The following is a 55,291-nucleotide window of genomic DNA, read 5'->3' as shown; positions in this document are numbered from 1 at the left end:
GTAGGGCGAAGGTCGCGAGGGGGGCGGCCCGGAACAGAACTTTGTACGGGGGCGTCAGCCGTACATGCCGGGGGCGGTCGGGGTGCCGTCCTTGACGCCGTGCAGCCCGCCCAGCTCGTCGCGCCATATCCGCCAGCCCCCCTGGCTGCCGGTGAACCACGCGGGCGGAGCCTCGGAGCCGTTCGTCCTCTTGCCGCTGGCCAGGTCGAACTCGCACAGGGAGGCCACCGGGTAGAAACCCGCCGCCTGGTGCTTGAGGGGGAGCGGCCTGGGGTCGGTGACGCAGAAGGACCAGCCGCGTTGGTCCCTGATCTCGGTGCCGCGGCCTGTGGCCAGGTCGAAGGCGCTGCCCTGCCGGCCGTGCTTGAGGAAGCCGAGGGTGTCCATCCGGTCGGGGAAGGCCAGCCACCAGCCGGAACCGGGGATCTGGGCCGCGGAGATCTGACCCAGGACCCGCCCGTTGCTCGCGTCGAGCCTGGCGAACCCGCCGTACTGGCCCCGTGGGTCGACGGGGCGCACGACGGGGGCCAGGCCGGGGCTGCCGCTGGGGTAGACCCGCACCACGGAGGGACGCAGCCAGTTGACCGTGCCGTCGGTGAGCTTGACGGAGAACAGGCCGAAGGCGGAGACCCGTTTCTTCGAGGGACCGGTGTAGGGGGCGACGTAGCCGACGAGGTCGTCGGCCGTCGAGCCGAAGGCCCACCCGCCGGACAGGTCGACCCCGGGGCCGAGCGCCTCCTCGACGGGCAGCCGCCACGGACGCCTGCCCGAGGCCAGGTCGTAGGCCTCAAGGACGGGGTGACGGGCCATGCGCAGGAGCACGGCGTGGGAGGCGCCGGACCACTCGACCTCGGCGATGCCGGGCAACTGCCACATCGGCTTGCCGGTCTCCGGGGCCAGCACGGACATCCGGGCCTTGGACAGGGCGGTGTCCTCTGAGACGCACACGAACGCCCCGCAGCGCTGCGGCCCGAAGGTCGAGTGCAGCGGGCGTGTCCACAGCCGGTTGCCGGTGCGCGCGTCACGGCCGACAAGGGCGGCGTTCCAACGACCCTGGCGGACAGGGTCGACCGTGACCGCGACGAGCCGTCCGCCGGAGGACTGGACGATCGCCGGGGCGGGGACGCCCATGCCCGGCAGCCGACCGGCCATGGTCGCGGGGTGCGCCCACAGCTTTCTGCCCGTGGCCAGGTCGAGGGCGACGGTCTCCAGCGTGCCGTCCGCCCTCATGGAGGTCGTCATGGCGACACCTGCGGCCGAGGTGGTACGGCTCACCGCGTTCACTTCGCCGTTGTGCCAGGTCGGATGGGCGGGAACGGCCGCCTCGCTGCCGGAACAGCCGGTCAGGGCGAGCACTCCGGCGAGGACCGCAGCCTTCTTCACGTGGGGCCGGATCACGGGCATTGCACTCCAAAAAGGCGAGACGTAACGGCCTCACCGCGGAGAGTGACCGTGGTCAGGCGTCGTTGGGCAGCACCCCGTGCCTCCGGCGGAGCAGTGTCGCCCACCGTCCGTGGGGTCCGGTTGCTCGGCCGGCGACGCGAGTCGCGGAGACTTCGGCGCCGGGTTCCTCCGCGGCCTTGGCCGCCACGAGGTAGATCGACCCACCGCGTTCGGAGCGCGGCTCCGGCCACAGTCCAAGCGCGGTGCACACAGACGGTAGCACCGCGTAAGCAACCTGTAGATAACCTTGAACAGATGGGTGGAAACGATCGGGTCCGAACATCTCGTCCGGGTTTGCGGAGAATTCACCGCCAAGCAGGTCGGCGAAGGCGACCGTACGGGCACCCGCCTCGACCACGGCCACGGTCTGCGCCGCGGCGAGCTGACGGCTCCAGCGCCGGGTCACCCAGCGCAGCGGCTGCGCGATCGGCCTGACCGTCCCCAGGTCGGGGCAGGTGCCGACGACGACCTCCGCCCCCGCCTCACGTAGCCGCCGCACCGCCTTCTGCAGGTGCCGTACGGCGTGGGTGGGCTTGGTCTGGGTGGTGACGTCGTTCGCGCCGACGAAGATCACCGCGATCTCGGGGGAGGCTTCGAGCGCCAGGTCGGTCTGGTCGTCCAGATCCGCCGAGACCGCGCCGGACCTGCCGACCACGGTCAGCCGTACCGGACGCTCGGCCACCGCGGCCAGCCCCGTGGCGATCAACACGCCCGGGGTCTGCGCCGCCTCGGAGGTGCCCAGACCGACCGAGGTCGAATCACCCAGCATGACCATCCGGACCGGCTCACCGGCGAAGTCACCGTAAACCCCGTCGGAGGGCGGCCCCTCCATGCCGTGCGGGCGGCCGACGATGCGCCGGGCCAGCAGGGCCTCGCCCATCAGCAGGCCGTACGTGACCGCGCCGAGCGCGGTGAGCCCTCCTCCGCCGACGGCCGCGGCGGCGGCGATACGACGGGCGGCCCGAGCCGCCCCCGGTGTCCAGATCACCTGGCGTTGCCCCTTCGGTACCCCACGACGGGTAGCGTTGCCTTGAACCTAGCCGAGAGTCCCACCAACCCCCTTGGGGGCACGGCGTTCAGCACAACAAGCCGACCTGGCTCTGTATTTCGAGGTGATCGTCGCGATGCGTGTGTATGACTCGCTTGTGGAACTGATGGGAAACACGCCGCTTGTCCGGCTGCGGAAGGTGACCGCCGGGGTGCCCGCCCAGGTGCTCGCCAAGGTGGAGTACTTCAATCCCGGCGGCTCGGTGAAGGACCGGATCGCGGTGCGCATGATCGACGCGGCGGAGCGGTCGGGCGCGCTGGTGCCCGGCGGCACGATCGTCGAACCCACCTCCGGCAACACCGGCATCGGCCTGGCCATGGTGGCGCAGCAGCGCGGCTACCGCTGCCTGTTCGTCGTGCCGGACAAGGTCGCCCAGGACAAGATCGCGGTACTGCGCGCCTACGGGGCCGAGGTCGTGGTCTGCCCGACGGCGGTCTCCCCGGACCACCCGGACTCCTACTACTCGGTCTCCGACCGGCTGGCCAGGGAGACGCCGAACGCCTGGAAGCCCGACCAGTACTCCAACCCCGGCAACCCCGAGAGCCACTACCACTCGACCGGGCCGGAGATCTGGGAGCAGACGGAGGGGCGGATCACCCACTTCGTCGCGGGCATCGGTACCGGCGGCACGATCAGCGGCACCGGACGCTACCTCAAGGAGGTCTCCGGCGGCCGGGTCAAGATCATCGGAGCCGACCCCGAGGGGTCCGTCTACTCGGGCGGCACCGGCAGGCCGTACCTCGTTGAGGGCGTCGGAGAGGACATCTGGCCCTCCACCTACGACACCACGATCTGCGACGAGGTCATCGCGGTCTCCGACAAGGACTCCTTCGGCATGACGCGCCGTCTGGCCCGTGAGGAGGCGCTCCTGGTCGGCGGCTCCTGCGGGATGGCGACGGTCGCGGCGCTGCGGGTCGCCAGGCAGGCCGGCCCCGAGGACGTGGTCGTCGTGCTGCTGCCCGACGGCGGCCGGGGCTACCTGTCGAAGATCTTCAACGACGAGTGGATGGCCGACTACGGCTTCCTGACCACCTCCTCGGAGGAGGGCCTGGTCAGGGACGTGCTGGTCCGCAAGGGCGCGGGCATGCCCGAGTTCGTGCACACCCACCCGCACGAGTCGGTCGACACGGCCATCGCGATCATGCGGGAGTACGGCGTCTCGCAGCTGCCGGTGATGAAGGAGGAGCCGCCGGTCATGGCCGCCGAGGTTGTGGGCTCGATCGTGGAACGCGACCTGCTCGAAGCCCTCTACCGGGGCCGCGTACGGCCGACCGACCCACTGGCCGAGCACATGTCCCAGCCCCTGCCCATGATCGGCGCGGGAGAGCCGGTCTCCATCGCGATAGAGGCCCTGGAGAAGGCCGACGCCGCCGTGGTCCTGGACGACGGCAAGCCCGTTGGCCTGGTGACCCGCCAGGACCTGCTGGCGTTCCTGGTCAACAACTAGTCGTGCTCCCCTTTCCCTCGCGGCGCCTTCGACGCCGCGAGGGCCTGGGCGCCGCGGGTCCATGCCTTCCCTCTTCGGCCGCTGCGCGCACCTGGCAGTCGGAGACGAATGCCCGACAGGGCCCGTCCAGCACGAGGACCCGGGTCGGGGTCGTCGGAGGAAAACGGCTCCGTTGAGAACCTTCGCCACCGTTTCGTAGTCGAACAGAGCATGATGAAGACGATGATCGGGGCATCGCTCCTCGCCGGTTCACTGCTGGTCGTCGGCACCACCGTGGCCGACGCCCAGACGAGGCCCACGCTGGGCCCCTACGGTTACGGTGCCGTCAAGCTCGGTATGACCGTCACGCAGGCCAAGAAGACAGGGGGCGTCGTCAAGAAGCTGTCCGGCGACGGCGGCTGCTCCGGCTGGGACCTGAAGGACTTCCCCACTCCCAAGGACTCGGTCGGCGTCTTCATCTCGCCGAAGGTGGGACTGGCCGCCATCTTCGCCGCGAAGGGCATGAGGACTCCGGAAGGCGTCGGGATCGGCTCCACCGCCAAGCAGATGAAGACCGCCTATCCGCACATCAAGAAAGACGTCCACGACTTTTATGTGATCACGGTTCCCGGAAACAAGAAGGCCTACTACACCTTCGGCGTCACGCGCGGCAAGGTCACCGAGTACGGCATCGCGCTCAACAAGCAGGACTGTTTCAACTGAGCGGCGTGACGTCGCGGGCCGAGGCGGAGGGACGCCCAGCCCGCTGTCGGCGCCGTGGGGTGAAGCCCTGGACGCTCCCTCAACCATCACAGGTGATCGAAGGTTGCGCGAAGAGGCGCGGCCTTCGGCGCCGCTAGGCGCCGCCAAGGGACACGGGAAAGCCCGCCACCACTTCCCAGGCCCCCGTGTAGGTGTGGCCCGCGGTCAGGCGGCCGCCCAGGGCCTCCACACGTTCGGACATGCCGACCAGACCGAATCCGCCGCCGAGGCGGGAGATCTTGGCGTCGGTCGCCGAGCCGTAGTTGCGTACGCGCAGCCACACCCAGTGTGTTCCCTGGTGCTGCTCCCTCCTGGGAGGGCCGGGGGAAGGCCCGGCGGAGGGCCCGTTTGGGGGGCCGCCGAGCCGTAGGTCGGCCTCGACCCAGCCGGTGCCCGGGGCGTGCCTGCGCACGTTGGTGAGGGCTTCCTGCAGGACCCGGTGGAGGGTGGTCAGCACCTCGGGGGCCATGGTCTCGTCGTTGATGCCCTGGCCGATGTCGAAGGCGACCTGGGGGCCGCCCGCGGAGAACCGTTCGACCAGGGTGCGCATGTCCATGAGCGTGCTGCCGGGGGAGCGGGCGGCCCCGTCCTGGGCGCGCAGCACGCTGACCAGGCGGCGCATGGAGGTCAGCGCGTCGGCTCCCGCCCCGGCTATCGCGTCGAGCGCGGGGACGACGGCCTCGGGCTTGTGCTCGGCCACGATCTTGGCGGCCTGGGCCTGGACGACGATTCCGGTGATGTGGTGGGCGACCAGGTCGTGCAGTTCCCTGGCGAGTTCGAGGCGTTCGGCGCGCCGTACCGAGTTGACGGCCTCCTTGCGGCGTTCGAGCTGGAAGCGCAGGTAGGCGCCCACCCCGGCGGCGATCGACCAGCCGACGAAGACGAGGAAGCCGACGGCCAGGGACGGGGTGTCCTCGCGCAGCCGTCCGGCGGCGCTCTCCAGCACGACGACGGACGCGATGGAGAACATCGCGGCCCTGCTGATGGGTTCGATCCAGCGCAGGCCCGCGATGGTGAGGATCAGCAGTGACCCGGTCTCGGCGAAGGAGGGCAGCCCGCTGACGTGGCTGGAGCCGATGATCAGGGTGGTGACGAACGACGCGACGAGCAGGGTGGCGTATCCGCTGATCCTGTGGGTACGGCGCAGCAGCACCGCCAGGACGCCGATGGCGCCGCAGACCGGGCCGAGCCAGACCACGGGGTTGTCGGGGCGGGTGAGCACGACCATCACGTCGAGCAGCAACAGCAGGGTGAGCCAGCCGATCAGAGCGATCTCGCTGAGCCGTTGGATCCAGTAGACGATGCGATGTGTCTCCCCCACGGCCACTGAGCCTAAGACTCTTGGCCAAATCGGACATCAGCCATTCGGTGGAGCGGCCTCATGGGGAACCGGTCCTTCAGCGGAGGCGCCCGCCGGGGTCCGCGGCCGATGCTTGAGGAGTCGAAGGGGGGACGGAGATGACCGTCATCGGAGTCCTGGTACTGATCGTTGGGTTCGTGGTCGCGCTGGCTCTGGCGCTCGCGGACCCGGTGGTTCTCTCGCGCATCAACGGCCAGGGCGGCGAGGGCGCCAGCGGCCGTCACATCAAGGTGCCGCCGGTCGAGGCGGGGGGTGAGGTCGTGTGGCTGCCGGGGCGTCACACGGCCGGCAGCGGGCACCGGGCCGCCTGACGGCGAATCCGCCGAAGGGGCTTCGCGGTGTGCCCGTGGCGGCTCCACCTGGGGGTACGGCCAGGCGGACCGGGTCGTCGGGGGACGGTCCGGCACGCCTGGCCGGGTGGACGCGACATGTGCCCGCCCGGGTGCGAGTAGCGTTGCCCTATGACTGAAGGATTCGAAACTCTGGCCATCCACGCAGGTCAGGAGCCGGACCCGTATACGGGGGCCGTCGTTCCGCCGATCTACGCGGTGTCCACGTACAAGCAGGACGGTGTCGGCGGTCTGCGCGCCGGATACGAGTACAGCCGTTCGGCCAACCCGACCAGGACCGCCCTTGAGGAGGCCGTCGCCGCGGTCGAGGGCGGCGCGCGAGGTCTTGCCTTCGCCTCCGGTCTGGCGGCCGAGGACACGCTGCTGCGCACGGTGTGCAGGCCGAGTGACCACGTTCTCATCCCGAACGACGCCTACGGCGGCACCTACCGGCTGTTCTCCAAGGTGAACCGGCCGTGGGACCTGCACTACGACCCGGTGGCCCTGGGCGACCTCGACGCGGTCGCCGCCGCCATGACGCCGAAGACCAGGATCGTCTGGGTCGAGACGCCGACGAACCCGCTGCTCGGCATCGCCGACATCGCGGCGCTGGCCGAGCTGGCCCACGACAACGGCGCGCTGCTCGTGGTGGACAACACCTTCGCCTCGCCGTACCTGCAGCAGCCGCTGGCGCTCGGCGCGGACGTCGTCGTCCACTCGACCACGAAGTATGTCGGCGGGCACTCCGACGTGGTCGGCGGCGCGCTCGTCACGGCCGACGCCGAACTGGGCGAAAGGCTCGCCTTCCACCAGAACGCCATGGGCGCGGTCGCCGGGCCGTTCGACGCGTGGCTGACGCTGCGGGGGCTCAAGACGCTCGCGGTGCGGATGGAACGGCACTGCGACAACGCCGAGCGGGTCGCCGACCTGCTGCTCGCCCACCCGAAGGTCTCCTCGGTGCTCTATCCCGGTCTGCCGGACCACCCAGGGCACGAGACCGCGGCCAAGCAGATGCGGCGGTTCGGGGGCATGGTCTCGTTCCGGGTCGCGGGGGGCGAGGCGGAGGCGGTCGAGATCTGCAACCGGACCAAGCTCTTCACGCTCGGTGAGTCCCTGGGCGGTGTCGAGTCGCTGATCGAGCACCCGGGGCGGATGACACACGCCTCGGCGGCCGGGTCGCCGCTTGAGGTGCCCGCGGACCTGGTCCGCCTGTCCGTCGGCATCGAGTCGGTCGACGACCTGCTCGCCGATCTCAGCCGGGCACTGGGCTGAGGCCGGGCGCTGGGCTGAGGCTGAACGGCTGGGTCGAGGCCGGGCCGGGCGTGCCCCTTCCGCCCGGCTTCGTGTGCTCTGCCGCCTGTTCCCGTGCGTTCCGGTGAACCGCCCCGGCACGGGAAAAGGGGAATGGCAGTGAATCGGAAACTCCCTGCCGGAAAAGGCGCTTTTCATGGTGTTCCGGAAAAGATCCTTTCCTGGCTGACGGCCGGGCGGAGATGATCTCGTGCCCGCCGTCTTCCGGGTCGGCCGTCTCCGCCGCCGTCAGAGGTCTCCGGTTCCGTTCTCAGGCGGGGCTGCCCCAGACCATCAGCACCAGGATGACCAGCCAGATCAGGGCGATCACCCCGGAGAAGGCGGCGATCCGCCCGCGCTGGGCCTTCGCGTCGTCGGTCGAGGGCTCGGCGCTGAGCAGTTTGATGGCGGAGGCCTGGTCGCGGTCCACGATGACCAGGAGGACCGCGGCGACGATGAACAGCGTCATGGAGACCGACAGGTAGGGCCTGCCGAGATACTCGCGGCCGAGCAGCAGGCCGGCGACGAAGACGCCGATCGCGCCGATGGCGTAGATCCGGGTGGTCCTGTGCAGGTAGCGCAGGACGCTGAGGTCCCTGGAGCGGATGAACTTCGGCGTGGACATCGTCACCGCGGTGAGCGGTCCGAGCGTGAAGATCGCGAAGCCGATGTGCAGCCAGAGCAGCAGTTGGGTCATGAACCAGACATTAGCCCTCGGTGATCTCGGTCAGGGAAGGCACGCCCTGGGAAGCCGGCGGCCGCGGTCCTGGATCACACAGGGTCAGAGGGCGGGGCTTCAGGGCGGGGCTCAGGTCGGAAGCGGGGGCTCCGCCGGAACCGGCGTCCCAAGTTTGCGGACAGAACATCACAATTTGGATAATCCGCATTTATGGTGATGTGCGATGGTAGATCTTCTTATTAATGCGCTAAGCATCCCATTGAAGTGAGTAGGATCACCGATGGGTTCGCTCTTGGGCGCCGAGGCCGTCGGCAACGAGATCACGGCCGTGCCGGGCGAGCAGTCAACCAGATCATGCACGACGGCACAAGGGAGTGCCCCCTGTGGGTGTGAGACATGTGGAGCCGTACACCGAGGAGTGGCGCAGCCAGCCGTCCTCCTACGTGAGCCGCGTCGTCGAGGCGCTGGGCGTCCAGGCCACCGGCTGGTGGGCGGGGCCCTGTGACCCGAGGGCCGCCACGATCCTGCTGACCGGCGGCGACGCCCTGGTGTGGGACGAGGAGAGCGGCTGGTGCCGGGGCCGCTACGTGTCCGGCGACCGTGAGCGCTGCACCGTCCTGGCCGACCCCCGCTATCTCGGCGGAGGCCTGCTGCCCAGCCCCGAACGGGTTCCCGCCGCGGTCGAGGACGCCCGCGCCGGAGTCGGCAACAGTACGGCCTGGCGGCCCTGCTACCGGTCGTACCGCCACTACCACGACGGTTTCGACCTCGCGCTCAACCACTACCTCGCCTACGCCGACGCCTGACAGGCCCTTCGAGGAAGGGTTCAGCGCTTCCTGCGGACCCGCAGGAAGTCGCTGACGACGTACTCGCCGAGCCGGTCGGCGTTGGAGGAGAAGACCCGGCCGCCGTTGCGCCTGGCCACCTCGTTCACGAAGTCCCTCAGCCGCTCGTCGTCGGCGAGCATGAAGACGTTGAGCGTCGCCCTGCGCCGGGTCATCTTGTCCACCTCGGCCAGCGTCAGGTCGAGCGTCTCGCGCGTCGGCGGCCACTCGAAGGCGGCCGAGCCGTTGCGCCGCAGGTGGGCGGTCGGCTCACCGTCGGTGACCACGAGCACGACCGGCTCGAAGTCCGGATGGCGGTCCAGGTGGCGGCCCGCGATCAGCAGCGCGTGGTGCAGGTTGGTGCCCTGGACCATGTCCCATTCGAGCCCGGCCAGCTCGTCGGGCTGCAGGACCCGGGCGTAGTTGGAGAAGCCGATGATCTGCACCGAGTCCTGGGGGAACTTCGAGGCGACCAGCGCCTGCAGGGCCATCGCGGTCTGCTTGGCCGCCGCCCAGGTGCCGCGCAGCGCCATCGAGTAGGACAGGTCGACCAGCAGGCACACCGCGGCCGCGGTGCGCCGCTCGGTCTCGGCCACCTCGAAGTCGTCGACCGAGAGGGTCACCGTCCCCGCCGCTCCGCCGCGCCGTACGCCGTTGACGACCGTGCGGACCACGTCGATGGGCTGCTCGTCGCCGAAGCGCCACGGCCGGGTCGAGCCGGTCAGCTCCCCGGCGGAGCCCGCGTCCACCTGGTCGTGATCGCCCCTGCGACCGGAGTCGAGGGAGGCGAAGACGCGGCGTAGGGCGGTCTCCCCGAGGCGGCGCACCGCCTTGGGGGTGAGTTCGAGCTTGCCGCGCTGGCGGCGCAGGTATCCCTGCCGTTCGAGCTCTCGTTCGATCCGCTTGAGCGCGTCCAGGTCGTCGACGGCGGAACGGCCGAGGGCGCGGCGGACGGCCGCCTCGTCGATGTCGTCGAGGCGGGCGCCCGGGTAGTCCTGGCGCAGCGCGGCCTCAAGCTGGGTGAGGTCGGCCAGCTCCTCAAGGGCGTTGACCGCGTCGCCCATCCCCAGGGGGTCCTCGCCGGAGAGTCGTTCGGGGGTGTTCCAGGCCAGGTCGGGCCGGCGGGCGTAGAGGGAGTCGCCGAGGCGGCGCATCTGCTCGCCGAGCCCGGCCTGGTCGAGCGTCTGGTCGATCAGGCGGCTGAGCTCCTCGCGCTGGCGGGGGGTGAGCGAGGCCATCAGACGCTGGGTGGCGGCAGCCCTGCGGGCGAGGAGGTCGACCAGCTCCTCCAGGTTCCGCGGCGCCTCCGGAAACATGTCCCCGTATTTCGACATGAAGGCGTCGAAGTCTTCCGGGGTGTGTTCGCCCCGCGCATCCCGGTCCAGCATGTCGTTCAGCGCCGACATCATCTGCCCGACCCGCTCCATCGCGGCCGGATCGGGGTTGGCCAGCGCCTCGCGCATCCCGCGGAACTGGGTGTCGAGCACCTCCCTGCGCAGCAGGTCGCGCAGTTCCTCGAAGGTCTGACGCGCGGCGGCCGAACGCCACTGGTAGCCGCTCAGCTCCTGGATCGCGCCGGCCGCGTCGGAGGGCAGGCCGTCCAGCTCCGCCTCACGCAGTCTGGCGTCGTCGGACGGGTCGGGGAACAGCTCCGCGCGCTCCTGGCCGATCGCCTTGTCCAGCAGCGCCCTGGCCTGTTCGAGCGTCCCGTCGAGACGACCGCGCTCGCGCAGCTCACGCCTGCGCCGCCGTACCTCGCGGAGCAGGTCGTCCAGGCCGCGGCGGTCGTCCGCCCCCGGCAGGCCCTGCTTGAGCAGGTCACGCAGGGCGTGGGACGGGTTGGCCCCGGCCAGCACGGAGTCGCCCATCTGGTCGAGCGCCGAACGCACGTCGTACGGCGGCGCGAGCGGGTCGGGCCCTTCCCGGTACTCGCCATAGCGATAGCTCATCGAACGCCCTCCAACACGCGCCGCCGGGCCTCAGGTGCGGTAGACCGTCGTGCCGTCAACCTCGTCCTTGGACAGACGCCGCAGGAGATACAGGCCCTCAAGGGCGAACTCAAGGGCCGCCGCGGCGTGCCCGGGGGACTCGTCGCCGATGCCGAGCCCCGACATGATCTTGGCGAGTCCCGGCACGGGGCCGATCCCGCGCAGCAGGTCCGCGGCGGGGACCATGGCCCCCGACTCCACCTGGGTGCCCTCGGAGAACCGTTCGAGCAGCGGGGCCAGGTCGAGGCCGCCGATGGTGCCGCGGAAGGTCTCCGCGACGGCCCTGCGCAGCAGGTGGGACAGGACCTCGGTCTCCCGGCCCTCCTCGCTGACCTCGAACTCCACCTTGCCCCGCAGGGTGTGCACGATGCCCGGCAGGTCGGCGACCCGGGTCACCGCGCGCTCCTCGCCGGTCAGCGCCGCCCGCCGTACGGCTGAGGCGGCGGCGGTCTCGGCGGCGGCGATGGAGAAACGGGCCGAGACCCCGGAGCGCGCGTCGACCGCGGTCGACTCACGGACCAGGCGGGTGAAGCGGGCGATCACCTCGACCAGGTGGTCGGGCAGGTCGGCTCCCACCTGGTCGAGCGCGGCCTCCTGGCGGATGAGCCGGAGCTCGGTCTCGACGGACAGGGGGTAGTGGGTGCGGATCTCGGCGCCGAAGCGGTCCTTCAGCGGGGTGATGATCCGGCCCCGGTTGGTGTAGTCCTCCGGGTTGGCGCTGGCGATCAGCAGGATGTCCAGCGGCAGGCGCAGGTTGTATCCCCTGACCTGGATGTCGCGCTCCTCAAGCACGTTGAGCAGCGAGACCTGGATCCGCTCGGCCAGGTCGGGCAGCTCGTTGACCGAGAAGACACCCCGGTTGCTGCGGGGGACCAGGCCGTAGTGGACGGTCTCCGGATCGCCGAGCGTGCGCCCCTCGGCGATCTTGATGGGGTCGATGTCACCGATCAGGTCGCCGACGGAGGTGTCCGGGGTGGCGAGCTTCTCGCCGTAACGCTCGTCCCTGTGCCGCCAGGCGACCGGAAGCTCCTCGCCCGCCTCGTCGGCGAGCCTGCGGCAGCGGGCGCAGGAGGGGGCGTAGGGGTGGTCGTTGATCTCACAGCCGTCGACGACCGGCGTCCACTCGTCGAGGAGACCGGTCACCGTGCGGATGAGCCGGGTCTTGCCCTGCCCCCGCTCGCCGAGCAGGACCAGGTCGTGCCCGGCCAGCAGGGCTGTCTCCAGGTGTGGCAGGACGGTCTCGTCGAAACCCACGATGCCGGGGAACCTCGGCTGCCCGGCCCGTAGCCGGGCCAGCAGGTTCTCGCGGATCTCGGCCTTTACCGTGCGGTGGACATGGCCGCTCGCGCGAAGATCGCGCAGAGTACGTGGCTCTGGGATTTGAGGCACGAGATTGAGCCTACGTCCCCGAAGCCGAAACCGGGACTGTTATCCCGCTTTCGGATCTTGGACATCGTGTGCCGTCCGGCGCGCGTGCATGTCCTCACAGTGGGGAGAATCGCTGCAAGGCAAGGCTTCGGACAAGAAGGGGAGGTGAGACGAGTGGCGCTGTTGACGAGCTGCTTCTCCGACGGTCTCGCCGTGGGCTCCGACCTGGTCATGGCGGCGGAGACCGCCGTGCGCCAGGCCATCTCCGGCCTGACCGGGCCGCCTCACCTGGTCTGTTTCTTCATCTGCGGCGACGACCCCGACGAGGTCGCCCAGGCGGGGCTGCGCGTCATGCGGATGACACCGGAGGCGGCGGTGATCGGCTGCAGCGCGACGGGCGTGATCGGCGACGGCCGGGGTGTGGAGGTCACCCCTGCGGTGAGCGCCTGGGCCGCGACCCTCGACGGAGCCCGGCTGACGACCTTCGCCCTGGACACCCTCAGGGCCGATGACCGTTTCGTGGTCGTCGGCCTGCCGGAACCCCAGGCCGACGACCACGCGGCCATCCTCTTCGCCGACCCCTACAGCTTTCCGACCGACGGCTTCGTCGAACGTTCCGACGAGGTCCTCGGTGACCTGCCGCTGATCGGCGGCCTGGCCAACGCGCTCAGGGGCAGGGGAGCCGTACGGCTGTTCGCCGACGGCGAGGTCTACACCGAGGGAGCGGTCGGCGTCCTGCTCGGCGGAGCCGTCGATGTCAGGACCGTGGTCAGCCAGGGTTGCCGTCCGATCGGCCCGACGATGGCCGTCACCGGGGTAGAGGACAACCTTCTGCTCGAACTCGCGGGCCAGCCCGCCCTGGCCAGGCTTGAGGAGGTGGTCAGCGCGCTTGACGAGGACGAACGGGAGCTGGTCGCCTCAGGACTGCAGATCGGCGTCGCCATGGACGAGTACGCAGAACGGCACGAGCACGGCGACTTCCTCATCCGGGGGGTGCTCGGCATCGACCCGGAACGGGAGGCCGTCGCCATCGGGGACGTCGTCGAGATCGGCCGTACGGTGCGCTTCCAGGTGCGTGACGCCGCGACCGCCGACGAGGACCTCTACGAGCTGCTCGACGCCCACCGCGAGGAGTTCGGCGGAGTGGACGGCGCGCTGCTGTTCTCCTGCAACGGCAGGGGGTCGGCCATGTTCGGCAGCGCCGACCACGACGCCGTCGCGGTCAGGGAGACCCTCGGCCCGATCGGCGTCGCCGGGTTCTTCGCCGCGGGCGAGGTCGGCCCCGTCGGGGGCCACAACCACGTGCACGGTTTCACCGCCTCCGTCCTGGTCTTCTCCTCACGCCCCGGCGGCGACAGACCGTATGATCGCTAGATGTCCGGATCGGTGCTCGCCGTCGACATCGGCGGGACGAAGTTCGCCGTCGCCCTGGTCGGCAGTGAGGCCGGCGGCGAGGGCGAGGTCCTCAGGGCCCGCAGGACGGCGACACCCCCGGGTGGCGACGCCCAGACGCTGTGGAGGACGCTCGACTCCCTGATCGACGCGCTGCTCACGGAACCGGCCGAGGTCGTGGGTGTCGGGGTCGGCTGCGGTGGCCCGATGAACTGGCCGGAGGGCGAGGTCTCGCCGATCAACATGCCCGGCTGGCGTGACTTCCCGCTCAGGGCGCGGCTGGCGGAGCGCTTCCCCGGCGTGCCGGTGCGCGTGCACAACGACGCCGTCTGCCTGGCCGTCGCGGAACACTGGCGGGGTGCGGGCCGGGGCAGCGCCAACATGCTCGGCATGGTCGTCTCGACGGGGGTGGGCGGCGGGCTCGTCCTGGACGGCCGGTTGATCAACGGCGGCAGCGGCAACGCCGGGCATGTCGGGCACGTCGTGGTCGAACCCGGCGGGCCGGTCTGCGGGTGCGGGGCCAGGGGCTGCCTTGAGGCCGTCGCGCGGGGTCCGGCCCTGGCCGCCTGGGCGCTGGGACGCGGTTGGCAGCCGGGCGCCGCCGTACGGGAGGCGCCCGGTCAGGGGGAGGCCGTGCCGTACGTGGAGGCGGCGACGGCGAGCGGGCGGCAGCTCGCCCTGGACGCCGCGGCGGGCGACCGGCTGGCGCTGGCCGCGATGGAACGGGCGGGACGGGCCCTCGGCCTGGCCGTCGCCGCCGCCGTCAACCTCTGCGACCTCGACCTCGTCACCGTCGGCGGCGGCCTCTCCCAGGCCGGACGCCTGCTGTTCGACCCGCTTGAGGCCGCGCTCGGCGAGCACACCCGGATGGGCTTCGCCCGCCGCGCCAGGGTGGTGCCCGCCGCCCTCGGCCAGGACGCGGGCCTGGTGGGCGCCGCCGCCCTCATCCTCGCCGCCTCCCACTACTGGCCCCGCTAACCGACCTTGAGCTGCTCGTCTCCGAAGTCGGCGATCAACCTGAGCGTTCCGCCGAGTGCGGCGACATACCGATCCAGAACCTCGCGCGTTGAAACGTCGCCTTTCTCGATCTGGGACACTCTGCCCACCGAGATCCCCATGCTCTCTGCGACGTCGTTCTGGGTGAGTCCGCGTCGTCTGCGCATGTCGGCCAGACGCCATGCCTGAGCTTCGTCGCACATGTGCTGGACCTCGGCCTCGAACCGGTCGGGCCCGCCTGCGGTCTCGACCGCGCGCTCCAGATGGCCGCTCTCCCGCCACCGACGATGGCCGCTCATCGCGTCATCTCCTTCTGCCGATCCACCAGGTAGGTCTCGTACAAACGCTCAGCGCGCGGGATCGCCGTTCGGTACCAGCGTTCCCAGCTACCCGCCTTGTCTCCCGCGACCAGCAGAGTCGCTGCCCGCCACGGATCGAAGACGAACGGAATTCTGACTTCGCTGCGTCCCGTGGATCCAGGCCGAAGCTCCTTCATGTTAGAGATCTTGGATCCTGTGATGCTGTCGACCAGTGGTCGTCCCTCGGCTGGACCGTTGCGTTCCAGGATGAGAATGGCCTGATTGACCAGTTTGTGCGACTGTCGATCGGTCTTGTGGAGGGTGTCGAGAAACTCTTCCACCTCGTCGTTCACGGCACCCCCGGGCTTGGCTGAAGTTTAGAATATTCTAAACTTTTCGGCTATGTCTCGGAGGGAGAACAAGGGTCTGACGTGGTGCTCACCGCGCTGGCGGGTCGTCACCCTTTCGCGTGGCCGAACGCGGGGGACGGTTGCGACGGTTGTGTCCCCGGTACGGCGGGGCCGTACCGGGGAGGGGGTCAGGGGGTCTTCCAGAGCCTGACCTCGGGGTTCCTGGGGGAGGGGCGGTTGAGCAGGGGGGAGGGGACCCCACGCAGGTGCAGGTCGAAGAAGGCCCGTACGTAGGAACGGGTGATCGGCACCGCCCTGGCGGCGGGGAGCGCGCCCGGAGGCGTGCCGAACTGCTCGATCAGCACCGGGTAGTCGGTGAACGACTCGTGCTCGGCGCCGGTGACCGTCGCCCAGCGCTTCCAGCCGGTCAGCCGTGGCCAGTTGTCCCGCCAGGACGTCTCCTCGTCGGGACCGCCGGGAAGGAACGACCCCTCGGTGCCGAACAACATGAACGGCCTGGCCAGGCCGCTCTCCGGGAGCGGGACGATGAACGAGCCGTCCATGACGAGGCCCGCGTCGATCCTGGGGTCGTCGACCATGGCCTGGGCCGCGCTGTTGCCGCCGATGGAGTGGCCCGCCATGCCGATCCTCGACGCGTCGATCAGGCCGGGCGGCCCCCACGCGGGATGGGCGCCGGTCAGCCTGCCGATGAGGAAGGACACGTCGGCCGAGCGGATCGCCGGGACGAGGCCGGGGGAGTCCTCGATCTCGCAGGCCGCGCAGGTGACGGTGGTGCCGTCGGGCAGGGTGGTCGCCATCGCCTCGTACGGGTGCCCGACCGTGGCGACCGCGTAGCCCCGGCTGGCCAGCTCCTCACTGAGCGTGGTGAGCGAGGAGCGCGGCAGGCCGAACCCCGGTGAGAGGACCACCAGGGGCAGCCCCGAACGCAAGGGCCGCGCCCCGGTCCTGGCGTTCGTCCTGATCCTGTTCAGCAGGTCCGGCGGGGGGCCCTCGACGCCCAGCCCGGCCAGCAGCAGCGCCGACTCGGCGGGGGTCACGTACCGAGTCCTGACGCCGGTCTTGGCGCGGGCCGGGTAGCGGAGCGTGACCATCAGCTCGCGCCGCCGCCCCGGCTCCCACGGGTCGGCGCGGGAGGAGTCGACCAGGTGCAGGTCGACGGCGCCGACCGGGTGGGGGCCCGTCGGCTTCGGCAGGACGGGGACCGTGAACCGGGCGGCGCTCACCGACGCGGACACCGACACGGGAGCGGAGGAGGGAGCGGCATGGGCAGGGGCGGCGACCACGGCCACGGTGACGCAGGCCGCCAGCCCTCTCACGAGAACTTTGATCATTCGACGAACCTAATTCCGGCTTTTCCCGCGGACGTGGGGCCGCGCGACAAAGGTTGCCGGTCCCGCGTCGTCCCCGGCGCCAAAGCGGTGTCGTCAACTTTGCGTCCACGGCCAAAAGGTTCGCGGCACCGTGTCGTGCATAGTGAAGCCATGGATCTTGAACTGGTAAAACGCGAGGTCGCGGCCCTGGTCGGGCCCGACGCCCCGGGGCTCGCGGTCGGCGTCTACGCCGACGGAAAGGCTCTGCTCACCACGGCCCAGGGGATGGCCTGCGTCGAGTTCGGCGTCCCGGTCGACGCCCACACCCGCTTCGACATCGCCTCGGTCAGCAAGCAGTTCACCGCCGCGTGCGTCATGCTGCTGGCCAGGGACGGCAGGCTCAGCCTCGACGACGACATCAGGAAGCACATCCCGGACCTGGCGCTGACCGTACCCGTCACGCTGCGGCAGTGCCTGCAGCACACCGGCGGGCTGCCCGAGTGGTACACGCTGCAGGCGTTCACCGGGACGCCGTTCACCGCGCTGACCGAGGAACGGCTGCTCGACGAGGTCCGGGGGATCCGGCACACGGCCTTCCCGCCCGGGACCGACTTCAGCTACTCCAACACCGGCTACGTCCTGGCCGCCGTGGTGGTCCGCACGGTGAGCGGGAGCTCGCTCGCCGAGTTCGCCCGCGAGCGGATCTTCGGCCCGCTCGGCATGGACGACACCCTGTTCAGGGACGACACCACACTGCCGCTGCCCAGGCTGGCGTACGGCTACGGCAACGCGGACGGCGAGCCGAAGCGGGCCGACACCCTGGAGAGCGCGGTCGGTGACGGCGGCGTGGTGACCAGCGTGGCCGACCTGGCCCCCTGGTTCGGCTTCCTGGCCGACGGGCGGGTCCTGGGCGACGACCTGCGGCGGCAACTGCTCGAACCGACCGTGCTGGCCGACGGCACCGCCCTGCGCTACGCCAGCGGCATCTACCACACCCCGATGGCGGGCAGCGCGGGCTACGGGCACGCGGGAGGCGTCCCCGGCTACCTGTCGAACCTGCTGTACCTGCCCGAGGCCGGCTTCGGCGTCGCCGTACTGTCCAACCAGACGGCGGTCGACCCGGTCAGGCTGAGCGAACGCCTGGCCAGGGCGCTGCTGGGCGAGGTGCCCGGGGCACTCTTCGAACCGGCCGAGACGGTGGACCCGGCGGTCGAGGTGCCGGCCGGGCACTGGCACGACCCGGTGGGAGACGCCTTCCTCACGCTCGAAGCCGCGGAGAACGGCCGGGTCAGGCTCGACAGGAGCGGTGACGTCACCGAGTTCGCCCTCGCCAAGGACGGCCGCTGGTACGGCCTCGGCGACGCGGACGGGCTCTGGCTTGAGCGCCGGGACGGCGAGCTGGCGCTGGACAGCGGCCTGGGGGCCCGGCGCCCGATCGTCTACCGGCCGTGTCAGGCGCCGGGCACCGAGCCCATGCCCGGCGGGGCCTACCACAGCGAGGAACTGGACGTCCGCGTCACGGTCAGGGACGGCGTGCTGCGCGCCGGGCGTGAGCTGCGGCTTCCCGTCGAACCCGCCCCGGCGGGGGTGTGGCGGGCGGGGCCGTTCACGTTGCGGCCCGACGGCGACGACCTGCTGATCAGCGGGGGCGGCCTGCGCCGGATGCGCTTCACGGGCGAGCCCGGCGGCGACCTCCGTGGATGAACCCGGAGACGGCCTTCCCGGATGAGCCCGGAGAGGGCTTTTCCGGGGCGGCCCGGGAGCGCCGGAGGGCGGGCCGAGGCGGGGAGCGGGAGCCCATGTTGGCCTGCAGCACGAGGGCGGGACCGAGGGTTTTGGCTGCGGGGTCAGTGAACGCGGGCCGGACGGCTTCTAGCGTCCCACTATCCCGCTCCCCTCCCGAGGTGGTCACCATGAAAACGCCGACCATCAGGGCCGCCGTGGTCGCCCTGCTCCTCCTTCCCGTCGCGGCCTGCGCGGGCTCCCCGCAGAAGGGCGCGACCGGCGCCGACCGCGACACCCTGGTCTGGGCGTCCTCCGCGGCGCCGAACAGCCTGGACATCGCGCACGGCTTCAACAACGCCTCGACCACCATCCAGCTCGCGGTGCTGGACACCATGGTCACCCTCGACGCCAAGGGGGCGCCCGCCCCGGGCCTGGCCACGTCGTGGACCCAGCCGACGCCGGACAGCTACGAGTTCACCCTGCGCAAGGCCGTGACCTTCACCGACGGCTCCCCGCTGACGGCCGACGACGCCGCCTACTCCCTGAGCCGTCACCTGGACCCGGCCGTCGCCTCCCAGGCGGCCAGCTACTTCACCACCGTCAAGAAGGCCGAGGCCGTCGGAACCGACAAGGTCAGGGTCACCCTGACCCGCCCCAACCCGGCCTTCCTGTCGGTGGCGGCCATCGCCTGGCAGGTCGTGCCGCGCAAGCTGGCCGAGGCGCACCCCAGGGACCTGGGCAGTCCCGAGGTCGGCACGGTCGGCACCGGCCCCTTCAAGGTCGTGAAGTTCTCCCTCACCTCGGGCACCGTGCTGGAGCGCAACGAGTCCTACTGGGGGCCGAAGCCCGCGCTGCGCCGGGTCGAGATCAAATCCATCTCCGACGCCGAGACGCTCAGGATGGCCGTCAGGTCGGGGGAGGTCGACGCCACCGACGGTCTCAACGCCCGTGACGCCCGCAAGTGGACGAACCTCCCCGGCGTCACCACGAGCTTCTACCCCGGCAACAACATCGCCTACCTGTCGCTGGCCGTCGGCAACGGCCCGCTCAAGGACGTCCACGTACGGCGGGCCATCGCGCACGCCGTGGACCGCCAGGCCCTGACCACCCTGATGACCGGGGGGCACGGCACCACGGCGAGGGCGATGCTGCCGATGCCGCAGATGACCGCCCTCTACGGCGACGACACGCCGAAGTTCCCCGACCACCCGTTCGACCTGGCCGCCGCCAAGGCCGAACTGGCCAAGTCGGCCTACCCGGACGGGTTCACGATGGCGGTGCCGTACTCCTCGGGGTCGGACGGCGCGACCGTCATGCAGGCCGTCGCCGCCGACCTCGCGAAGATCGGCATCAAGCTGACCATGGAGCCGAGCCCCGGCGACAGGTACGTCGCCATGCTGATGGACCACAAGGGGCTCGGTGTGCAGTACGTCAACCTCTCCTACGGCACCCCGGAGCCGATCGAGGTGCTGCCCGACATGATCGGCCGCGCCGCGGCGAAACCGCAGGGCTTCAACTTCTCCGGGTACGGCTCCGCCGAACTGGACGCCCGGCTCGACGCCCTGAGCGAGGCCACCGGTCAGGAGCGCCAGGACCAGGTGACCGCCCTGCTCACCGAGATCGGGGAGCAGGTGCCGTACGTCCCGCTGTTCCACATGGACAACGGCATCGCGCTGCGCGACGGGTTCACCGCGCCGGGACTGAGTGTCTGGAACCCCAACTTCTTCGTCGTCATCCGCCCGGCGGGCAAGTGACATGGCCGTCCTCACTCTCGTCGCCCGCCGCCTGGCCGCCGCGCTGGTCCTGCTCGGCGCGCTCTCGGTGATCACCTACGGGCTGCTCGTCGCCTCACCCGGCGGTCCCGAGCAGGTGCTGCTGGGCACCCGCCCCTCGACGCCGGAGACCAGGGCCGCGATCAGGGCCGAGTACCACCTCGACGACCCGTTCCCGCTGCGCTACGCCCGCTGGCTCGGCGACGCCGTACACGGTGACTTCGGCGTCTCCATCTACTCCAGGGAGCCGGTCGCCGACGTCATCGCCGACCGGCTGCCGGTCACCGCGGGCCTGGCGGGCTACGCCCTGCTGATCACCTTCGCCGTCGGCGTCCCGGTCGGGCTGGTGGCCGCGATGGGCCGGGGCGGCCTCCTCGACCAGGGCATCACCCTCGGCTCCCTGGTCCTGCTGGCCGTACCGCCGTTCGCGATGAGCATCCTGCTGCTGTACGGCTTCGCGGTCACCCTCGGCTGGTTCCCCGTCTTCGGCGCGGGCGAGACGTTCGCCGAACGCGTCACCCACCTGACGCTGCCCGCGCTCGCCCTGGCCGCGGCGCAGGGAGCCATGGTGGTACGGCAGATGCGGGCGGCGGCGCTCGACCTGGCCGGGCAGGACTTCCTGACCTTCGCCAGAGCGCGGGGGCTGCCGCGCGCGCGTGTCTGGATCGGTTACGCGCTGCGCAACGCGGCCCTGCCCGTGCTGACCGTCGGCGGCCTGCTGCTGGCGGCGAACCTGACCGGCGCCCTCTTCGTCGAACAGGCCTTCGGCCTGCACGGGCTCGGCGCCCTGCTCATCGCCGCCGTCAGCCAGAAGGACATCCCCGTGGTGCAGGCGCTCGTCCTGTTCAGCGGTGCGATCGTGGTCGTGGTCAACCTGCTGATCGACCTGGCCTACCTCGTGGTCGACCCCCGGGTACGGCACGGCGCGGTGGCGCTGTGAGGGGCGTGCTGGCCGGGGTGCTCGGCCTGGCGATCCTCGTCGGGCTGTTCGGCTCCCACCTGGCCCCCTACGACCCGGCGACGCAGGACCTGGCGCTCGGCGCGGCCGGTCCGGACGCGGCCCACTGGCTCGGCACCGACGACCTGGGCAGGGACGTGCTGTCCCGCCTCCTGACCGGGGCCGGGTCCGCGCTGCTGTGGCCCGTCCTCGTCGCGCTCGGCACGACCACGCTGAGCACCTCGCTCGGCCTGTTCGCCGGGTACCGGCTCGGCTGGATCGACGCGCTGATGATGCGGACCGTGGACCTGGCCATCGCGATGCCCGGAATGCTGGTGCTGATCGTGCTGGTCGGCGTGCTCGGCGGCGGGTACGGCTGGTCCGTGCTGGCCATGGCCGTACTGTTCACACCGGGCGACATCCGGGTGATCCGCAGCCTGACGCTCGCCCAGCGCGACCTGGCCTACGCCGAGGCGGCCAGGACCCTGGGGCTGCCGCCCCGGCGCGTCATGTTCCGCCACCTGCTGCCCAACCTCGCCCCCACGGTCGTCTCCAACGCCCTGCTGAGCTTCGTGGCCGCCCTGGTCTCGCTGGCCGGGCTCTCCTTCCTGGGCATCGGCCTGCCCGCGGGCACCCCCGACTGGGGGCTGATGGTCGAGGAGAACCGGGACCTGCTCGACCTCAACCCCTGGGCCTCCGTCGCCCCGGTCGTCCTGATCACCCTGATCGCCACCTCGGCCACCCTGCTGGGCGACCGGCTGTTCGACACCCTCTCCAAGGGAGGCTCCCGATGACCCTCCTCGACGTCACCGGCCTGACCGTCACCGGCCGTCACCTGGTCGTGGACGGCGTCGACCTGACCGTCTCCGCGGGGGAGACCGTCGGGCTGGTCGGCGAGTCGGGCAGCGGCAAGTCGCTGACCGCCAGGGCCGTGGCGGGGCTGCTGCCCAAGGGCATGACCGCGTCCGGCTCGGTCACCCTGTCCGGCCTGCAACTGCTCGGCGCCCGCGAGCGCGTGCTGCGGTCGGTGCGCGGCAGCCGGGTCGCGCTGCTCATGCAGGACCCCTTCGCCATGCTCAACCCGCTGATCACAGCCGGCGCCCACATCGCCGAGTCGCTGCCCAGGACCAGGGCGGCGCGCCGGAACCGCGCCCAGCGCGGGGAGGAGGTGACGCGGCGGCTGGCCGAGGTGGGCATCGACGACCCCTCGGTCGCGGGACGCTACCCCTTCCAGCTCTCCGGGGGGATGCGGCAGCGGATCGCCCTCGCCGCGGCCCTGGCCGGTGACCCCGAGCTGCTCATCGCCGACGAGCCCACGACCGCGCTCGACGCGACCACCCAGCACGAGATCCTCATGCTGCTGCGCGAGGTCCAGCGGGCGCGCGGGATGGGGGTGCTGCTGATCACCCACGACCTGCGGGTGGCCTTCGAGATGTGCGACCGGGTCGCGGTCATGTACGCGGGCCGGATCGTCGAGAGCGGGCCGGGCTTCGACGTGGCCAAGGTGCCCGCCCACCCCTACACGTCCGGGCTGCTGGCGGCGCTGCCCTCGGTGAGCGTGACGCTGCCCAGGCTTGAGGGCATCCCGGGCGCCGTGCCGTCCGCGGGGGACGTCACCGGGACGTGCGCCTTCGCCGACCGCTGCTCCCAGGCCGAACCCGGGTGCGGGCACGCCCGTCCGCCGCTGCGCGAGATCACCCCGGGCAGGCACACCGCCTGCCTGTACGAGGTGCGCCCCCGCCCCCACGCCGGGTCCCGTGCCGGGTCACAGCCCGCCACGCTCCGCGAGGCCCCGGCGGGCGGCCCGCTGCTCACCATCGACGACCTGCGCAAACAGTACGGCGGGCACACCGCCCTCGGCGGCGTCTCGCTGACCGTCATGGAGGGCGAGAGCGTCGGCGTCGTCGGCGAGTCGGGTTCGGGCAAGACCACCCTGGCCCGGTGCGTCCTGGGCCTGGCCACCCCCGACGGAGGCCGGGTGGAGCTGGCCGGGCTCGACCTGACCCGGCGCGGGCGGCGGGGAGACCGGGCGCACCGGCTGGTGCAGTGCGTCTTCCAGGATCCCTCGACCTCGCTCAACCCCTCCCTGACCGTGGGCTCGACGCTCGCCGAGGCCGCCGCCCAGGGATCACGTGAGGGACGGCTCTCCGTCCCCGAACTGCTCGACCTGGTCGGCCTGCCCGCCTCCTACGCCGAGCGCCGCCCCAGGGCGCTGTCCGGCGGCGAACGGCAACGCGTGGCCATCGCCAGGGCCCTGGCCGTACGGCCCGCCCTGCTGATCTGCGACGAGCCGGTCGCCTCACTGGACGTCTCGGTCCAGGCCCACGTGCTGGAACTGCTGCGCACGGTGGGCCGCGACCTGGGCACCAGCCTGCTGTTCATCACCCACGACCTGGCCGTGGTCAGGCAGATCACCGACAGGACCGTGGTCCTGTTCAAGGGAGAGGTGGTCGAGGAGGGCCGAACCCCCCAGATCCTGGACGCCCCCACCCACCCCTACACCCAGAAACTCCTGGCCTCGGTCCCCCCAACCCCCTAGGCCCCGTTCCAGCCCCGCGCGTGAGGAGTTTGATCTTCGCCTTACCGGCGCCGTGCGTGAGGGGTGTCGGCTTGGGCGCGTCGGTGTCTGGACTGAGGAACGCAGGAGCGAAGCGACGGAGTGACGAGGGAAGACGCCGACCCGAAGCGCCCAAGCCCGCGCTGCCGAAGGCAGCGCAAAAGACACTGCATACTTTGGTCGCTTGTGGCCGGAGTAGTGAGAAAGGAAACCTTGCATCATGCACGACCTGCTGCTCAGCCATGGAAGCGTTCACGACGGGTTCGGCAGCCCCGCGAAGGACGCCGACGTCGCGATCTCCCAGGGCCGGATCGTCGCCGTCGGCTGTGACCTCGGGCCCGCCAGGCGGGTGATCGACGTCGCGGGGATGGTCGTCGCCCCCGGTTTCGTCGATCCGCACAGTCACTCCGACACCGTGCCCTTCCTCGCCGAACCCCAGCCCTTCAAGCTCCACCAGGGCGTCACCACCGAGATCGTCGGCAACTGCGGCTTCTCCTGCGGGCCGGCGAACCCGGAGACGGCCGGGTTCATGCCCGCCGTACTGGCCGAGCAGGCGTTCACCACGTTCGGCGAGTACCTCGACGCGGCGCGGGCGGCGGGGCCGAGCAACAACCTGGCCGTCATGGTGGGGCACAACACGCTGCGGCTGGCGGCGAGCGGGATGGAGGCGAAGCCGACGGGCGAGGCGCTCGACCGGATGCGCGTCCTGGCGGCCGAGGCGTTCGAGGCGGGCGCCGTCGGGCTGTCCAGCGGCCTTGAGTACGTCCCCGGCGCCTACGCCGGCACCGACGAGCTGGTCGCGCTCGCGCTGGTCGCCCGGCGGTGGAACCTGCCCTACGCCACGCACATGCGCAGCGAGAGCGAGGGCCTGGCCGACGCGCTCGACGAGGCGATCACCGTCGCAACCCGGGCCGGGGTGCGGCTGCAGGTCTCGCACTGCAAGGCGTCGGGCCGGGCCGTACACGGGTCTTCGGCCATGCTGCTGGCCAAGCTCGCCGAGGCGCGCAGGTCGGGCCTGGACGTGCGCGCGGACGTGTATCCGTACCTGGCCTTCTGCACCGGTCTGGTCGCCGTGCTGCCGCCGGTCGCCTGCGAGGGCGGCCAGGAGGCACTGCTGGCCAGGCTCGCCGACCCCCTGACCAGGGCAGCGCTCCGCGCGATGGCCGAGGACCCGGCGACCGGCACCGGGGTCGGCCTGTGGCGTGAGCTGCACCCGGCCGACGTGCAGATCCTCACCCACTCCGACCCCGCCGTCGAGGGCAGACGCCTTGCCGACCTGCCCGGGGACCCGTGGGAGGCCCTGTGCGACCTGCTTCGGCGGGACCCGCACGCCTCCGGGGTCTTCCACACCATGCACGACGACGACGTGACCGCGATCATGGCGGATCCGCTGGTCTCCATCGGTTCGGACGGCGGGCCCCCGGTCGGCCCCAACCACCCGCGTACGTTCGGCACCTTCCCCACCTTCCTGGGGACCTACGTCAGGGAGCGGAAGGTCGTCCCGATGCCCGAGGCGATCCGCAAGGTCAGCTCGGCCGTCGCCGCCCAGTTCGGGCTGACCGACCGGGGCTGGCTCGGTCCCGGCGCGGTCGCCGACGTCTGCGTCTTCGACCCCGCGACCGTCGGCCACGACGGCACCTACGAGGTCCCCGACGTGCGTCCCCACGGGGTGCGGCACGTGTTCCTCGCCGGGCGGGAGGTGGTCGCCGACGGCGAGTTCACCGGGGGCAGGCATGGAACGGTCCTGCGCCGGGGGATGTCATGACGGCGCGCGGCCGGGTCACGCTCGGTGTGCTGCTGGACAGTCTCGGTCCCGAGATGGTGCGTCCGCTCGCCCTGCCCGGCGGCAGGGAGCCGCTGATCGGCACACCGGTCATCTACGACCCCGAGGAGGCCATGACCGGTCTCGACGGCGCCGTGCTGCTGGTCACCGGGCGCCCGTCCGCCGAGATGCTGACCCGCGCGGGTGAGGCGGGCGTCGCGGTCGTGGTGGTCAAACCGGGCACGAGCGACCCGGAGTCGCTGGCCGAGGTGGCAGAGGCGGCCGGTACGGCGTTGCTCGCCGCCGCTCCCGACCTGTCCTGGGGGCAGCTCTACACGCTGATCGACGCCCTGCTCGCGGTGGTCGCGCCCGTCGAGTCGCTGGGCGACGCCAGGGCGGCCGACCTGTTCGCGCTGGCCAACCAGGTGGCGGTACGGGTCGGCGGGGCCGTGGCCATCGAGGACCTGGCGATGCGGGTGCTGGCCTACTCGACGGTCGAGGGGCAGCAGATCGACGACCTGCGCAGGGAGGGCATCCTGGGCCGCAGGGTGCCCGAGCACCCGACCAACACCGAGGAGTACGCCGCGGTGCTGCGCGCCGAGGACGCGGTGTGGAGCTACGAACCGCGCGAGTACTACCCCCGGCTGGCCATCGCCATCCGCGCGCACGGTGAGGCGCTCGGCACGATCTGGGCGCTCAGGGCGGAGGAGCCGCTGGCGGCCGACGCCGCGCAGGTGCTCGCGGAGGCGGCCCGCGCCGCCGCCCCCCACCTGGCCAGGATCACCCTGGCCGCGGACGAGGCCCGCAGGCGCCGTGACGAGTGCCTGGGCAACCTGCTGCGCGGCATCGGGCCGGTCAGGGAGCTGGCCACCTCCTTCGGCCTGCTGCCCGACGAACCGGTCACCGTGGTCACCATCGGGCCGTACGGCCGTACGGCCGACGCCTTCGCGGCCACCCACACCGGCGACCTGCTGCGCACCGCCTACGCGGCCTACCGGATGCGCGCGGCGACGGGGGCGGTCGACGGGCGCGCCCACGCGATCGTCGCCACGGACTCGGTGACGCCGCTGCTGCGCAGGATCACCGCCGACGTCCTGGCCAGGATGCGCGACCGGCTCGGCGGGCAGTGGCGGGCGGGGATCGGCAGGGTGGTCCCGGCGGCCGCGCTGGCGCCGACCAGCGCCCGTCAGGCGGAGGAGGCGTTGCGGGCGGTGTGCGGGCCGTACGCGAGGGCCGAGGTCGGGCACCACGAGGAGTTGTCGGCGGCGCTGTTCCTGATGGACATGGACGCCTCCGTCCGGGCCAAGTCCTCCCTGCACGGCGAGCCGCTCGGGGTGGTCGCCGCGCACGACGCCAGGCACGGCACCCACTACGTGCGCAGCCTGCGGGTGTGGGTGACCGCGCACTACGACGTGCCCAGGGCGGCCGACACGCTGTCCCTGCACCCCAACACCCTGCGCTACCGGCTGCGCAGGATCGGCGAGCTGATCGACCTGGACGACCCGGACACCCGCCTGGTCCTGGCGCTCCAGCTCCGGCTGAGCGGAGCCGCGGGACCGGACGGCTCGTGAGCGGCGTCATCGGGCCGGGCGGGCTTCGAGCGGCGCCGCCGGGCCGTACGGGTTCGGGCGACGCCGCGAGGTCGTGCGAGCGCCGGACGGGTGGCGCTGAGCGGGACCACAAATCCGGGCGGGTGAAGTTCGGCGTGTGCGCCAACGCTCCGGAGGCCTTCCGGCAGGATGCTGTCTGCCATGGTCGAACTCCTCGCCTCGGCTCGGGCCGGGGTACGTCTCCTCTCTCTGCACGGCACCGCCGACCTGCAGCGCGCCGACCGGCTGCTCCGTCAGGTCTGGGGGACCAGGCCGGGTGACGATCCGCCCATCTCCCTGGACGTGATGTGCGCGCTGGCGCACGTCGGCGGCTACATCGGCGGCGCCTTCCTCGACGAGGAACTGGTCGGCGCCGCCGTGGGGTTCCTCGCCGCGGACAGGAGCCTGCACTCCCACGTCGCCGGGGTCGCCTCCCGGGCGCGGGGACTCGGCGTCGGCCTGGCGCTCAAGGAACACCAGCGAGCCTGGGCGGCCGAGCGCGGCCTCGTCGCCGTCTCCTGGACCTTCGACCCGCTCGTACGGCGCAACGCCTACTTCAACCTGGTCAAACTCGGCGCGAAGGTCGCCGAGTACCTCCCTGACTTCTACGGCCCGATGAGTGACGGCATCAACGACGGGGACGTCTCCGACCGGCTGTTCGTCACCTGGCCCGTCACCCCGGACCCCGCCCCGGCCACCGAACGGGCGGCAGGGCCGTCCGAGACCGCCGCCGTGACCGTCCTCGACGAGGCGGGGACCGTACGGCCCGGCGGCGGGGCGCCTCTGCTACGCTGCGCGACTCCGCCGGACATCGAGCGGTTGCGCGTGGACGAGCCCGGCGAGGCCAGACACTGGCGGGCCGCACTGGGCGGGGTGCTCGGCGCGGCGTTCGCCGACGGTTACCGGATCACCGGCTTCACCCGATCCGGGTGGTATCTACTGGCCAGAGGAGGCACGGCGTGAAACTGACAGGTGTGGAGCTGCGTAAGGTCGCGCTGCCGCTGGTGACCCCGTTCAGGACGTCCCTGGGCACCCAGACGGTGCGGGAGGCGCTGCTCGTGCGGGTGGTGACCGACGAGGGCGAGGGCTGGGCGGAGTGCGTGGCCGAGGACGAGCCGAGCTACTGCCCCGAGTACCTTGAGGGCGCCGCGGACGTGATCCGCCGGTTCCTGCTGCCGGTGCTCTTCCCCCTCGACCTGGACCCGGCGGCCGTCGCCCCCGCGTTCGGCCACGTGCGCGCCCACCAGATGGCCAAGTCCGCCGTCGAGACGGCCGTGCTCGACGCCTGGCTGCGCTCCCGGGGCGTCTCCCTGGCCTCCTACCTGGGCGCGGTACGGCACAGCCTGCCCGTCGGCGTCTCGGTCGGCATCGCCGAGAGCATCGACGCGCTGCTCGACACCGTGGACCGGCACCTGGCCGCCGGATACGCCAGGGTGAAGCTGAAGATCGAACCCGGCTGGGACCTCGAACCCGTCAGGCGGGTCAGGGAGACCTTCGGCTCCGGTGTGATGCTCACCGTGGACGCCAACACCGCCTACGAGGCCGCCGACATCCCCCATCTGACCAGGCTCGACGCCTACGGCCTGGCGATGATCGAGCAGCCCTTCGCCCCCGGCGACCTGCACACCCACGCCCGGTTCGCGGCCAGGTCGAACACCCCGGTCTGCCTGGACGAGAGCATCACCTCGGCGCGTGACGCGGCGGCGGCGATCAGGATGGACGCCTGCTCGATCATCAACATCAAGCCGGGCCGGGTGGGCGGCTACCTGGAGGCGCGGCGCATCCACGACGTGGCCCGCGCCAACGGGCTGCCCGTGTGGTGCGGCGGCATGCTGGAGACCGGTCTCGGCAGGGCCGCCAACCTGGCGCTCGCCGCGCTGCCCGGTTTCACGCTGCCCGGCGACATCTCGGCGACCGCGCGCTACTACGGGCGGGACGTCACGGCGCCGTTCGTGCTGACCGGGGGAGAGATGACCGTGCCCTCGGGGCCGGGGATCGGCATCACCCCCGTCCAGGAGGACCTGGACGCGCTGACCACCGAGACCGAGTGGATCGCCGCCCCCTGACTTCGCGGTGACCGGCGCCTACCAGACGTCACCGTCGCGCCAGTCGCAGGTCAGCGTGCCCGACAGGGTGAGCGGAACCGTCACGGGGAGGACGTGGACCCCCTCGTCCTCCTCCTCGGTGCGTTCGAGGCCGTCCGGGGTGAGCGCGAACGTCTCGCCCCGCCACTGCCGCCAGCCGCGTCCCCGGTAGAAGGGCACGGCCTCGTCGGACGCGCTGAGCGCGCCGAGGTCGTAGGCGCCGTGGACGACCCGTTCCAGCGCGTCCATCAGGGCGGTGCCGTACCCTCCGCGCCGTAGGTCCGCGCGGACCCCGACGGCCTCGACGTAGCCCGCGCGCAGCGCCCTGCCGCCGTGCAGCATCCGCCGCTGGACCACCGAGGCGTGCCCGACCAGTTCGGCTCCCCGCCAGGCCAGGGCGTGCACCCCGCCCAGGGCGTGCTCCCAGTCGTCGTCGCTCAGGTCTCCGTCGAAGACCTCGACGAGCAGTCTCCTGGCGGTTTCGAGGGTGGCGGTGCCCAGTTCCGAGGTGTGGGCCGTACGAACGTCGATCATCTCTCCATCCTGTCAGCCGAGATCCGTTCGTAGTAGTGGTTGTTTGGTATGTAGTAGGTGTACTACATTCGAAAGCATGGATGCTGTGATTAGCGTTCGCGGGCTGCGAATGTCGTACGGCCGGAACGAGGTGCTGCGCGGGGTCGACCTTGAGGTGCGACGCGGGGAGACCGTCGCACTGCTCGGGCCGAACGGCGCGGGGAAGACGACCACCGTCGAGATCCTCGAAGGCTTCCGCCTCCCGTCGGCGGGCGAGGTCGAGGTCCTGGGTGTCGATCCCGCGCGGGGTGACGACGCCTGGCGGGCCAGGCTCGGCGTCGTCCTGCAGAACTGGCGGGACCACCCGCGCTGGCGGGTGGGCGAACTGCTCGGCCATGTCGCCGCGCACTACCCGGCGCCGTGGAACACCGGGGAGCTGCTCGACGCCCTCGGCCTGTCCGGGAAGGCCACCGCGAAGGTCGGCCGGCTCTCCGGCGGCCAGCGCCGCAGGCTCGACGTGGCGCTCGGCGTCGTCGGCAGGCCCGACCTGCTCTTCCTCGACGAGCCGACGACCGGCTTCGACCCCGAGGCGCGGCGCGAGTTCCACGACCTGGTCCGCGGGCTCGACACGACCATCCTGCTGACCACCCACGACCTGGCCGAGGCCGAACGGCTCGCGGACCGCATCGCGGTGCTGGTCGAGGGACGCGTCGCCGTCTCCGGCACCCCCGCCGAGCTGGCCGCCGCCGTACGGGCGCCGTCACGGGTGCGCTGGCAGGACGGGTGCGAGCTGACCGACGACCCGTCACGGCTGGCCTGGGAACTCCACCAGAGGTACGGCGGGCCCGTCCCAGACCTGGAGATCCGGCGGCCGACGCTGGAGGAGAGCTACCTGAGCCTGATCGATCGGAGCGCGGCATGAACGGCACACTGGGCCTCGGGATCCGCCGAGGACTGATCGAGCAGGGCACCCTCCTGCGGGACAGGAAGGAGGTGACCGGCCAGCTCGCCGGCGGGGTCGGCGTCTTCCTGCTGCTCACGCTGTGGATAGGTGGCAATCCGGCCGGTGGCGGAGTCGACATGGCCACGTTCATGGCGGTCGGGTTCACGGCGTTCATGGTGTTCTCCACCGGGGTGACGACGCTGCCGATGCTGATCGCGGCCGACCGGGAGGAGGGCGCGCTGCTCCGGCTGCGGGCGCTGCCGCGCGGCATCCCGGTCTACGTGACGGGACGCGCCGTCTCGGTGCTGTGCCAGATCCTGACGCAGGCGACGCTGATGCTGCTGGCGGGCGTGCTCGTCGCGGGCGTCCGGCCCCCCGCGACCCCGCAGGCGTGGCTGACCTTCGGCTGGGCGCTCGTGCTCGGGGCGCTCTCCGTGGTGCCCGTCGGGGCCGCGCTCGGCGCGATGCTGTCCAATCCCAAGAGCGCGGCGCTGGTGCTCGGGCTGCCGTCCATGCTGCTGATGCTGATCTCCGGGGTGATGCTCCCGCTGCGGATGCTGCCCGAGGTGGTCGGCCGGGTCGCCCAGGCCTTCCCGCTCTACTGGCAGGGACACGCCCTGCGGGCCGCGTTCCTACCGCCGGGTGCCGCGGCGGCCGAACTCGGCGGCGCCTGGCAGCTCGGGACCGCCGCGACGGTGATGGGACTCTGGGCGATCGCCGGTATGGTTCTGGCACCCTGGCTGCTGCGCAAGGTCACCCGCGGGGCGTCCGGGACCCGGCAGGCCGAGCGGCGGATATGAGGCTCCCGAATGTCCAGCGAGATCGTCTACAACCGCATCTCGATGCTGCGCGCCGAACGCGGGATCTCCCGCAAGGACCTGGCGACGGCCCTGGGTGTGCACTACCAGACGGTCGGCTACCTGGAACGCGGCGAGTACAGCCCCAGCCTGTTCCTCGCGCTGCGGATCGCCGAGTACTTCGAGGTGCCGGTGGAGGTCGTGTTCTCACTGACCCCCTTCGCCCGGCTGGGCAGCGGGGGCGGGACATGAGGAAGGAGAGACCGATGCGTCGCTGGATCGACCGTCGCGTCCGCGAACGTGTGGCCCTCATCGAGAACAGCCCGGCCCGCCGTGTCTGGACGGGCAGGCGCAACCGCAGGCGGCTCGTGATCGCCGGGGGCGCGGCCCTGCTGGTGCTCTGGGCGGGCCTGGTGGTCATCGTCAGGTTCGCGCCGAGCGACCTGGCCCGCAACGTCTACCTGTCCATGTTCGCGCTCGCCGTGGCCGTCCTGGTCCCGGTGTACGGCTGGCTCACCCTCGCCACCAAGGGCGTCACCACCATCCCCGCCGAGTATCTCGACGAACGGCAGCGTGGCGAACAGCAGCGGGCCTACACGGGCGCGCACACCCTCACCACGGTCGTGCTGGCCGTACTGGTGGTCCTGGCCGGCCTGTGGAGCACGGGAGGCCGGCTGACCCTGGACGTGCCGACCGCCCTGCTGCTGCCCCTGGCCCTGACCCTGCTCGCCACCCACTACACCCTGCCCCTCCTCCTGGAGGGCTGGCGGCTGCCCGACCCGCCCCCCGACGAGGACGACTGACAGATCGGCTGTGAGCCCTCTCAGCCCGGCTCAGCTTCGCCACAGGACCACCTGTGTAGGTTCCGGAGCCGAACGGGGGTCGGCTCATGACTGACATCGCACATCCATCGTCACCCGATCGGCGGTTGGCGTGGACCGGGTACGCGGCCTTCGGCTGGGCGGTGGCCTACGGGGGGTTCGGCCTGGCCACGGCGCTGACCGGAACCGCGATCTTCTACCGTGCCGCGCACCCGCTGCCGGTCGGCCTGAACTGGGCCGCCGTGACCGCCGCCGCCCTCGTGGCGGTGACGACGCTGGCCGTGGCGCGGCCCCGGGGCCCGCGGCTTCCCCGGCGGGTCGTTCTCGCCGCCCTGATCGGGCTGTGCGCGCTGGTCGGCGTGGCCGCGTTCGGCCTGCTGATGGACGCGATCACCTTCGTCTTCGGCCAGACCGTCGACAGCTGGACGGGGGCCGCCAACCGGGCGCTCGCCGGGCTCGGTGTGGTGCTGCTCGCCGCCACGGCCCTCTCCTACCGCTCCTCGACCTCCGGCGTCTGCCCGCGGTGCGGTGCCGTACACACCTCCTCGACCGTGTGGAACAGGCCGGAACCCACACCCGCTCCGCGGCGCGTCCGGGCGTCGGCCTACGTGGGCGCCGCGGCGTTCCTGCCCTACGCGGTCATGAAGACGACATGGGCGCTCGGCGGGACCTTCGCGGGGATCACCGGCGAGGAGATGGTGGCGACGCACGAGCGCAACGGCGCCTCGGAGCTGTGGCTCACCCTGGACCGCTGGGGCATCGACCCCACGGCGCTGCTGGCGGCGCTCGGAGTGTTCCTCCTCCTCGGTCTGGTGCGGCCCTGGGGCCAGGTGTTCCCCCGCTGGACGCTCGTCCTGCGGGGGAGGCGGGTGCCCCGCTGGCTGCCGCTCACCCCGGCACTGATCGGCGCCGCCACGCTCGCGCCCTACGGGGTGGCCGGAGTCGTCTACGCCACCCTCGGCACGGCGGGCGTGATCACCGTCTCCAGGGGAGACTTCTCCACCGTGGGCGACGCCCTCCTGGTGACCTGGTTCGGCCTGGGCGCCTTCGCCGCGTACGGCCTGGCCCTGGCCCTGGCCGCCTGGTCCTACTGGCGCCGCACCCGGCCGACCTGCGTGGGCTGACCGCCGGGACCGAGGCTCCGGAAAAGGGCTCTCATGTGAGGCTTTCGCGCTCGGCCCACGGTGGTCGAAATACGCCCCGCGCCGGGCGACACGACAACGGGAAGGTGGGGAAATGATGACCGGGTGGTCTCGGGAGGAGGTCTTCGCGGCGCTCAGGGGGTGTCTGCTGCGGGTGAGGGTCTTGACGGAGGGGGCCTTCGTCGTCGATGTCGTCGCGGAGCCGTACGGCATGCTGGTGGTCTTCCGCTGGAGGAAGGACCCGAACACCTACGCCGTCGAGGTCGCCTTTCCCACGGAGCCGAGGAACTCCGTGATCGGCGAACCGATGACCTCGCCGGACGAATGGGCGGCGGACGTCGGTTACCGCCTCGCGGAGGAACTCGCGACCGGGCTGGTCCGCCGGGGGCGCAGGACGGTCAGGGACGGTTATGTGGTGCTGGGCGTTCGCGACGCCCCGGACCCCTGGCCTGCGGGGTTCTATGTCAGTGATGTTCCGCTCATATCCCTGCGAAGGGGGTTCCGTCTCGCGCGGAGGCGGACGGTGGTTCCCGTGGCCGCGTCCGAGGCCGGTTCCTGGCTGGCCGAGGCGGGGATGGACGTGACCGTTCCCCGGAGGCTGGTCGCCGAGAACAGGCTCGTCTGCTGGTTGCAGGTCTACGCCGACAACGAGCGGGGAGAGCCTTTCGTCGGTCAGGCGGTGGCCTCCTGGGAGGACGCGCCGCGCACCACCGCCCGCCTGGAACTGGCGCACGTCCAGCCCGGCGTCCCCCCGCAGGTGCGTGCCGCGCTGGTGCGCGTCGTGATCCACGAGGCGGCCGAGGTGGGTGCCCTACGGGTGGTCACCGCGCTCGACGTTCCCGAACTCCACGAACTGGGGTTCCGGCCCCTGGACGGCGGCGGCCTCGCGCTTCACACCACCGTCGCCGAGCCGCCCTCCACGCCCGGAGGCTGACCCGGCCCACCGGGGAGGACGGCCGCCGAAAGACGGCCACCGGGGAGGACGGTCTGGGGAGGACGACCCCGGAGGACGGCCTGGGGAAGGCGGTCAGCGGCGGCGGATCTTCACCTCGCGCATGTCGACGGCCGAGACCGACAGGTCGCCGTGGCCGTACTCGCCGAGTCTGGCCTTGGCGGCGGCCAGGGCCAGTTCGACGGCCTCGGCCTCGCCCTCCTCGTCGTCGACCGCGATGACGTAGCGGAAGCTGAACGGCCCGATGGCGGCGTCGTAGGCGAAGCCGCCCTCCCTGGTGAAGCCGTTGAGCAGCATGTCGCGGTCGGCCAGTCGCGCGGTCAGTTCGGCCCGCTGGTCGTCGGTGAGACCGATGAACCTGCCTCTGATGGTCACCCGGTAGTCGTGCATCAGTCCTTCTTTCGCGTGTCGAGTGCCGCCCAGGAGTCGAGGAGGAGGGTGACGGCGTCGGTCGCCGTGCGGTCGTCGACGTCGTCGGGGGTGAGCAGCCTCTGGACGAGCAGGCCGTCCTCCAGGGCGTGGACGATCATGGAGAGCAGTTTCGGGTCCGCGGGCGGGCCCGCGTCCCGGCGGACGAGCTCCCGCCGTACCCCCTCGGTGATCGCGTCTCTGGCGAACAGCTCCCGCTGGGCGAGCAACGGGCGGATCTCCGGGTTGCGCAGGGCGTAGAGGAGGAGCTCAAGGCGTAGCGCCAGCCAGCTCTCCTGGTGCTCGGCGTGGTCGCGGTGCCAGGCGTGCAGCAGGCTCGTCAGATGCTCGGACGAGGTGGCCCGGCCGCACATCTCGGCCAACTCCTCCCGTGCCCGTTCGGTGCGCCTGGTGAGCAGCGCGACGACCAGCTCGTGCTTGCCGTCGAAGTTGCCGTAGAAAGCCCCTCGGGTGTAGCCGGCCCGCTCGGCGATCTGTTCGATGGAGGTGCCGTTGACCCCGCGTTCCGCGAACAGCTCCGAGGCCGAGGCCAGTAACTTGCGCCTGGTCTCCTCACGGCTCTGCTCCCTTGACAACCGCATCCACATACCTCCGCGCTCAGATACAGGAGTGTATCTGAAAGTGATCAGTGCGGACGCGTGCCGCGGACCCGGACGGAACGTGCGATGTACCCGGGGTCGGATCACTCAATCCGCACAGCCGGGACGGTACGGTCGGCGGCGGTTTCGCCCGTGGTTTCGCCCGTGGAGGAGTGGAGGGCAAAGACCCGTCCACGGGACGGCACCGGGACGGGCGAGGTTTCCCCGGCGTCGGTGACGGCTCACCGGTCAAGGGGCAGCAGATTCATATGGCACAGCACCATATGGCACACAACACGCGGATGACGGGCTGGATCGGCTGGATCTGGTTCGCGGGCGTGGTCATGATCGTGGACGGCTTCTTCAACGCCATCTCCGGTCTGTACGCGATCTTCAACAACGATCTCTACGTGCAGATCCGCGACAAGCTGCTGGTGCTCAACCTCACCGGATGGGGCTGGGTCCACCTCATACTCGGCATCCTGCTCGTGGCCGTCGGCATCACCCTGCTGATGGGTCAGGAGTGGGCGCGGATGGCGGCCGTCGTCCTCGTGGCGGTCAACGCCATCACCCAGATGGCCTGGCTCGCGGCCAATCCGTGGTGGTCCATCGTCGTCATCGCGGTCGACGTCGTCATCCTGTACGCGCTGATCGTGCACGGGCGTGAGGCCGCTGCCCTGCGGGACTGATCCTCTCGCCCGGCTCGGACGGCGGAGGCAGCGGCGCCTCTGAAGGACGGGTCCCGTCGAACAGGAGCGCCAGGTATCTCCGGTGGCCGTCGAGACCCGTCGGGCCGATCGTGGCCAGGGTCATCACCACCATCGCCGCCAGGTCGCGGACCAGCAGGTCGGCGCGGACCAGTCCGCGCCGCTGGGCGTCGGCGAGCACGTCGCCCAGCGGCGCGCCGAACCGCTCGAACAGGGACTCGGTGAACGCGCCCGCCTCCCGTGCCGCGGTGAGCAGGGCGCGGTGCGAGGCCAACGTGTCCACGATGGCGCCCAGCGCCTCGGCGAGCCCCTGCCGAGGGTCGGCCGCCCGGCGGGCCGCCAGCGCGTGCGGCTCGACCTCCTCGGTGAAGTACGTCTCGAAGCAGGCCCTGATCACGCCGTCACGGTCGCCGAACCGCCGGTAGACGGTGGCGATCCCGACCCCGGCCCTGCGGGCGATCTCATCGAGGGGTACGGCGGTGCCCCCCTCTCGCAAGGCCGTGATCGCAGCCCTGACGATCCTGTCGGAGTTGCGCAGGGCATCGGCTCTGTGTCGTTGCTCTGGCACACACCGAACGCTAGCAGTCCGGATGCGGACGGTTACCAGGCGACCTGCAGGGAGGTCAGGCCGTACACCACGTGGAAGGTGCGGAAGTGCGCCTCGGGATCGACGACGCGCAGCCCGGGGAAGCGCCGCAGCAGCGCGGGGAAGGCGACCCGCATCTCCATCCGCGCCAGCGGGGCCCCCAGACAGTGGTGCACTCCGTGTCCGAAGGCCATGTGGCCGTAGGCGCCCCGGGTGATGTCCAGCTGCCCGGGATCGGGCACGAACGCGGCGTCGCGGTTGGCCGCGGGCAGGGAGCACAGCACCAGCTCGCCCGGTTCGATGACCTGCCCCGCGACCTCGACCTTCGTCGTCGCCATCCTGAAGCCCCCGGAGTGGACGATGCTGAGCCAGCGCATCAGCTCCTCGATCGCCGCCTCGACACGCTCGGGCTCCTTCCTGAGCAGGTCGAGCTGGTCGGGGTGGCGCAGCAGGGCCAGCGTGCCGATGCCCAGCATGTTGGCGGTGGTCTCGTGCCCGGCCACCAGCAGCAGGCTGCCGATGCCGGCGAGTTCGTCGTCGCTCAGCTCGTCGCCGTGCTCGCGCACCAGCATGCCGAGCAGTTCCTCGCCCGGGTCCGACTTGACGTGGGCGACCAGCTCGGCCATGTACTGCCGCGACTCACGCTGGGCCGCGATCCGCTCCTCCGGCGCGAGGGACAGGTCAAGCAACCTGCCGGTCCTGCGCTGGAAGTCCTCCCGATCGGCGTACGGCACGCCGAGCAGCTCGCAGATCACCAGCGAGGGGATCGGCAGCGCGAAGGAGGAGACCAGGTCGGCGGGGGATCCGGCCTTCTCCATCGCGTCCAGGTGGTCCTCGACGATGCGCGTGATCCGGGGTTCGAGCCTGCGCATCCGGCGCAGCGTGAACTCCGGCGTCAGGATCCGGCGTATCCGGGTGTGCTCAGGAGGGTCGAAGGAGAGCAGGTTGCCCGCGCGCAACCTGGCCTTCTCCTCCTCGGTCCGGTACGGATCACCGGGCACGGGGTAGTGGCTCTGCCAGTCGTTGCTGAAGCGCTCGGCGTCACCGAGCACCGCCCGTACGTCGTCGTGGCGGGTGACCAGCCAGGCGTCGAAGCCCAGCGTCGTCGTGATCTGCCTTATGCCCTCCTCGTCCCGAAGTGCCTCCAGCTCGGGAGCGGGGTCGAACCCCGCCCGCCACATGTGCAGCGGCAGCGCAATGGACTCGGTCATGCGACCCCCCGGTTGACTTACCTTCCGGCCGTTCTGTTCCTTCCCAAAAAACGATAGCAACCTATCGATTAGTGGCAAAGAATTACTCACTGGTTGTCAGTCCAAATTGGGATTTGTCTTGCTCTTCCCTGCGAAGGTGCAGGGATTTTGGATACCGGTGCTTCCTTCCACATATGCCCGCTTGAGCAGGAAAGATGGTGGTTTGGTGGCGTTTCGGATGCTCGCTGGAGGCAAAATTGTCATGCCCGTTTCGCTCTCCACCTGCGAAGTGCCGAACCGGAACGCGCCGATCACCCCGCGCGGGGTTTGTCGCGAACCCGCTGCGTCACCGTGGCCCTTCGGGGCGTCCGCCCGCGTGCCGTCCGGCCCGGCACGCGGGCGACGAGCGCGGGCACCCCTCCCTCCCCGCTTCCGTTTATCGGACAAGCGGATGATGGGCGGTGTACGGCGGCGCGCTGTTCCTTGTCGCGCGTGATCGGATCGTGAAACGGGCCTGCAGGGGCCATGGATCGTCCTCGCCGGGGCGATTGGGGAACCTGATGCGTTCGTGTTGTCCGGCGGAGCGTCGGCGACGTGAGAACCGGCCCTGTGGCGACCGCCGGGGCCGAGATTCAGTCGTCGGCACGGGGTTCCTCGGGGGCCGAGTCGGTGAGGATTCGCGGCGTTGCCGCCTTCGGTGCCGTGCTCCCAGCCGTTTCCCGCTTCAGGGGAATCCGCGAAAAAGGCTCCGGTCCGGCGTCCCGTGATGCCGGACCGAACCCCGCTTCGGCGTGTCCACGACGAGAACACATCGTCAACACGCGACTCCCCTCCGCTTATATAGCTTTTTATCATAACGGAGGGTTATATTTCCGTTTATGATCCCCCTTGGGGAGTTTCGGGGATTTATTCGGATGTTTTGGTCAGTCAAGAACCCCGATGCGGGCCACGTCGGTGATGAAACTGACCTTTGTTCCGCCGAGAGAGGCGGACACATGCCAGCAGCCAAGATGGGGAAGCGGCAGTGAGATGGGCTGCACACCGGGCACCGGGTAGGGGCCGGGGCTCTCCCCCCGCACGGTCTCACCCGTCTTGACCGAGACGGCCTCGACCGTCAACGCCTCGTCACGATCCCGCCACCACACCGTCTTGACGGCCACCGTCTCGCCGGAACGCTTGTAGGCGACGTCGGTCGTGTCCAGCAACGTCCACAGGCCGCCCACGCCGTACCAGTCGCCGGGGGTCAGCTGCTCCTGCCGGAACTGTTCGCCCACGTCCTGCGGCATGTCACCCCGGCTGCGCAGCTTGGTCACCGGGCACCCCTTGGTCTTCTTGCCGGGCACCCCGGGACCGACCGTCACGGCGGGCCGGGGAACGGGCGACGACGGCGCCGAGACCGACGCGGCCAGGGACGAAGGCGGCGAGGACGACGGCGCCGGAGCGGGGATCCGGGCGCTCACGGCGCTCTGGCCACAGGCGGAGACCGTCGCCAGCAGCACGAGGACGCCGGCGACCCGGCTCCCGCGCATCAAGTGAGCCGGGCGAGCTCGGGGGCCCCGGCGCTTCCTCCGGAGAATGAGGACTTTCGCCATGCGGTGGTGCTCAGGTCCATTCCTGTTTACCTTCCTCTGGCATGAGATGACACCGGTCCCCGCACCGTGAGGGGCGGGCCGGTGTCATCCGACGCGTCGTCCTGTGACCGATCAGGAAAAAACCCTAGACCAACCTGTCGAACTCACCGGTTTTGACGCCTTCGACGAACGTCCGCCATTCGGCGGCGGTGAAGAGAAGGCTGGGCCCGTCGGGGTTCTTGCTGTCACGCACCGCCGTGCCGCCTGTCAGACCGGCGACCTCGACACACTGCCCACCGTTTCCGCCGGAGAGTGAGGACTTTCGCCACACAGTGGTGCTCAGGTCCATTCCTTTTTCACTTCCTCGATCATGCGGAGGGATGCGTGCTCAGGATAGGCCCACAGTCGTATGGCTTCATAGCGTTTCCAGACGGAGGCGACGGTCTCGCGCTCGGAGGAAACCCGTCCATCTGCCGAAGAATCCACATGGACGATGTCGGGATCGCCGTTCGGAAGTTTTGCGATCATGAAAGCGCCGAGCATTCCCGGCAGGCATTCCGGGGCGACGAGCTGAAGGGAGACAGAGGGGTGTCTCACCGCGTCGAGCAGATGGTCGAGCTGCTCCCGCATCACCTCGGGGCCGCCGACCGGGCGCCGCAGCACACCCGTGTCCATGAGGACCAGCAGGGAGGGAGGGTTCCGCTGGTCGAGGATCTGCCGCCTGCGCATGCGGGCCTGGACGCGTTCGTCCACCTCGGTGGCGGTGATCCTCGGCTCCAGGCTGAAGATCCGCCGCGCGTAGGCCTCGGTCTGCAACAGCCCGGGAACCAGCAGGGGGTCCCAGGAGTGCAGGGCCAGCGCATTGGGTTCGATCTCCTCAACCCAGCCCATGAACCACTTCGGGCCGCCCGGTCTGGCCACGATGCGCCGGTGCAGACCGACGAAATGCTGTCTTTCGGCCAGGTTGAAAATCTGGTCCAGCTTCTCCGCGTCCGCCCTCGACGGGGTACGGGTGGCCATCTCCAGCCTGCTGATCTGGGTCTGCGTGCATCCGAGACGGGCGGCGACGGCGGACTGGGACAGGTGCGCCGCCTCGCGCAGGCGCCGCATCTCCACGCCGAACCGCACACGAGGAGAACCGGGGTCGAGGGAGGGGACGTCACCCATCGTGACCCCTCCGGGGCGCCGGTGACCCGGTTCCCGGTGTCGTCCCGGCATCGGGAGGGGAACGGAAACCAGACCGGGAAAACCAATCAACTGTCATTGTCCTGCCCACTCTGACCTGGGAATCCTTTTCACGGGAACTCTGACCTCGAAAGCAGTCCGACAAATAATCCATAACTCATGGTGAGGGGGACGGTACCAGGCGTTTTCGTGCCGGGACACCGTCGGATGGAACAGACCGGTACGGCAATTTTTCACTTCTTGGGTGTGCTCATTCAAGCCATACTGTGTTTCTTTGCGCCGCCTGCGGCGTCGCGGGCTCGGGCGCCCTGAGTCGGTGCTTTCCCTCGTCTCTTCGTCGCTTCGCTCCTGCGTTCCTCAGTCCAAGCACCGACGCGCCCAAGCCGGACACCCCTCACGCTTGGGGCCGGTAAGGCACAAGCAAACCCTTCACGCACGACACCGGAAAGCGCAGGTCGAACCCCTGGGCTTGGCATGGGGAAGGCGCAGGTCCTTGGCGTCGGGAAGCGCTGGGCGAACCTCTCCGCGCGGTATCGGGAAGGGCGAAGACAAAGTCCTCACGGACGGTGCTCGGAAAAAGTGGGCCGAACCTTCACGCATGGTGCCGGTAAGGTCCGGAGAACCCTCGCGTGTGGTGCCGGAAAAGTCTGTTGAACTCTTCGTGCGCGGCGCGGGGAAAGCTCGGGCCTCCGGTTCGCGGTGGTGGGAAGGTACAGATCGAATCGGGTCAGATCGGTTTGCTCAGCCGTACGTCTTCTTCGGTGAAGCCCAGGGAGCGGTAGAAGGCGCGGGCGGGGAGGTTGGCGGCGCCGGTCTCCAGGGTCACGCGGTGCAGGCCGTGCGCGCGTGCCCATGACTCGGCCGCGGACATCAGGGCGCTTCCCACACCCGTGCGTTCGGCCTCGGGGGAGACGACGAGTTCGCCGACGTAGGCGTCCCGTGCGCCGGTGAAGTGCGTGCGGATGGTGACCGTGACGAACCCCGCGACATGGCCGTCGTGAACCGCCACGAACGTTCCATGGTCGTCGTTGCCCGTCCGTTCCAGGGACCCGGTCACCCAGCCGAGTACGGCGGTGCCCACGGCGCCGGGGTCCCGCCAGGCCGCGACTCCCTCGGCCAGGCGGGGGTCAGCGCGAGCACGGCGGCACGGTCTTCGGGGAGGTAGGGGCGGACGGTGATCATGGACGTGATTCTGGCACCGTACCGGGGGCTGAAAAAACAGCCGCGGCGCGCCGGGTTCGGGACATGTGGGGGTTGTCCGGAGCCCCGGCGAGCGGCGGGTCACACGTCGGCGAGGGGAGTCCGACGCCGAAGAGCCTCGAATGAGGGGGAACCCCTACGAAGGCTGGTAGAGCTGGATCTCGGCGTTCGGCGGCAGGCCGAACACCTTGCGGCCCTCGACCCGGTTCTCCTCGCTCAGCGCGGAGAAGTCGGAGTCGCTGATCTCCAGGGCTCGGGGCGCCCCTTCGGCGGAGAACATCTCCCGCACCGAGGAGCGCACCAGGTCCCCCTCAAGGGCCTCCTGGATGTCGATGACGCGGTAGGTCTCGCCGTTCGGTTCGACGGTCAGCAGTGACAGGTTCTTGTACTGGCTGCTGGCCAGGAGCTTCTGCCCGACCCGGGCGTACTCCTCGCACGAGGCGGCGATGCCGACGAGCTGCTGGCTCTCGCTCTTCTTCCGAACCTCGACGAGGTTCTCGTGACAGAACATCCTGGGCTTGAGTTCCGGCTTCAACGCGGCCAGCACCTGGGGCTTCTCCCGCTTGGGATCGGCCGTCTCCAGGTACCGGTCGATGGCCTCCATCAGGGAGGCGCGCGTCTTGTCGCCGACGACGACGACCGGCTCACGCGCGAGGCCCGTCGAGTCCGGCTCCTGTAACTGCCAGATCATCCAGCCTGCGACACCGACTACGAGCACGCCGCCGATGATGCCCGACGTGAGGGGGAGCGATTTCATCGGTAGATGATTGCCTATCCGCCACCCAGCGTCCATAGGCCGGGAGCGGGCCGTTCACCGGCCGTTCCCCGGAGGGGTTCCCACCGCAGCAGCCCGTCCTTCCAGCCGGACTCCTGAAGGGTCCTCTCCATGATCTGCCTGCGCCTGGGCGGGAAGGCGGTGGAGAAGCCCCTGCCGCACTCCGGGTCCTCAAGGGACGCCCTGATCTCCCTGTCCAGGTGCGGCGTGGCCACCTCGGGGAGCTTCTGGAGTTCGGGCCTGGAAGCGCTTCCAGCCGTCGCGCTCCATCAGACTCGGCGTGGGCCGCCCTGGTCCGCGGCCCGCCGACGACCAGGGACGCGTCCCGGCTCCGCGGTCTCCAGCAGGGTCGCGACCGGTTCGTCCCTGTGGGCATCCCTGTACGAACGGGGACAACCCAGCAGTAGCCGCCGGTAGCGTCGTTCCAGGAGCCCCACGCCCACCCCCGTCGGAGCGTGGGGACCCATGGCGGCGGTCATGAGAACGCCGGTCCGGGCATGGTTCGCCCGGTCACGATCTGAGCCGTCCTCCGCATGCGCGGAGCCTCCGCCGTCACCAGGGACTTTCCCTCGTCGGTGAGCCGGAAGTGTCTCCGCGGCCTGCCGTTGACGATCTCCTCGCGGTCCACGGCGATCAGCCGTTCGCCGTGAGCCGGTCCAGCGCGCCGTACAGCGTGCCGACCGGCGGCCTCACCCGGTTCTCCGACAGTTCAAGGGTCTGCTTGATGACCCCGTGTCCGTGCGGCGGTCCGTCGAGCAGGCAGGCGAGGATGGAGTAGGTCGGCTCGCTGACCACCGGTGATCCTTTGACCATGAGAGAGACCATGCTTCGCCCGGCGAAGTATGGTCAGGCCCGGCCGGTCAGGCGGGAGACCGGGTGCCCCCGGGGAGTTTGGTGAGCAGGGCGCGCAGGGCGCGCAGCTCCTCCTCGCCGAGGTCGAGCAGCTCTGGGGGTGTCATGTGCATCCCCCTGGTCATCTCCTCCTTCGTCGTCACGCCCAGCGGGGTCAGGACCACGAGTCTGACGCGCCGGTCACCGGGGCGCGGACGCCGTTCGGCCATGTGGAGGCGTTCGAGCCGGTCCACGGTCCAGGTCGCGGTCGAGGCGTCGCAGCCCCACTCGGCTGCCAGTTCCTTCATGGTGCGGCCGGTCTCCCCGTCGAGGGAGTCCAGCGCCTTGGCCTCGGTGGGGGTCAGTCCGAGTCCGGTGAGCACGGCGTCCCTGCGGGGCCGAGTGTGCATGATGAATCCGAACATGCTGCGCCACACCTGCTCGGCGACGGTGGTCTTGTCACTGTCGTCTGCCATGTGCTGAGCATACTGAGGCGGCGACAGGTATTTAAGCGATCAAAATATTTGATAGCTCGGTTATTTTGACTTATCCAAGATTTTCCGTGTACGGCACGCACACGGCACGGACAGGCCTGTCCGGCGCCCGTCCATGAAACCGGTCCGGCCGGTGTGACACGGGGAAAACCCCGAGATCAGCACCGTCGACACCCGGGTACGACCGGCGAAGCGCGGGGGAAAGCCACCGGGTGGTGGCAGGATGTCCCGCATGTCAGACCGTCAGGTGACCTACGACGACGTGGTCGCCGCCCGCGAGCTACTGGCCGATGTGGCCCTGCGAACCCCTCTGGTGCACTCGCACGTCCTCTCGGCGGCCATCGGCGGCCCCGTCCACCTCAAGTGCGAGAACCTCCAGCGTTCCGGATCGTTCAAGGTGCGCGGGGCCTACGTCAGGATCGCGGGCCTGACCGAGGAGGAGCGGGCCCGGGGCGTGGTCGCGGCCAGCGCGGGCAACCACGCCCAGGGTGTCGCGCTCGGCTCCGGTCTGGTCGGCACCTCCTCCACGGTCTACATGCCGCACGGCGCGCCCCTGCCCAAGGTCGCCGCGACCAACTCCTACGGCGCGCGGGTGGTCTTCTCGGGTGACACCGTGGACACCGCCCTGGCCAGCGCCGTCGAGCACGCCGAACGGACCGGGGCGGTGTTCATCCACCCCTTCGACCACCCGGACGTCATCGCCGGGCAGGGCACCATCGGGCTTGAGATCCTGGAACAGCTTCCCGAGACGGGCACGATCGTGGTCTCCCTGGGTGGTGGTGGGCTGGCCGCCGGGGTGGCGCTGGCCGTCAAGTCGCTGCGGCCCGGCGTGCGGATCATCGCGGTCCAGGCGGAGCGGGCCGCCGCCTACCCGGCCTCGCTGGCCAGGGGTGAGCCGGTCACGGTCCCGCCCGCCACGACCATGGCGGACGGCATCGCGGTCGGCCGCCCGGGAGAGCTGCCCTTCGAGCTGATCCACTATCTGGTGGACAGCGTCCTCACGGTCTCGGAGAGCGAGATATCCCAGGCGCTGCTGCTGTGCCTCGAACGCGCCAAGCAGGTCGTCGAGCCCGCGGGCGTGGCGGGGGTGGCCGCGATCCTGGCCCATCCGCACGTGTTCGAACCGCCCGTGGTCGCGGTGCTGTCCGGGGGCAACATCGACCCGCTGCTGCTGTCGAAGATCCTCAGGCGGGGGCTGGCGGCGGCCGGGCGCTATCTGACCCTGCGCGTCCCGCTGTCCGACCGCCCGGGGGAGTTGGCCGGCCTGCTGGCCGAACTGGCCGGCCTGGGCGCCAACGTGCTCGACATCGCGCACGAACGGATCGGCGTGCACCTGGGCGAGGCCGAGGTCCAGCTACAGCTGGAGACCAAGGGCCCCGCCCACTCGGACGAGGTGCTCGGGTCCCTGCGCCAGGACGGCTACCGGGTCATCTGCGACTGACCCCGGCCCGCCTACCAGGTGGTCGGCTTCCTCGGGGTGAACAGCCACGCGTCGAAGAGGTCGTCGAGCTGCTTTCCGGAGATCCGTTCGGACAGCGCGACGAACTCCGGGGTCGTGACGTAGCCGTACTTGTGCTCGGCGTTCCAGGTCTTCAGCACCCGGAAGAACGCCGGGTCGCCGATCCGCTGCCTGAGGGCGTGCAGCGTCATGGCACCCCGGGTGTAGACCGAGTCGTTGAACAGGTCGTCCGGCTTGGCGCGGCCCGGGGCGTACTTCCAGATGGCGGCACCGGAGTCGACCGCGTAGCGGTTGCGGAAGATCCGCTCGGCGCTGGCGTTGCCCTTGTGCTCGGACCAGAGCCACTCGGCGTAGGTGGCGAAGCCCTCGTTGAGCCACAGGTCCCGCCAGCGCCTGATGCTCATGCTGTCGCCGAACCACTGGTGGGCCAGCTCGTGGGCGATGACGTCGTCACCGGGGTTGAAACCGCCGTACATCGGCTTCGTCTGGTTCTCCAGGGCGTAACCCGCGGGGAAGTCGTCGATCACACCGCCGGTCGAGGAGAACGGATAGGGGCCGAACACCTTGCTCCAGTAGTCGGTGATCTTGGCCGACTGGTTGTAGAGCCGGTTGAGCGAGCCGCTGTAGCGCGGATCGACGGCCGCCACGTTCTTGGTGCCCAGAGCCGTCCTGCCCTCGCGCAGCTCGAACCTGCCCATCGTCACGGTGGCGAGGTAGCTCGCCATCGGGTGGCTCTCCCGCCAGTTGTAGGTCGTCTTCCCGTCCGAGGTGACCGGGCTGCCGACCTGTTCGCCGTTGGCCAGCGCGGTCACGCCCTCGGGGACGGTGATCTCGAAGTCGTAGCGCGCCTTGTCGGCGGGGTGGTCGTTGCCGGGGAACCAGGTCCGCGCGCCGTTGGGCTCGCAGGCGACGAACGCGCCGTCCGAGGTGGGGATGAACCCGTACGTCCCGAGGTTGGGGGAGTTGCGCACCGGCTTCGGCTCCCCGGCGTAGGTGACCTCGACGGTGAAGGCCGACCTGTCGGGAATCATCCTGGGCGGGGTCACGACGAGTTCGTCCCCGGAACGGGAGAAACGCGCGGGGGCGCCGTTCACGGTGACCTTGCCGACCGTGAAGCCGGACAGGTCGAGGTCGAACCTGGACAGGTTCTGGGTCGCCTTGGCCTGGATGCCCGCGACACCGGAGAGGTACTTCCGCTCCGGGTCGTAGTCGATCTTGAGTCGGTAGTGGCCGACGTCGTAGCCGCCGTTGCCGTCGTTGGGGAAGTCGGGATCGCCGATGCCGGCCGCTCCCGCCCTGCCCGCGTGCCGGGCCGCCACCTCCTCATCGGGCATGGAGCCGTCGGCGACGACCGTGGTGGAGCCGCTTTCCCCCTGCGACGCCGACCCGCAGGCGCCGATTGTCCCGATGAGCACCGCCGTCGCCACGACTGCGAGCCTGCCGGACGCCATGATCACAGATCCCCCTCCCGCGCCCGGTCGTGCCGGGCGTCCTGTCGCACACTACGCGAGCGAGACGGGGGAGCTCAGATGATCAGGAATCAACGACCACGGTCTTGGCCGCCATGTCGTGGATGGCCTGTTTGCGGCTGGTGAAGAGGATGAAGGCGAGGTTGATCCATCCCAGGCAGCAGGTGGCGTACAGCACCCACGCGACCAGTTCGCGGAGCGCGGCCTGTCCGACGCCGACCCTGCGCCCGCTGATGTCGGTCACGCGCAGCCCGAACAGCTTCTTGCCCACGGTCCTGCCGTCCCAGAAGGCGGTCAGCAGCCAGTAGTAGAGGAAGCCGACCACGCTCGCCAGCAGCGTGTGCTGCACGGGGATCTGGACGAAGACGCCCTTCTTCGTGTCCCACACGGTGTTGAACGACTCGTAGGTGAAGGGCGAGGAGATGATCCCGACGATGATGATGTCCAGGATTCCGGCGAACAGCCGGCGCCAGCGTCCGCCGAGCCTGGGCGGCCCGGCGCCGTACCCGGGATACTCCGGCCCCGGCGGTCCCGCGCCGTGCCGGGGACCGTACGGCCCGGCGGGGCGCCCGGGGCCCGGCGGCTGGTCGGACCAGGAGGAAGGTCCTGAACTGTCCGATGGTGGTGATCCCATAAGTCGTGAATCACCGCATAACGGCTATTCCAAAGCCAAGGGGAGTTACAAGTTGTCCCTCACGCCCCGCGAGACCACACAGGCGCACAGGCGTTGACAGGGAAACCGGGCGCCCGCGGGACACGCGGGCGCCCGGAGAGGGACTACAGGTTGCCGCGAAGGTCCTGCTCGCGCTCGATCGCCTCGAACAGCGCCTTGAAGTTGCCCTTGCCGAAGCCGAGCGACCCGTGCCGCTCGATCAGCTCGAAGAACACCGTCGGGCGGTCCTGCACCGGCTTGGTGAAGATCTGCAGGAGGTAGCCGTCCTCGTCGCGGTCCACGAGGATCTTGCGCTGCTTCAGCTCCTCGATCGGCGCCCTGACCTGGCCGATGCGGGCCCGCAGCTCGGGGTCGTCGTAGTAGGAGTCGGGAGTGTCGAGGAACTGCACCCCGGCCGCGCGCATGTGGTCGACGGCAGTCAGGATGTCGTTGGTGGCCAGCGCGATGTGCTGCACACCGGGGCCGCCGTAGAACTCCAGGTACTCGTCGATCTGCGACTTCTTCTTGGAGATCGCGGGCTCGTTGAGCGGGAACTTCACCTTGCGGCTGCCGTCGGCGACCACCTTCGACATCAGCGCGGAGTACTCGGTCGCGATGTCGTCACCGATGAACTCCGCCATGTTGGTGAAGCCCATGATCCGGCCGTAGAAGTCGACCCACTCGTCCATCTTGCCGAGTTCGACGTTGCCCACGCAGTGGTCGACGGCCTGGAACACCCGGCCGTTCTTCACGTCGGGACCCGGGACGATCGGCTGGGCGGCGACGTACCCGGGAAGGTAGGGGCCGCTGTAGTTGGAGCGGTCGACCAGGGTGTGCCGGGTCTCGCCGTAGGTGGCGATCGCCGCGAGCACGACCTTGCCGTGGTCGTCCTCGACCGTGTACGGCTCGACGAGGCCCGTGGCGCCCCTGGCGACCGCGCCGCGGTAGGCCGCCTCGACGTCCGGGACCTCGATGGCCAGGTCGATCACGCCGTCCCCGTGCTCGGCGACGTGCCGGGAGACCCCGGTGCCCGGCCGTACGGCGCCGCGGAACTCGAAGCGGGCGCTTCCTGAGGTGAGGACGTAGGCCACCTCTTCACGGCTGCCGTTCTCCGGCCCGCGATAGGCCACCAGCCGCATGCCGAAGGCGCTTGAGTAGTAGTGGGCGGCCTGCTTGGCGTTGCCGACGGCGAAGACCACGGCGTCCATGCCGTTCACGGGAAAGATGTCGCTCATACGAATACTGTCCGTTTTGATGAGCTGGTTGTGCAAGAGTTAGCTTATTTAGTGGACAATGTGTGCAATCGACTGCCACTCCCACCGGAGTACCTGTACACAATGACGATTGATCACCTTGACGCGCGGCTCATCGCGCTGCTCGCCGCGGAACCGAGGCTGGGCGTGCTGGAGTGCTCCCGGCGGCTCGGGGTGGCCAGGGGGACGGTCCAGGCCCGCCTCGACCGGATGGCCGCCAGGGGCGTGATCACCGGATACGGCCCCGACGTCGCCCCGGCCGCCCTCGGCTACGTGGTGACGGCGTTCGTCACCCTGCAGATCCGGCAGATCAGCGGCCACGTCCCCGTCGCCGACCAGCTCGCCGCCATCCCCGAGGTGCTGGAGGTCCACACGATCACCGGCGGTGACGACATGCACTGCCGGGTCGTGGCGCGCAGCAACGCCGACCTGCAACGGGTGATCGACCTGATCGTGGAGGTCCACGGGGTGGTCAGGACCTCCTCGGTCATCGCCTTGGACACACCCGTGCCATACCGGGTCCTTCCCTTGGTGGCCGACGCGCCGCGTCAGGGGAGGACCTAGCCGTACTATCCCAAGCAAGGCTCAGACACCGTTATGCATCGTTTACCCTTACGGTTCCGTGCGGCCGGCGGGGGGTCGGCCGCGGACGGAACAGGGGGACGAGTGCTCAAGTACCGGAAGAGGGCGGGCAAGGCCGGACCCAGGAGAAGGCTCCTGAAGGTGGCGCTCATCGTCTTCGGAGCGCTCGTGATCTCCCTGGCCGGAGCGTTCGCCCTCGCCTGGGCGATGACACCGATCCCTGGAAGCACCCAGCCGCAGGCCACCGCCCAGGGGTCGGTGATCTACTACCGCGACGGCAAGACCGTGCTGGCCAGGCAGGGCGTCAACCGCAAACGCGTGCCGCTTGAGCAGGTCCCGCAGCACGTCAGGAACGCCGTGATCGCCGCGGAGAACCGCTCCTTCTACCAGGACCAGGGCATCTCCCTCACCGGCACCGTACGCGCCATGTGGTCGACGCTGACCGGCCGGCAGCTCCAGGGCGGCTCGACGATCACCCAGCAGATGGTCCGCAACTACTACAGCGGCCTCAGCCAGGAACGGTCCATCGTCCGCAAGCTCAAGGAGATCATGATCTCCCTGAAGGTCGACCAGTCGAAGTCGAAGGACTGGGTGCTTGAGCAGTACCTCAACACGATCTACTTCGGCCGCAACGCCGACGGCATCCAGGCCGCCGCGGACGCCTACTTCCGCAAGGACGTCAGCAAGCTGACCGTCGCCGAGGGCGCCTACCTCGCCGCCGTGATCCAGCAGCCCTCCCGGTTCGCCAACCCCGCCGGCGCCGACCTCGACGCGGCCAGGGCGCGCTGGCGCTCGGTGGTCGACGGCATGTGGCAGACCGGCGCCCTCACCGCCGAACAGGCCGCGGCGACCACGTTCCCCCAGCTCAAGAAGCCCAGGCCGATCTTCGCCCCCAAGGGGCAGGAGGGCTACATGCTCGACCAGGTCGCCGCGGAGCTGAGGCGCAGGGGATACACCGACGAGACCATCAACCAGGGCGGCCTGCGGATCGTCTCCACCTTCGACAAGGACCTGATGGCCGCCGCCGAGCGCGCCGTCACCTCCGTCCTGCCGGAGAGCACCCCCAAGGAGGTCCGCACCGGTCTGGCCGCGGTCGATCCGGAGACCGGCGAGGTCGTCGCCTTCTACGGCGGGCGCGACTGGCGCAGGCAGCCCTACGACAACGCCTTCGGCGCCAAGGTCCAGGCGGGCTCCACCTTCAAGGCATACACGCTGGCCGCCGCCCTGGACAACGGCTTCGGCCTCGACACCCGGGTCGACGGCAACTCCCCGCTGCGGATCACCACCGACGGCAAGGGCATCCCGAACTCCGGCGGATACTCCTACGGGCAGATCAACCTGGTCAAGGCGACCCAGAGCTCGGTCAACACCGCCTTCGTCGACCTGGGACGCAAGGTCGGCCTGGACAAGGTCGTCGAGACCGCGGAGAAGGCGGGCATCCCCACCGACCAGCTGGCCCCGCACAGCGCCGCCGCCACGCTCCCGCTGGGCGTGGCCTCGGTGAGCGCCGTGCAGAACGCCTCGGGGTTCGCCACCTTCGCCGCCGGAGGCGTCCACCGCGAGGCCCACGTGATCCGTTCGATCACCGACGCGAACGGCGACACCACCAAGATCGAGACCAAGGGGAAGCGGGCCTTCACCGAGCAGGCCGCCGTCGACGCCACCTACGCGCTGACCCAGGTCGTCACCGCGGGGACCGGTTCGGCCGCCCGCCTCTACGACCGTCCGGTCGCCGGGAAGACCGGCACCACCGACAAGTCGGCCTCGGTGTGGTTCGCCGGGTTCACCCCGCAGCTCGCGGTGGCCGTCGACATGTTCCGCGACGACAACAAGCCGGTCGTCGTGGACGGCAGCGCCCTGTACGGCGGGACGTACCCGGCCCAGGTCTGGCGCGCCTTCATGACGGAGGCGATGGCGGGCAAACCGGTCAAGGAGTTCGCCGAGCCGTCCAACTACGGCTACTCCAACTACGGCGACACCTACCGCTCGGACACCGGCGACTATTCGGACGACGGGACCCGGGACGACACCGCCCCGCCGCCCCAGCGCTCGAACCCGACGACACCCCCGGCCCCCGACCACACCCCGCAGCCCGGCGGCCACGACGACGGACCGGACGGCGACGGCCCCGGCAACGGCCCCGGCAACGGCAACGGCAACGGCAACGGCCAGGGCGACGGCTCGGACAACGGGCCGGGCAACGGCTCGGGCAACGGTCCGGGTAACGGCGACGGCGACGATCAGGGCGACGGCGACGAGCCGGGAATCGGCGGCAGGGAGCAGGCTCCGAACCAGGACAGCGTCACCCAGTCCCGCCCGAACTGACCGGCCTCTGCTCTGAGCCTGTGGAGCGGTCGCCGTCCGGGCGACCGCGGCGGGCGTGAATCCGCGAACAGGTCCCAGGAGAGCGGAGCCCTGGGACCTGCCCGGCGGATCAGGCGAGCAACTCGGTCTTGAGCGCCGAAGGGGTGGTCACCGGCATCCTGCAGGTGAACCCCCGGCACACGTACGCCGCGGGAAGGCCGCCGACCAGGCCGCGCCCCTCAAGCAGCGGGGCGCCCGCCGAGCCGGGCTCGCCGAGCGCGACGACCAGGCCGGGTACGGTCGACAGCAGGGCGGCCCTGTGCAGGGCCGTGGTCGCCGGGTCACCGGCGGGGCCGACGACGGCGACCTCGACCGGCCCGGAGAGGGCGGCCTGCGCGACCGCGAGCCCCCACCCGGCGAAGCGCGCGTGCTTGCCCGCCAGGACGGTCACCGTGCCCAGGGCCTCCTCGGCCGCCTGCCGGTGTTTGATCGAGCCGGTCAGCGCGGCGTAGGTCAGCAGTGCCCCGGCGGCGGCGAACTGGCCGGACGGGGTGGCGTTGTCCGTGGGGTCCTGCGGGCGCTGGAAGAGCCGTTCGGCGTCGGCGGCGGTGTCGAAGAACCCGCCGGAGCCGTCGGAGAAGCGGTCGAGCACCGCGTCGAGCAGGACGCCCGCCCGGTCGAACCAGCGGGTCTCGCCGGTCACGCCGTACAGGGTGAGCAGACCCTCGGCCAGGTCGCCGTAGTCTTCGAGGACCCCGGCGTTGCCGCCCGCCCTGCCGTCACGCGAGGTGCGCAGCAGCCGGTCGCCGTCCGTGTGGAGGTCGTCGATCAGCGTGGCCGCGACCCGTGCCGCCTCGACCAGGTCGGCCCGCCGGAAGAGGGCCCCGGTCTCGGCGAGCGCGGCTATGGCCAGGCCGTTCCACGCGGTCACGACCTTGTCGTCCCTGCCCGGCCGTACCCGGCGGCCCCGGGCGGCCAGCAGCCTGGCGCGCACGTCGGCGAGGCGCTCGGCGTCGTCGGGGTCGGCGAGCAGCTGCAGGACCGAGGTGCCGTGCTCGAACGTCCCGGTCACCTCGAACAGGGCGACCGCCCAGTCACCGTCCTCCTCGCCGAGGACCTCGCGGATCTCCTCGGGCGTCCAGACGTAGAACTTCCCCTCGACGCCCTCGCTGTCGGCGTCCAGGGCCGAGGCGAAGCCGCCCTCGGGGGTGCGCATCTCGGCCAGCAGCCACTCGGCGGTCTCCAGCGCGACCCGCCTGGCCAGGGACGACCCGGTGAGACGCCACCAGTGCGTGTAGACCCGCAGCAGCAGCGCGTTGTCGTAGAGCATCTTCTCGAAGTGCGGCACCACCCAGTCGGCGTCCACGCTGTAGCGGGCGAACCCGCCGGCGAGCTGGTCGTAGATCCCGCCCCTGGCCATCGCCTCCAACGTCCGCTCGGCCATCAGGACCGCCGGCTCCTCGCCGGGAGACGTCTTGGCGGCGGCGCCGTACCTGAGCAGGAACTCCAGCACCATCGACGGCGGGAACTTCGGCGCCCCGCCGAACCCGCCGCGCACCGGGTCGAAGGACCGGCCGAGCGTCTCGACGGCCTCGGCGAGCGTCCTGGCCGTCGGCAGCGGTCCCGTGGGCAGCGCGCTGCGCTCGTTCAGCGCCTCCACGATCGTCGAGCTCTGCCCGACGACCGCCTCCCGGTCACCGGCCCAGGCGTTGGCGACCCCGGCGAGCAGCCGCTGGAAGTGCGCCCTGGGGAAGTAGGTCCCGGTGTAGAAGGGGTGGCCTTCCGGGGTGGCGAAGACCGTCATCGGCCAGCCGCCCTGACCGGTCATGGCCTGGGTCGCCGCCATGTAGACCGCGTCGACGTCCGGCCGCTCCTCGCGGTCCACCTTCACGTTGACGAACCGCTCGTTCATCATCGCCGCGGTCGCCGGGTCCTCGAACGACTCGTGCGCCATCACGTGGCACCAGTGGCAGGCCGAATACCCGACGGAGATCAGCAGGGGAACGTCACGGCGCCTGGCCTCGGCGAACGCCTCCTCGCCCCATTCGAACCATTCGACGGGGTTGTCGGCGTGCTGACGGAGGTACGGCGACTGGGCCTCGGCCAGTCTGTTCATGCCACCCACTCTGCCACAGGCGGCACGCCGGACGAGGACGGCGTGCGCGGACGCCAGGCCGCGTTCCAGGCCGCGACCCCGGGAACCGGCTGTTCCGCCGGGGAGCGCGGGGTTCAGGTCTTGAGCGGGGCGGGAGCGGGGTCCGGCCGGGGGGTTTCGGCGCGGTGGGCCGACGGGGTGGCGAAAACCGCGGCGAGGGAGAAGACGGCGGCCAAGCCGAAGCTCGCGGCGTAGCCGCCGACGACGATCAGCTCACCGGCCAGTGGCGGCGTCAGTGACGCGGTCAGGTTCTGCCCGGTGTTCTGAACGCCCAGGGCGCGCCCGGCCCAGTGGGGACCGGCGATCTCCGCGGTCGAGGTGAAGGACAGGCCGTTGGTGCTGGCGGCCAGGCCACACGCGGCTATCAGCACCACGTCCGCCGCCCAGGAGGGCCACAGCGCGCACAGCGCCATCAGAAGCATCAGCACGCCGTTGACCAGGGCGAGCTGCCGCATCGGACGGAGCCGGCTGCCGACGCGGTCGGACCACTTGCCCACCGCTATTCGGCCGAGCGCGCCCGCCAGCTGGCCGACGGCCATCAACCGGCCGGCGTCGGTGACACTCCAGTGCTGGACATCGACGAGATAGAGCAGTCCGAAGGCGCCGACGGTGAACTGCGGCCAGACCAACAGGGCGCTCGCACCGTGGACGCGCCACAGGACCGGGCTGCGATAGGGGGAAGGCGGCTTGGTCGCGGCCCCGTCGGCGGTGGGCTTCGCGGGGCGCGGCGGGTCGACCACCCAGATCGCGACGGCCAGTCCGACCACACCGGTCAGCACGGCGGTGAACAGCAGGGCGGCGGAGATGCCGTTCCCGGCGGCCAGCGGCGGGATGGCCAGGGCGGCGACGCCCATGCCGAGCGGGGTGGAGGTCTGCCGTACACCCATGGCCAGGCCGCGCTCCTTGGCGCTGAACCAGCCCATGACGACTCGGCCGCTGGCCGCGTAGACCGAGGCGCCGGCGGCCCCGGCCAGGAAGAAGACGACCCAGAGCAGGACGAGACCGTGCACCATGAGGCCGGCGAACAGGATGAGGGTCGACAGGGCGAGGCCGAGGCCCAGGACGACGCGCTCGCCGTACCGGTCGGCCGCGGCCCCCCAGGCGACCAGGGCGGCCATGAGCCCGATCGTGGGGGCGGAGATCACCACCCCCGCCTGCGCCAGCGACAGGTGCTCCGTCGAGCGGAGCTCGGGGACGAGGTACGGGACCCCGTAGACGAAGACGCAGGCGACGGCCTGGGCGGCGACGCCGAGGCCCAACATCAGCCAGCGCTTGCGGCCGGTGTCGCCCGGTGTCGGGGCGGCCGACTTGTTCACGGTGGTTCTCCTCTGGACGGTCTGGTCGTTCATCCGGCGAGCTGTGTTCCCTCCTGACTACTCGCCAGATGAGTCG

The 55,291-nt window shown here is 70.7% G+C and carries 54 protein-coding genes; 26 read left to right on the top strand and 28 right to left on the bottom strand.

Annotation, left to right across the window (positions count from 1 at the left end; translation table 11 throughout):
* Positions 1-54: 54 nt before the first annotated feature.
* Both ABZ463_RS16475 and ABZ463_RS16470 read right to left on the bottom strand, forming a co-directional pair.
* Complete coding sequence (locus tag ABZ463_RS16475; RefSeq protein ID WP_362776756.1) at positions 55-1,383, bottom strand: PQQ-binding-like beta-propeller repeat protein; 1,329 nt, start codon at positions 1,381-1,383, stop codon at positions 55-57.
* Between the two features lie 73 nt (positions 1,384-1,456).
* The gene (locus tag ABZ463_RS16470) at positions 1,457-2,431 is read right to left on the bottom strand and encodes an SGNH/GDSL hydrolase family protein (protein ID WP_352013880.1); all 975 of its coding nucleotides are present in this window, start codon (positions 2,429-2,431) and stop codon (positions 1,457-1,459) included.
* Positions 2,432-2,567: 136 nt separating this feature from the next.
* Between ABZ463_RS16470 and ABZ463_RS16465 the strand changes: the two genes are divergently transcribed.
* Both ABZ463_RS16465 and ABZ463_RS16460 read left to right on the top strand, forming a co-directional pair.
* Positions 2,568-3,938 carry a cystathionine beta-synthase gene (locus ABZ463_RS16465; RefSeq protein ID WP_362776753.1) on the top strand — a complete coding sequence of 457 codons (1,371 nt, stop codon included), beginning with the start codon at positions 2,568-2,570 and terminating at the stop codon, positions 3,936-3,938.
* Positions 3,939-4,160: 222 nt separating this feature from the next.
* Positions 4,161-4,640: a hypothetical protein gene (locus tag ABZ463_RS16460; RefSeq protein WP_362776751.1), complete on the top strand. Its 480-nt coding sequence runs from the start codon at positions 4,161-4,163 to the stop codon at positions 4,638-4,640.
* 133 nt (positions 4,641-4,773) lie between these two features.
* Here ABZ463_RS16460 and ABZ463_RS16455 read toward each other — a convergent pair whose 3' ends face one another.
* Positions 4,774-6,000 carry a histidine kinase gene (locus ABZ463_RS16455; RefSeq protein WP_362776749.1) on the bottom strand — a complete coding sequence of 409 codons (1,227 nt, stop codon included), beginning with the start codon at positions 5,998-6,000 and terminating at the stop codon, positions 4,774-4,776.
* 137 nt (positions 6,001-6,137) lie between these two features.
* Between ABZ463_RS16455 and ABZ463_RS16450 the strand changes: the two genes are divergently transcribed.
* Positions 6,138-6,350 carry a hypothetical protein gene (locus tag ABZ463_RS16450; RefSeq protein WP_352013875.1) on the top strand — a complete coding sequence of 71 codons (213 nt, stop codon included), beginning with the start codon at positions 6,138-6,140 and terminating at the stop codon, positions 6,348-6,350.
* Positions 6,351-6,500: 150 nt separating this feature from the next.
* Positions 6,501-7,640 (top strand): cystathionine gamma-synthase, encoded by a 1,140-nt coding sequence (locus tag ABZ463_RS16445; protein WP_362776745.1) that lies wholly within the window; start codon positions 6,501-6,503, stop codon positions 7,638-7,640.
* A 289-nt stretch (positions 7,641-7,929) separates the two neighbouring features.
* Here ABZ463_RS16445 and ABZ463_RS16440 read toward each other — a convergent pair whose 3' ends face one another.
* The gene (locus ABZ463_RS16440; protein WP_362776743.1) at positions 7,930-8,355 is read right to left on the bottom strand and encodes a hypothetical protein; all 426 of its coding nucleotides are present in this window, start codon (positions 8,353-8,355) and stop codon (positions 7,930-7,932) included.
* Between the two features lie 365 nt (positions 8,356-8,720).
* Here ABZ463_RS16440 and ABZ463_RS16435 point away from each other — a divergent pair, with 365 nt between their 5' ends.
* Positions 8,721-9,143 (top strand): DUF6292 family protein, encoded by a 423-nt coding sequence (locus ABZ463_RS16435; protein ID WP_352013872.1) that lies wholly within the window; start codon positions 8,721-8,723, stop codon positions 9,141-9,143.
* Positions 9,144-9,163: 20 nt separating this feature from the next.
* Here ABZ463_RS16435 and ABZ463_RS16430 read toward each other — a convergent pair whose 3' ends face one another.
* Together ABZ463_RS16430 and ABZ463_RS16425 are read right to left on the bottom strand one after the other, a co-directional pair.
* The gene (locus ABZ463_RS16430) at positions 9,164-11,110 is read right to left on the bottom strand and encodes a hypothetical protein (protein WP_352013871.1); all 1,947 of its coding nucleotides are present in this window, start codon (positions 11,108-11,110) and stop codon (positions 9,164-9,166) included.
* 30 nt (positions 11,111-11,140) lie between these two features.
* Positions 11,141-12,538, bottom strand: a complete 1,398-nt coding sequence (locus ABZ463_RS16425) for a sigma 54-interacting transcriptional regulator (protein ID WP_352013870.1) — start codon at positions 12,536-12,538, stop codon at positions 11,141-11,143.
* A gap of 210 nt (positions 12,539-12,748) precedes the next feature.
* Between ABZ463_RS16425 and ABZ463_RS16420 the strand changes: the two genes are divergently transcribed.
* Both ABZ463_RS16420 and ABZ463_RS16415 read left to right on the top strand, forming a co-directional pair.
* Positions 12,749-13,891, top strand: coding sequence for an FIST N-terminal domain-containing protein (locus ABZ463_RS16420; protein WP_352013938.1), 1,143 nt, complete (start codon positions 12,749-12,751; stop codon positions 13,889-13,891).
* Positions 13,892-14,887, top strand: a complete 996-nt coding sequence (locus tag ABZ463_RS16415) for an ROK family protein (protein WP_362776739.1) — start codon at positions 13,892-13,894, stop codon at positions 14,885-14,887.
* On the opposite strand, the gene ABZ463_RS16410 is transcribed toward ABZ463_RS16415, so the two are convergent.
* The 3 genes from ABZ463_RS16410 to ABZ463_RS16400 form a co-directional block, all read right to left on the bottom strand.
* The gene (locus ABZ463_RS16410; RefSeq protein ID WP_362776737.1) at positions 14,884-15,204 is read right to left on the bottom strand and encodes a helix-turn-helix transcriptional regulator; all 321 of its coding nucleotides are present in this window, start codon (positions 15,202-15,204) and stop codon (positions 14,884-14,886) included. The genes ABZ463_RS16415 and ABZ463_RS16410 overlap by 4 nt on opposite strands.
* Positions 15,201-15,557 carry a type II toxin-antitoxin system RelE/ParE family toxin gene (locus tag ABZ463_RS16405; protein WP_362776735.1) on the bottom strand — a complete coding sequence of 119 codons (357 nt, stop codon included), beginning with the start codon at positions 15,555-15,557 and terminating at the stop codon, positions 15,201-15,203. The genes ABZ463_RS16410 and ABZ463_RS16405 overlap by 4 nt, the downstream gene beginning before the upstream one ends.
* Before the next feature lie 185 nt (positions 15,558-15,742).
* Positions 15,743-16,906: an alpha/beta hydrolase gene (locus tag ABZ463_RS16400; RefSeq protein ID WP_362776734.1), complete on the bottom strand. Its 1,164-nt coding sequence runs from the start codon at positions 16,904-16,906 to the stop codon at positions 15,743-15,745.
* Positions 16,907-17,056: 150 nt separating this feature from the next.
* Here ABZ463_RS16400 and ABZ463_RS16395 point away from each other — a divergent pair, with 150 nt between their 5' ends.
* The 9 genes from ABZ463_RS16395 (at position 17,057) to menC (ending at position 29,293) form a co-directional block, all read left to right on the top strand.
* Positions 17,057-18,589, top strand: a complete 1,533-nt coding sequence (locus ABZ463_RS16395) for a serine hydrolase domain-containing protein (protein ID WP_362776731.1) — start codon at positions 17,057-17,059, stop codon at positions 18,587-18,589.
* A gap of 209 nt (positions 18,590-18,798) precedes the next feature.
* Positions 18,799-20,364: an ABC transporter substrate-binding protein gene (locus ABZ463_RS16390; protein WP_362776729.1), complete on the top strand. Its 1,566-nt coding sequence runs from the start codon at positions 18,799-18,801 to the stop codon at positions 20,362-20,364.
* A gap of 1 nt (position 20,365) precedes the next feature.
* A complete protein-coding gene (locus ABZ463_RS16385; protein ID WP_362776726.1) occupies positions 20,366-21,322 on the top strand; it encodes an ABC transporter permease in 957 nt (318 codons plus the stop codon).
* The gene (locus ABZ463_RS16380) at positions 21,319-22,113 is read left to right on the top strand and encodes an ABC transporter permease (RefSeq protein ID WP_362776724.1); all 795 of its coding nucleotides are present in this window, start codon (positions 21,319-21,321) and stop codon (positions 22,111-22,113) included. Before ABZ463_RS16385 ends, ABZ463_RS16380 begins: the two co-directional genes overlap by 4 nt.
* Entirely contained in the window at positions 22,110-23,858 is a 1,749-nt protein-coding gene (locus tag ABZ463_RS16375; protein ID WP_362776722.1) for an ABC transporter ATP-binding protein, read from the top strand. The genes ABZ463_RS16380 and ABZ463_RS16375 overlap by 4 nt, the downstream gene beginning before the upstream one ends.
* Positions 23,859-24,096: 238 nt before the next feature.
* Positions 24,097-25,641: a D-aminoacylase gene (locus tag ABZ463_RS16370; protein ID WP_362776720.1), complete on the top strand. Its 1,545-nt coding sequence runs from the start codon at positions 24,097-24,099 to the stop codon at positions 25,639-25,641.
* The gene (locus ABZ463_RS16365; protein ID WP_362776718.1) at positions 25,638-27,209 is read left to right on the top strand and encodes a helix-turn-helix domain-containing protein; all 1,572 of its coding nucleotides are present in this window, start codon (positions 25,638-25,640) and stop codon (positions 27,207-27,209) included. The genes ABZ463_RS16370 and ABZ463_RS16365 overlap by 4 nt, the downstream gene beginning before the upstream one ends.
* 180 nt (positions 27,210-27,389) lie before the next feature.
* Entirely contained in the window at positions 27,390-28,190 is an 801-nt protein-coding gene (locus ABZ463_RS16360; RefSeq protein WP_352013860.1) for a GNAT family N-acetyltransferase, read from the top strand.
* Positions 28,187-29,293: an o-succinylbenzoate synthase gene (gene menC / locus ABZ463_RS16355; protein WP_352013859.1), complete on the top strand. Its 1,107-nt coding sequence runs from the start codon at positions 28,187-28,189 to the stop codon at positions 29,291-29,293. The genes ABZ463_RS16360 and menC overlap by 4 nt, the downstream gene beginning before the upstream one ends.
* Before the next feature lie 18 nt (positions 29,294-29,311).
* On the opposite strand, the gene ABZ463_RS16350 is transcribed toward menC, so the two are convergent.
* The gene (locus ABZ463_RS16350; RefSeq protein ID WP_362776714.1) at positions 29,312-29,845 is read right to left on the bottom strand and encodes a GNAT family N-acetyltransferase; all 534 of its coding nucleotides are present in this window, start codon (positions 29,843-29,845) and stop codon (positions 29,312-29,314) included.
* Positions 29,846-29,921: 76 nt separating this feature from the next.
* Here ABZ463_RS16350 and ABZ463_RS16345 point away from each other — a divergent pair, with 76 nt between their 5' ends.
* The 6 genes from ABZ463_RS16345 (at position 29,922) to ABZ463_RS16320 (ending at position 34,461) form a co-directional block, all read left to right on the top strand.
* Positions 29,922-30,746 (top strand): ABC transporter ATP-binding protein, encoded by an 825-nt coding sequence (locus tag ABZ463_RS16345; RefSeq protein WP_362776712.1) that lies wholly within the window; start codon positions 29,922-29,924, stop codon positions 30,744-30,746.
* Positions 30,743-31,567: an ABC transporter permease gene (locus ABZ463_RS16340; RefSeq protein WP_352013856.1), complete on the top strand. Its 825-nt coding sequence runs from the start codon at positions 30,743-30,745 to the stop codon at positions 31,565-31,567. Before ABZ463_RS16345 ends, ABZ463_RS16340 begins: the two co-directional genes overlap by 4 nt.
* A 9-nt stretch (positions 31,568-31,576) precedes the next feature.
* Positions 31,577-31,816, top strand: coding sequence for a helix-turn-helix transcriptional regulator (locus tag ABZ463_RS16335; protein WP_352013855.1), 240 nt, complete (start codon positions 31,577-31,579; stop codon positions 31,814-31,816).
* Positions 31,817-31,830: 14 nt separating this feature from the next.
* Positions 31,831-32,367, top strand: coding sequence for a hypothetical protein (locus tag ABZ463_RS16330; RefSeq protein WP_362776708.1), 537 nt, complete (start codon positions 31,831-31,833; stop codon positions 32,365-32,367).
* Between the two features lie 86 nt (positions 32,368-32,453).
* A complete protein-coding gene (locus ABZ463_RS16325) occupies positions 32,454-33,509 on the top strand; it encodes a hypothetical protein (RefSeq protein ID WP_362776705.1) in 1,056 nt (351 codons plus the stop codon).
* A 115-nt stretch (positions 33,510-33,624) separates the two neighbouring features.
* Positions 33,625-34,461, top strand: coding sequence for a hypothetical protein (locus tag ABZ463_RS16320; protein ID WP_362776703.1), 837 nt, complete (start codon positions 33,625-33,627; stop codon positions 34,459-34,461).
* Positions 34,462-34,554: 93 nt separating this feature from the next.
* Here the strand turns inward: ABZ463_RS16320 and ABZ463_RS16315 are convergent, their stop codons facing one another.
* Together ABZ463_RS16315 and ABZ463_RS16310 are read right to left on the bottom strand one after the other, a co-directional pair.
* Positions 34,555-34,869: a DUF6204 family protein gene (locus ABZ463_RS16315; protein WP_362776701.1), complete on the bottom strand. Its 315-nt coding sequence runs from the start codon at positions 34,867-34,869 to the stop codon at positions 34,555-34,557.
* The gene (locus ABZ463_RS16310) at positions 34,869-35,489 is read right to left on the bottom strand and encodes a helix-turn-helix domain-containing protein (RefSeq protein ID WP_362776699.1); all 621 of its coding nucleotides are present in this window, start codon (positions 35,487-35,489) and stop codon (positions 34,869-34,871) included. Before ABZ463_RS16310 ends, ABZ463_RS16315 begins: the two co-directional genes overlap by 1 nt.
* Before the next feature lie 281 nt (positions 35,490-35,770).
* Here ABZ463_RS16310 and ABZ463_RS16305 point away from each other — a divergent pair, with 281 nt between their 5' ends.
* Positions 35,771-36,175 carry a hypothetical protein gene (locus ABZ463_RS16305; protein ID WP_362776697.1) on the top strand — a complete coding sequence of 135 codons (405 nt, stop codon included), beginning with the start codon at positions 35,771-35,773 and terminating at the stop codon, positions 36,173-36,175.
* Here ABZ463_RS16305 and ABZ463_RS16300 read toward each other — a convergent pair.
* The 11 genes from ABZ463_RS16300 to ABZ463_RS16250 form a co-directional block, all read right to left on the bottom strand.
* A complete protein-coding gene (locus ABZ463_RS16300; RefSeq protein ID WP_352013848.1) occupies positions 36,120-36,761 on the bottom strand; it encodes a helix-turn-helix domain-containing protein in 642 nt (213 codons plus the stop codon). The genes ABZ463_RS16305 and ABZ463_RS16300 overlap by 56 nt on opposite strands.
* A gap of 32 nt (positions 36,762-36,793) precedes the next feature.
* Entirely contained in the window at positions 36,794-37,990 is a 1,197-nt protein-coding gene (locus tag ABZ463_RS16295) for a cytochrome P450 (protein WP_362776695.1), read from the bottom strand.
* A 902-nt stretch (positions 37,991-38,892) separates the two neighbouring features.
* On the bottom strand, positions 38,893-39,498 hold the full coding sequence (locus ABZ463_RS16290; protein WP_352013846.1) for a hypothetical protein: 606 nt from the start codon (positions 39,496-39,498) through the stop codon (positions 38,893-38,895).
* 187 nt (positions 39,499-39,685) lie between these two features.
* Positions 39,686-39,889, bottom strand: a complete 204-nt coding sequence (locus ABZ463_RS16285) for a DUF397 domain-containing protein (protein WP_352013845.1) — start codon at positions 39,887-39,889, stop codon at positions 39,686-39,688.
* Positions 39,880-40,707, bottom strand: coding sequence for a helix-turn-helix transcriptional regulator (locus tag ABZ463_RS16280; protein ID WP_352013843.1), 828 nt, complete (start codon positions 40,705-40,707; stop codon positions 39,880-39,882). Before ABZ463_RS16280 ends, ABZ463_RS16285 begins: the two co-directional genes overlap by 10 nt.
* Positions 40,708-41,452: 745 nt before the next feature.
* Complete coding sequence (locus ABZ463_RS16275; RefSeq protein WP_362776692.1) at positions 41,453-41,806, bottom strand: GNAT family N-acetyltransferase; 354 nt, start codon at positions 41,804-41,806, stop codon at positions 41,453-41,455.
* Positions 41,779-41,907: a hypothetical protein gene (locus tag ABZ463_RS16270; protein ID WP_362776689.1), complete on the bottom strand. Its 129-nt coding sequence runs from the start codon at positions 41,905-41,907 to the stop codon at positions 41,779-41,781. Before ABZ463_RS16270 ends, ABZ463_RS16275 begins: the two co-directional genes overlap by 28 nt.
* Positions 41,908-42,061: 154 nt before the next feature.
* Positions 42,062-42,682, bottom strand: a complete 621-nt coding sequence (locus ABZ463_RS16265) for a hypothetical protein (protein ID WP_352013841.1) — start codon at positions 42,680-42,682, stop codon at positions 42,062-42,064.
* Positions 42,683-42,696: 14 nt separating this feature from the next.
* The gene (locus ABZ463_RS16260; RefSeq protein ID WP_362776685.1) at positions 42,697-42,915 is read right to left on the bottom strand and encodes a hypothetical protein; all 219 of its coding nucleotides are present in this window, start codon (positions 42,913-42,915) and stop codon (positions 42,697-42,699) included.
* 418 nt (positions 42,916-43,333) lie between these two features.
* On the bottom strand, positions 43,334-43,513 hold the full coding sequence (locus ABZ463_RS16255) for a PadR family transcriptional regulator (RefSeq protein WP_362776683.1): 180 nt from the start codon (positions 43,511-43,513) through the stop codon (positions 43,334-43,336).
* Positions 43,514-43,560: 47 nt separating this feature from the next.
* Positions 43,561-44,007, bottom strand: a complete 447-nt coding sequence (locus ABZ463_RS16250) for a MarR family transcriptional regulator (protein WP_352013838.1) — start codon at positions 44,005-44,007, stop codon at positions 43,561-43,563.
* A gap of 250 nt (positions 44,008-44,257) precedes the next feature.
* Here ABZ463_RS16250 and ilvA point away from each other — a divergent pair, with 250 nt between their 5' ends.
* Entirely contained in the window at positions 44,258-45,466 is a 1,209-nt protein-coding gene (ilvA, locus tag ABZ463_RS16245; RefSeq protein ID WP_352013837.1) for a threonine ammonia-lyase, read from the top strand.
* A gap of 11 nt (positions 45,467-45,477) precedes the next feature.
* Here the strand turns inward: ilvA and ABZ463_RS16240 are convergent, their stop codons facing one another.
* The 3 genes from ABZ463_RS16240 to hppD all read right to left on the bottom strand — a co-directional run bounded on the left by ABZ463_RS16240 (position 45,478) and on the right by hppD (position 48,840).
* Positions 45,478-46,935, bottom strand: coding sequence for a M1 family metallopeptidase (locus ABZ463_RS16240; RefSeq protein WP_352013937.1), 1,458 nt, complete (start codon positions 46,933-46,935; stop codon positions 45,478-45,480).
* Positions 46,936-47,017: 82 nt separating this feature from the next.
* Complete coding sequence (locus ABZ463_RS16235; protein WP_352013836.1) at positions 47,018-47,587, bottom strand: RDD family protein; 570 nt, start codon at positions 47,585-47,587, stop codon at positions 47,018-47,020.
* 143 nt (positions 47,588-47,730) lie between these two features.
* Positions 47,731-48,840, bottom strand: coding sequence for a 4-hydroxyphenylpyruvate dioxygenase (hppD, locus tag ABZ463_RS16230; protein ID WP_352013835.1), 1,110 nt, complete (start codon positions 48,838-48,840; stop codon positions 47,731-47,733).
* A gap of 102 nt (positions 48,841-48,942) precedes the next feature.
* On the opposite strand from hppD, the gene ABZ463_RS16225 reads away from it, so the two are divergent.
* Together ABZ463_RS16225 and ABZ463_RS16220 are read left to right on the top strand one after the other, a co-directional pair.
* Positions 48,943-49,422: an Lrp/AsnC family transcriptional regulator gene (locus ABZ463_RS16225; RefSeq protein WP_352013834.1), complete on the top strand. Its 480-nt coding sequence runs from the start codon at positions 48,943-48,945 to the stop codon at positions 49,420-49,422.
* A gap of 102 nt (positions 49,423-49,524) precedes the next feature.
* Positions 49,525-51,765 carry a transglycosylase domain-containing protein gene (locus ABZ463_RS16220; protein ID WP_362776678.1) on the top strand — a complete coding sequence of 747 codons (2,241 nt, stop codon included), beginning with the start codon at positions 49,525-49,527 and terminating at the stop codon, positions 51,763-51,765.
* Positions 51,766-51,874: 109 nt separating this feature from the next.
* Here the strand turns inward: ABZ463_RS16220 and ABZ463_RS16215 are convergent, their stop codons facing one another.
* Positions 51,875-53,860 (bottom strand): thioredoxin domain-containing protein, encoded by a 1,986-nt coding sequence (locus ABZ463_RS16215; RefSeq protein ID WP_362776676.1) that lies wholly within the window; start codon positions 53,858-53,860, stop codon positions 51,875-51,877.
* A 113-nt stretch (positions 53,861-53,973) separates the two neighbouring features.
* Positions 53,974-55,215: an MFS transporter gene (locus ABZ463_RS16210; RefSeq protein WP_362776674.1), complete on the bottom strand. Its 1,242-nt coding sequence runs from the start codon at positions 55,213-55,215 to the stop codon at positions 53,974-53,976.
* Positions 55,216-55,291 lie beyond the last annotated feature (76 nt).

The sequence above is a fragment of the Streptosporangium sp. NPDC020145 genome, from assembly GCF_040631275.1.
In the GTDB taxonomy this organism is placed as follows: Bacteria; Actinomycetota; Actinomycetes; order Streptosporangiales; family Streptosporangiaceae; genus Streptosporangium.
The sequence above is the reverse complement of the archived record's forward strand: the minus strand, read 5'-3'. Positions and strand labels throughout refer to the sequence as shown.

Excerpts from the sequence above, each read along its gene's own strand:
- ABZ463_RS16465 (WP_362776753.1), top strand. The coding sequence starts at position 2,568 with ATGCGTGTGTATGACTCGCTTGTGGAACTGATGGGAAACACGCCGCTT.
- ABZ463_RS16460 (WP_362776751.1), top strand. The coding sequence starts at position 4,161 with ATGATCGGGGCATCGCTCCTCGCCGGTTCACTGCTGGTCGTCGGCACC.
- ABZ463_RS16450 (WP_352013875.1), top strand. The coding sequence starts at position 6,138 with ATGACCGTCATCGGAGTCCTGGTACTGATCGTTGGGTTCGTGGTCGCG.
- ABZ463_RS16445 (WP_362776745.1), top strand. The coding sequence starts at position 6,501 with ATGACTGAAGGATTCGAAACTCTGGCCATCCACGCAGGTCAGGAGCCG.
- ABZ463_RS16440 (WP_362776743.1), bottom strand. The coding sequence starts at position 8,355 with ATGACCCAACTGCTGCTCTGGCTGCACATCGGCTTCGCGATCTTCACG.
- ABZ463_RS16430 (WP_352013871.1), bottom strand. The coding sequence starts at position 11,110 with ATGAGCTATCGCTATGGCGAGTACCGGGAAGGGCCCGACCCGCTCGCG.
- ABZ463_RS16420 (WP_352013938.1), top strand. The coding sequence starts at position 12,749 with ATGGCGGCGGAGACCGCCGTGCGCCAGGCCATCTCCGGCCTGACCGGG.
- ABZ463_RS16415 (WP_362776739.1), top strand. The coding sequence starts at position 13,892 with ATGTCCGGATCGGTGCTCGCCGTCGACATCGGCGGGACGAAGTTCGCC.
- ABZ463_RS16410 (WP_362776737.1), bottom strand. The coding sequence starts at position 15,204 with ATGAGCGGCCATCGTCGGTGGCGGGAGAGCGGCCATCTGGAGCGCGCG.
- ABZ463_RS16400 (WP_362776734.1), bottom strand. The coding sequence starts at position 16,906 with ATGATCAAAGTTCTCGTGAGAGGGCTGGCGGCCTGCGTCACCGTGGCC.
- ABZ463_RS16395 (WP_362776731.1), top strand. The coding sequence starts at position 17,057 with ATGGATCTTGAACTGGTAAAACGCGAGGTCGCGGCCCTGGTCGGGCCC.
- ABZ463_RS16390 (WP_362776729.1), top strand. The coding sequence starts at position 18,799 with ATGAAAACGCCGACCATCAGGGCCGCCGTGGTCGCCCTGCTCCTCCTT.
- ABZ463_RS16385 (WP_362776726.1), top strand. The coding sequence starts at position 20,366 with ATGGCCGTCCTCACTCTCGTCGCCCGCCGCCTGGCCGCCGCGCTGGTC.
- ABZ463_RS16375 (WP_362776722.1), top strand. The coding sequence starts at position 22,110 with ATGACCCTCCTCGACGTCACCGGCCTGACCGTCACCGGCCGTCACCTG.
- ABZ463_RS16370 (WP_362776720.1), top strand. The coding sequence starts at position 24,097 with ATGCACGACCTGCTGCTCAGCCATGGAAGCGTTCACGACGGGTTCGGC.
- ABZ463_RS16365 (WP_362776718.1), top strand. The coding sequence starts at position 25,638 with ATGACGGCGCGCGGCCGGGTCACGCTCGGTGTGCTGCTGGACAGTCTC.
- ABZ463_RS16360 (WP_352013860.1), top strand. The coding sequence starts at position 27,390 with ATGGTCGAACTCCTCGCCTCGGCTCGGGCCGGGGTACGTCTCCTCTCT.
- ABZ463_RS16350 (WP_362776714.1), bottom strand. The coding sequence starts at position 29,845 with ATGATCGACGTTCGTACGGCCCACACCTCGGAACTGGGCACCGCCACC.
- ABZ463_RS16345 (WP_362776712.1), top strand. The coding sequence starts at position 29,922 with ATGGATGCTGTGATTAGCGTTCGCGGGCTGCGAATGTCGTACGGCCGG.
- ABZ463_RS16340 (WP_352013856.1), top strand. The coding sequence starts at position 30,743 with ATGAACGGCACACTGGGCCTCGGGATCCGCCGAGGACTGATCGAGCAG.
- ABZ463_RS16335 (WP_352013855.1), top strand. The coding sequence starts at position 31,577 with ATGTCCAGCGAGATCGTCTACAACCGCATCTCGATGCTGCGCGCCGAA.
- ABZ463_RS16330 (WP_362776708.1), top strand. The coding sequence starts at position 31,831 with ATGCGTCGCTGGATCGACCGTCGCGTCCGCGAACGTGTGGCCCTCATC.
- ABZ463_RS16325 (WP_362776705.1), top strand. The coding sequence starts at position 32,454 with ATGACTGACATCGCACATCCATCGTCACCCGATCGGCGGTTGGCGTGG.
- ABZ463_RS16320 (WP_362776703.1), top strand. The coding sequence starts at position 33,625 with ATGACCGGGTGGTCTCGGGAGGAGGTCTTCGCGGCGCTCAGGGGGTGT.
- ABZ463_RS16315 (WP_362776701.1), bottom strand. The coding sequence starts at position 34,869 with ATGCACGACTACCGGGTGACCATCAGAGGCAGGTTCATCGGTCTCACC.
- ABZ463_RS16310 (WP_362776699.1), bottom strand. The coding sequence starts at position 35,489 with ATGCGGTTGTCAAGGGAGCAGAGCCGTGAGGAGACCAGGCGCAAGTTA.
- ABZ463_RS16305 (WP_362776697.1), top strand. The coding sequence starts at position 35,771 with ATGGCACACAACACGCGGATGACGGGCTGGATCGGCTGGATCTGGTTC.
- ABZ463_RS16295 (WP_362776695.1), bottom strand. The coding sequence starts at position 37,990 with ATGACCGAGTCCATTGCGCTGCCGCTGCACATGTGGCGGGCGGGGTTC.
- ABZ463_RS16290 (WP_352013846.1), bottom strand. The coding sequence starts at position 39,498 with ATGCGCGGGAGCCGGGTCGCCGGCGTCCTCGTGCTGCTGGCGACGGTC.
- ABZ463_RS16285 (WP_352013845.1), bottom strand. The coding sequence starts at position 39,889 with ATGGACCTGAGCACCACTGTGTGGCGAAAGTCCTCACTCTCCGGCGGA.
- ABZ463_RS16280 (WP_352013843.1), bottom strand. The coding sequence starts at position 40,707 with ATGGGTGACGTCCCCTCCCTCGACCCCGGTTCTCCTCGTGTGCGGTTC.
- ABZ463_RS16270 (WP_362776689.1), bottom strand. The coding sequence starts at position 41,907 with ATGATCACCGTCCGCCCCTACCTCCCCGAAGACCGTGCCGCCGTGCTC.
- ABZ463_RS16265 (WP_352013841.1), bottom strand. The coding sequence starts at position 42,682 with ATGAAATCGCTCCCCCTCACGTCGGGCATCATCGGCGGCGTGCTCGTA.
- ABZ463_RS16255 (WP_362776683.1), bottom strand. The coding sequence starts at position 43,513 with ATGGTCAAAGGATCACCGGTGGTCAGCGAGCCGACCTACTCCATCCTC.
- ABZ463_RS16250 (WP_352013838.1), bottom strand. The coding sequence starts at position 44,007 with ATGGCAGACGACAGTGACAAGACCACCGTCGCCGAGCAGGTGTGGCGC.
- ilvA (WP_352013837.1), top strand. The coding sequence starts at position 44,258 with ATGTCAGACCGTCAGGTGACCTACGACGACGTGGTCGCCGCCCGCGAG.
- ABZ463_RS16240 (WP_352013937.1), bottom strand. The coding sequence starts at position 46,935 with ATGGCGTCCGGCAGGCTCGCAGTCGTGGCGACGGCGGTGCTCATCGGG.
- ABZ463_RS16235 (WP_352013836.1), bottom strand. The coding sequence starts at position 47,587 with ATGGGATCACCACCATCGGACAGTTCAGGACCTTCCTCCTGGTCCGAC.
- hppD (WP_352013835.1), bottom strand. The coding sequence starts at position 48,840 with ATGAGCGACATCTTTCCCGTGAACGGCATGGACGCCGTGGTCTTCGCC.
- ABZ463_RS16225 (WP_352013834.1), top strand. The coding sequence starts at position 48,943 with ATGACGATTGATCACCTTGACGCGCGGCTCATCGCGCTGCTCGCCGCG.
- ABZ463_RS16215 (WP_362776676.1), bottom strand. The coding sequence starts at position 53,860 with ATGAACAGACTGGCCGAGGCCCAGTCGCCGTACCTCCGTCAGCACGCC.